Consider the following 57,671-nt stretch of genomic DNA (forward strand, 5'->3'; position numbering starts at 1 on the left):
CATAGTCCTAAAGGCATATAACAGGCGCAGAAATGCCCACCCCATTTTTGGCAGTTTCTTTATTTTGTCGCCCGGTGAAAGCGTTTTATCCTCAACAAAATCAACTGGATCTTCCAGCCCCATCATTCTTTCCATATCTTTTTTATTGGTTTGGAAAGAGGGGAGTAATAATAGCCCTTTATACCAATTGTTGATGTTGTAATAGATCCTGCCTTTAATTAAACCGAGCATGTTCTCCAACATGGAACGATGCTGGTTAACTTGTTTATCCGAGCAACCTAAGGCACGTATTGTCTGTTCATAGACGGTGGCATAACCGGCGCGAGCAAAAGAGAAGGTTAGTGGTGTTGTTATTCCACAATAAGATTCCTGAATATTGGAGTTATCAAAGATAATATGGCGCTCGCTTTGATCATCCTGACGTGGCAAGCGGGTTATTGGCCGGGTCTGTAGAATAAAGATTTTATGGTTTTGAATTGTCCATTCGATATCTTGTGGGCATCCTCGTTCTGCCGCGATTTTTTTGCCAATATTTCGTAATGCATAGATTTCATTATCGAGTAAGGTCGGTTTCCACTGTTTTTCTTCTGCGACGGGTATTGTTATTGTACCGTTGCCATTGGCGGTATCGAAAACACTTGCTGTCTCTTTTTGTGTGATATGGCGTTCAATCTCAGATGTAGTGAGATGAACTGAGAATTCGTCGGTATCGCATTCGCCGGAAACCACACCTTCTCCGGTGCCCCAGGCGGATGAGATGAGGCAATGTTGCCTGCTGCCCGTGACTGGGTGGGCGGTAAACATAACACCAGAAACCTCACCGGCAACCATGTTTTGAATGATGACAGCACTACTTATATTGCCCATCGGTAGCTGTTTGTGTAGGCGATATTGTAATGCGCGTGTGTTAAAAGCTGAGGCCATCACAGCGCGTAAGCTATTGACCAGCGCTGATTTACCTCGTTGAAATAGGTAGCTGTCCATCTGCCCGGCGAAAGAGGCGTTGGCGGCGTCCTCGCCAATGGCTGATGAGCGAACAGCGAAAAATGTATCTGGGTGATTCTCCGATAAGAGAGCCAATTCTTCTTCTAATTCGGTAGGCAGTGGAATCGACTGTATCCATTGACGCAATGGCGCAGCAATAGTATCGAGTTTTTCCTGGCTGATATCACGTGGTACGGCAGCCAACTGTTCTATAATATTGTTTGCAAATGTATCTTTGATAAGCAGGCTATTGAGTACCTCGCTGCTGATGACCCAATAATTAGGTACAGGAAAACCGTTTTGCGTAAGCCATAATAAATTAGCCGCTTTGCCACCTAAGGAGTGTTCCGCCAATTCAATAGCGTTATCTTGAGTGTAGAGATATTTCATATTATTCCACCAATGCAGCAATAGTATACTTTGCTTACATCATGGTCTTATTTGCACGTAATATTGTTGGCGTGAATAGATCAATAAGATATGAATGTATTACAAGCTATTGCTGCACCCTTATTTTAGAGGAAGAGTAAAATTAAATAGTTTATTCGGTTGATTATTAATTCCGTGTTAATGAAATAAGCCAGCGGAGAGTTTTCATTGTGCGCTCCATAAATGGATAGCCAACAACATTGTGGGCCATCATATAAAGTGGAATTCTTCTCATCCATAAATCACGCAGTGCTAATTCATAGCCACGACGCCAATTTATTGGATCAAGAGATAGCCCCGATTTTTGCTCAAGTTCAACCCGGTGTAGTTCAATATAATAGGCCACCTTATCCGCGTCGCTTTGTGGGTCTAAGCTAAAGGCCAGAAGTTCTGCCAGGTCGCGTTGTGGTAGATGCAAAGTAGACAACTCCCAATCCCAAGCGCATAAACGTAGCCCGGTTTCCTGTTGCCGGAAGGCAATATTGCGTGGGTTGAAATCACCGTGGATTAATGTCCTTGGCATCTGTTCGATTTCCTTCCACCAAGTTGCGGTATTGTTTACCCAGTACTGGAAATCGTCTCGTTCTTCGACGGTAAACAACTCAGGGAACGTTTGGTGAATAAAATTGCCCAGTTTTTGCCACAGGGGCTTCATCTGTGAAACCGTATCGGCATTCGCAATTTGCAGTTGTGGGAACTTCAACGTGAGCTCTTCTTCTCGTCCCAACCAGATAGCGTGAATATCTGCTATTCCTCGGATGGCAGCTTCAAGGTGGCGCTGCTCCCAAGGTGTTTCCAGATTAATGTTGTTCATTAACATCATATCGTGGAGCAATTCTTCAATCAGGGCATAAGTTCCGGTTGCTTCGTTTTCAATCACACCATAGATAATTGGAATATAACGCATCAACCGTGGATCTTGCTGATTCATAATAGCCAGCTCACGGCTATGGCTTTGATTAAATTCAAGCTGATGTTCAAAGTCCTGGAAAACGGCAAACAACTCAGGAGAACAGTGTTTGGCGATATCCATTACCATATTGACGACCTCACTCCCCAGAGGTTTCAGTTTCAGCATCACGGGTAAATTGTTCTGTGCGGATGTCGTCATAGAAAAAGGAAATAAGCCAATTAAACGTTCCGCATAATTTGAGCTCAGACTTGTCAGCATGCTGTGCTCATCACCGCCAGAAAATTTAGGATTGATCGTGGTTAAATGGGCGCCTTGTAACACAGGGTTAAAATCTGCTTGCTGGAAGAAAGAGAGATCAAGGTCCTGTGGGGTATGCGCAATAATATTGCTGGTGGTGACAGGGCGATAGCGGCCAAGTCTTTCATGTGATTGAGCGAACTCATCCGCAGCAATAGCTGATAGTGTTGAAATATCAAGGGCCAGACAATAGCTGGCGATGATCTCCGCCAGACGGGCGGTGCCGTTTTCATCGGTGCAGCCCAACATGTTCAGACATTCACGTTGGTGTGGTAAATAAGTTCCGCCACCGATAGTACCGATGATCAGAGAAGGCAGTGTAATACTGCAATAGACGCGGTTATCGGCAGTTAATGTCATGTGCAGATGAGCGACTGACGATTCATGTACGCAGGCGATATCCTGCCCTAGAGCGGTAAACATCCCGGCAATCACATTGGCCGCATTAATATTCATGCCGATCATCCCTGAGGCAATAGCGCCTTCGCAGACATGATGATAAGCCGTGACAAGTTGTTGTGGCGTGACTCGCAATATTTGCTGGCAGGATTCAGCATCTAAATAAACCTCAGCCACTACACGAGTTCCACGACCTTCGATGAAAGGTTGATAAGACACCTTTTTATCACTAGATGTATTACCATCGATCATAAAGTGACGTAGTGGTATAAACGCCATTTTGGCTAACTGTTGTTGGATCCATTGACATGCGTACCAAGTGCAAATGGTGGTCATGTTTTGACCCGCGGCGGCGGCGGTATTGTAGATAAATTGCAGATGGACGCTGCGACCGATGATATGTGGATTTATTTCCAACAATTGCGCATGTTTGGAATGGCGTCCTATTTCATACCGTAATTCGCTGATATGTTCTTTGATCCAATCACTGAACATAATGCTATGCGAGACGCTATGAAATTCAAAACGCGGGGCTCGTATCATGCGTTGACCAAGTACACGCGCGGTCGTTCCCCCTGATTGCGTAATGGCGGAAGAACCACGGGATACCGAAGCAATTAAAGCGCCTTCTGTGGTAGCAAGTGGAGCATAATATATCCCTTGAGCGTATTGTCCCTTTATCAAGAGAGGGCCGGCGATCCCCACGGGGATTTCTATTGAACCAATAAATCCTTCAATGGTTTTTGCCAGTTTGGTCGCATCCAGATGGGTATTTGCCACGTGTTCCAATGTATGCCCGGTATGTTTTGCCAAATAATCCAGACGTTTTTGTCGCGCTTCTTCGGTGTAGGTGTAGAGGTGGCGGCGGGGCAATAATTTTACTTGAGTTGTTTCTGTACGGACGGCAGATGCTCCTTGGTGTTTTTTGATGCTAAATATGTCACGTGACAATTCTAGAATAGAACCTCGCGCACAGTTTTCTATGTGATCAGTGGTATTATCTGATGCATCACTTACATATGATTGGATATTCTTTTGCAACATAATTATATTTCCTTTAATACCTAAGCAAACCCAAGCTTTATTAAGATGCTGGCAGTGCAAACCGAGTAACCCAGCACCATAAATATTCCCACGACAGCTTCATCGCGTTTGCGATTTTGGATAGTGGGGTTACGGAGGAATTTACTTAATTGCCATAGACACAATGCATAACAAACGACCAAGATAATTAACGCCCATAACGCTATACCATCAGTGGTGATACGGATTAGCCAAATCTGTAATATCAACATTACGGTGAGTAATGCCGCGATAATAGCGACAGCCCCTTTTCTGCCGAAAATAGATGAATAGGTCGGTATTTCCAGGCGCTCTTCATCTGGACCTTTACACTTGCGTGTAATTTCAAAACTGAATCCAGAGAAGAAGCACAACCCCATTAAGACCCATATTGGGAAAGTGAATGTGAGATTAGGGCTAGCGATATTGCCCAACCACCAGATAATGAGTGGCATTACCAGCATATGGGAAATGGCATACCAAGTAAGGTGTTGGTTTAACCAATCACCGATAAAGAACTCTTTGCCCATAAGACAGGTCCAGATAAAGACCAATAACCAGGCAAAAGTAACTGAACCAATTCCCCGATCAAAGAATAGACTTCCACCTAATTGTAATGCGATACAACAGATACCAAGCGCCCGTAGATTTTTCAGCGTAATAATACCGCGTTGTAAAATCCTCTGTGGGTGATGTTCACAATCCAGTTGATAATCCTTATGCTCGTCGAATATCCGTAATAGTAAAAAATAGGAGAAGGACATCAGGCAACCGAGCAGGATTTCCCATGATAAAACGGGTTTTTCCCTTATTGAATAAAAAGCTACGGAATAGCTGATGATATAAAAGAGAAAGAAAAGCGGCGCATTTTGCAGCGGGAAACGCTCATCCATCCATAGCTTTATCCTCTTACCAATGAATTTTGAATAAATATCTTGGCCTTCCATACATCATTCCTATTTATTGTATAAAGACTAAACTATATACATTTGTGAAAATTCAGCTCGAGGATAATCAATCCAGAAGAGAATCTTAATAAAGTCTATGAGTGTTTTTTAACATTATTTCTCTAAATAACTTCCAAAATACGTATAGACTGGAGCCATACATTAAGCCAAAAGTTTGTCATCGGCTATAATCAGTATGTGTAAATTTTAATTTTAGTATGCAACTTATGTTTACAAATTTTTCCATAACTGTATGTTTGTACGATATTTTATTTCATCCTCAGATTGAGGGATAACGGGCTTCGATATCATATTTCAGACAAATATAAATGAGTATCTGTTTCGTTATCTGTATAACTTTTCACGCAAATAAATTTTTAGTAGGACAAAGTTACTCCATATAAAATACCGGAATAAAACAATAAATGATTAGTTATTGTAATTGAATGAGTGATGAGATGTTTTGATTTAGCGCAGTTTATAGTCAGATATTGCCACAATAATTAAAAGGTAATATTTACAGTTAGGTCTGTGTTGGATTCTTGATGTAGGATCGGGGAATGCCGATATATTTTGGCTAAATAGCTACGTTACTTTATCAAGTAAGGAGTCTGAGCTGTGTTAGGAAAAATCCACAATCTTACTCTGTGCTGGTTTACTACTGTCTGCGCTAGTCATTTAGTTGTCAACCAGTATAAGCAGGAAGAGGTTAGTTTCAGCGACGAAGCCAATGATCTGATTCTGATAATTATCCGTACAGAATTAGGGTTGTGTGTTAAAAATTTGGTAGATGCGATAGCGTTGAAATTCATGCTTACTGTTTTCTGTGCAGGTTTGTTGCAATTGGCTGAGTGTGTAAAAACGAGTTTGCCGGAGGGCGCGGATCAGCACGATCTGGCGCGATTATCATGTTGATCAGGGTAGAAATTCCGGTAGATGCTGCGGGAATAGATCGGTTATTACGGAAATCTTTTGATACCTCGTCGGAAGCGGAATTGGTTCAACGATTGCGGGAAGATGGACTATTGACGTTAGGCGTGGTTGCCACAGATGACGAAGGCCAGGTAATCGGTTACGTGGCTTTTAGTCCGGTGGATATTAATGGTGAAGATCACCAATGGGTTGGTCTGGCGCCGTTAGCGGTTGCTGAAGAATATCGTCGGCAGGGAATTGGTGAAAAGTTGGTGTATGAAGGTTTGGATAGCCTGAATGAATTTGGTTATGGCGTCGTCGTTGTTTTAGGTGATCCACACTATTATCACCGGTTTGGTTTTACGCTTGCTAGTGAGCACCAATTGTATTGCCAGTGGCCAACGTATGAATCTTATTTTCAGGTATATGAATTAGCTGATAGTTTTTTGGCTGACCATCAGGGACTGGTTACTTATTCCCCACACTTTGGCCGTTTCTAATTGATGCTAAATATTCTGATATACAGACGGGCTGGCAAATAACCAGCCTCTCTTTTTGCTGTTTACTTAATTGTTTTACTTGATATTCCAGCCGTGAGGCACTGGAGCGGTCTCCGGCATGACTGCTGAAAACCAGCTGTAACGGTCCTTTCCCTCTCAGTGATTTTGCTCCTTTCCCGTTTTCATGTTGTGCAAAACGGCGATGAATATTTGTCGTTATCCCGGTGTAAAGCATGCCAGATTTTGTTTTCAGTAAGTAAAGAACCCATTGATTTTCGGCCATATAATTTTTTTCTGAATTTTCTATTTTTGATATTTATATTTTACTCGAACGCTTTTCTATATCATTTTTCTGAATAATTTAGTTTAAGTTATTATAATATAACAGTTTTATAAGACCCGTTACATATCAATTTGCTATACGTCGCATTATTTATTCAAAAAAATTGAAATAGAATAGCAATAATTGCTAATTTTTATTCCTGCCTTTAGAGCATACTATGATCCACATCACAGAGAGTAACTCATTCAACTAAAAATTGATCAAGGATCATAGTATGAAAAACGTAAAATATATCGCTGCTGCTTTAGCTTTAAGTGCTATCTCTTTTGGTAGTATGGCGGCAACAGAAGTTCAAACTGCTTCCTCTTCTAAAGTTGGCGTAGTTTCTGTCACGGGGGCTGATACTTTGGAAACCCTAAGTGCCGAGTTGTCCAAAAAAGCTGACAAAGCAGGGGCATCTTCTTTCCGCATTATCTCTGCTGGCGGTAAGAATCAATTATCAGGTGTTGCTGAAATCTATAACTAATTTATAGTAGAACATACTGAACCCTGGCCCTGTCAGGAGATGTCAGAACACGCCGTAGGATGATGTTTATCCCGGCGTGGTTCTGGGCTTCTAGGCAGATATAATCCTGCTATTGGAGAGAGTGTGAACGCTCCTGAAAACTTTCAGATTATCCATAGATACCTCGCAAGACAGCATGTCCTAACGCTTTGTACAGCAACCGGTGATGATATTTGGTGTGCAAATTGCTTCTATGTTTTCAATGCCGATGAGATCGCTTTCTGGTTTATGACTGAACTGCATACTCGCCACGGTGAAATGATGCAGGTAAACCCGCAGGTTGCAGGTACCATTGCTGGACAGATTCGAAATATTGCACAGATAAAGGGTATTCAATTCAAAGGGGAAGTCATTCGTCTTGAAGGTGAACAAGATAAAGCTGCCAGAGCACGTTATTGCCGCCGTTTTCCTGTGGCAGTTGCTGTTAAAACACCTATTTGGCAACTGAATCTCAATGAAATAAAGATGACTGATAATACGCTTGGATTTGGTAAGAAAATCTGCTGGCAGCGATAAAATTATCTTAATCTATGAATAATCTGGTTGCGGCTACCACGCCATAGTAAACCGGGTTCATAAAGATCTTGTATAAACTTGCCATCCACTAGCACATTAATATAGCTGACAATTTCCCGTTGAATTTCGCTAAGTTCCTTTAGCAGATAACCCGTCCAAAGCCAAATGTCCTTGTCTGGGCACTCTGTTTTAATCCGTTTTACCAATTTCAGGATCGCGAGTGCATTGTGTGGATGTAGGGGATCTCCGCCAGATAAAGATAGCCCTTGTCGTTTAATGCGTTTGTCTTGTAAATCAAAAATTACACGGTCTTCCATTTTCTGCGTAAATGGTTGGCCGGAGTTCACCCGCCAGGTACTTTTGTTATAACAACCGGGGCATTGATGTTCGCACCCGGCGACAAACAGTGTGCAGCGGGTTCCGGGGCCGTTAACCACATCAACAGGGTAGTATTGGTGATAATTCACTTTGTCAGCCTGCCTTCATTAGCCTAATTGCCCATTTGCCAGATGTTTTACTCTGCGTTTCACCTCTTCCTGTTTGCCAGCATTGAATGGGCGGGCATCGGGGCTTCCCAGATAACCACAGACGCGGCGGATGACTGATACTCTGGAAGGTTCATGATTGCCACAACGTGGGCAGGTAAACCCTTTACTGGTACAGGAGAATTCACCGGTGAATCCACACTCATAGCACTCGTCGATAGGGGTATTGGTGCCGTAATAAGGGACACGTGAGTAGCTGTAATCCCATACATCTTCCAGTGCTTTCAGATTATGTTGCAGATTAGGATATTCGCCGTAGCAGATAAAACCGCCGTTTGTTAGTGGTGGATAAGGAGCTTCAAAATCCAATTTGTCATAAGGATTGACCTGCTTTTCAACGTCAAGATGGAAACTGTTGGTGTAATAGCCTTTATCTGTCACCCCTTTAATCACACCAAACTCAGCGGCATCAAGGCGGCAGAAACGGTCACATAGATTTTCGCTTGGAGTGCTGTATAAACTGAAACCATAACCTGTCTCTTTTTTCCATTGATCAGTGGCTTTTCGCAGATGATCAACAATTGAGAGCGCTTTTACACGTAATTGTTGATCATCAAATAGATGAACCTGATTGCCATACAATGCGTTAATGGTTTCATGAATACCAATATAGCCCAGAGAAATAGAAGCCCGACCATGTTTAAAGATTTCAGCGATATTATCATCGGCTTTCAAGCGAACCCCGCAGGCGCCTTCTATATAAAGGATTGGCGCAACTCGTGCTTTAATGCCTTCCAGGCGGGTAATACGGGTCATCAATGCTTGCTTCGCCAGTGCCAGCCGTTTGTCCAGTAATTGCCAGAAATGTTTTTCATCGCCTTTGGCTTCGATAGCTATCCGAGGCAGGTTCAAACTGATAACCCCTAAGTTATTGCGTCCTTCATGAATTTGTTCACCCTTTTCCTCATAAACACCGAGGAAACTGCGACAACCCATCGGGGTTTTAAAGGAGCCTGTGACCTTAACCACTTGATCATAGTTAAGAATATCTGGGTACATACGCTTACTGGCACATTTGAGAGCCAGTTGCTTGATATCGTAGTTAGGATCACCGAGTTTGTGATTCAGGCCATCACGGATAGCAAATACCAGTTTGGGGAATACCGCTGTTTTGTGATTCTTACCCAAACCAGCAATGCGGTTACGCAGAATAGATTGCTGAATTAAGCGGGATTCTTTTGACGTACCCAGACCAAAGCCAAAAGTGACAAAAGGAGTCTGCCCATTGGCGGTATGCAGTGTATTAACTTCATATTCCAGTGATTGGAAAGCGTCATAACACTCTTTTTCTGTTCGTGCTTCGGCATAGGATTTTTTATCGCTGATATTCCACTTTTCGGCAATCGCCAAGTGTTTGTCATAGCTGGCTTTAACGAAGGGGGCTAATACTTCATCTATACGATTGATGGTGGTACCGCCATAAATATGGCTGGCAACCTGAGCGATAATTTGAGCGGTTACCGCTGTTGCGGTTGAAATGGATTTTGGCGGTTCTATTTCAGTATTACCCATTTTAAAACCATTGATTAGCATGCCTTTTAGGTCGATTAACATACAGTTAAACATTGGGAAAAAGGGGGAATAATCGAGATCATGGTAGTGTATTTCGCCTCTTTCGTGAGCCAATACCACATTGCGCGGCAGAATATGTTGTTTGGCATAACTTTTAGCAACAATCCCGGCCAACAGATCCCGTTGAGTGGGAATCACTTTACTATCTTTATTGGCGTTCTCATTGAGCAGGGAAACGTTACTCTGTTCAATTAAACCACGGATTTCTTGATTAAGTCGGCTATGTAACTCTCGGGTAATATCCCTATTGTGACGATATTCGATATAAAGACGGGCAAGGTGCTTATATCTGCCAGCCATTAACTGATTTTCTACTGCATTCTGAATATCTTGTGCATTAACTTGCCTGTAGTCAGCGATTAATTGCGTTACTGTGGATGCAACTTGGATACAATACTCATCATCCGTCACGCCAACGGCAGAAGCGGCCCGTTTTATGGCATCTTTGATGCGTGTTTCATCAAATGGTACCTGTCGACCATCCCGTTTTATCACAACAGTTTTCACAATATGGCTCCTTGAGAATGTTGCTTAAAAGTGCAAACGATTCTCGTTTTGATATTCAGCTTAAAGATAGATGTCGCTATATATAGTTTTATTTCCATATTTAAGCACAATATATAGTAACTTGAAGTGAGATAATCACGTTCTCATTTGATCTGAAACAAAGAATGAAGACTTATATTTAAGGTCCAGTGAGAGGTACAACCCTTTGGTCAGTAACTAACCAAGGGGTTGTAGAAAACAGGGCAGGGATTATTTACGAATCGCGATAGCTTCGATTTCGATTTTAACGTCTTTTGGCAGGCGGGCTACTTCAACACAAGAACGGGCCGGGAAAGACGCATTGTGTTCTTTGAAGAATGCTTCATAAGTTGCGTTAACGGTACCGAAGTCATTCAGGTCTTTAACGAAGACAGTTGTTTTAACAATGTCACCGACAGTGAGACCTGCTTTCTCAACGATAGCTTTAACATTTTCCAGTGATTGACGAGCTTGAGCGGCGATATCTTCTGCGACATCACCTGTTTCTGGATTGACTGGGATCTGGCCGGAAGTGATGACCATATTGCCAAGATCAACACCCTGAACATAGGGACCAATTGCAGCAGGGGCTTTATTAGTATTAATCTCGTATGACATAGGTTCTCCTGTTAATGTGATAACTAAGTGAATATTTCATTGAAGGTACTATTATAGTGTCCGCTTCTACCTCAGCAACTGACATAGATCGTTCAATCGTTGCGTATCACCACATCGCGGTCGAACTCTTTCTCGCAGTATTTGCAGGTCAGCACCACATCTTCCGCTGTCACTTTGACTCGAAAACTGCTTTCTACGGGTTCATTGTGGCTGATGCAGTTGCTGTTAGGGCAGACTAATACGCTATCGATACGCTCAGGCAAGTTAATGGGAAGTTTCTTCACAACTTCGTAGTCTTCAATACAGTTCACCGTTGCGTTCGGCGCATACATAGCAAGTTGGTTAGCTTGCTGTTCTGTCAGGAATGTATTTTCGATTTTAATGATATCTTTTTTACCTAGTCGATTGGAAGGCAAGTTCAGGCCGATGGTAATGCGTTGATCGGTTTCAGTTAGTTTAAACAGAGAGAGTAGTTTGAAGCCGACCTGAGCCGGGATATGGTCAATCACCGTACCGCATCTAATAGCTTCGACTTGTAGTTTATGATCTTGGGTCATCGTGTTTTGTATGAATACATTTTAGTGACAACTTTCTGTATTCATCCTCCAGAGATATTGTTAAGAATCGACACGACTTCCATTTTAGGCGGTGTCACCCTGTTTATCCAGATAAGACGTAGACAAATCAATATTATCTTACTGTTGTTATTCCATATAATTAGCTTTAGCCGTCATTGTTATAAGAGTACTATGTTGAATTTATTGATTTTGGCTATTTTGTTTGAATTATTTATCTTATTTAAAAGGTATTTTAATATCTTAAAATTAATGGTTGTTAATGAATTTATTTAATTAATATTTTTTTGAAATTTAAGGGGTGATAGATTATTTGTGTCGGAAATTTAGATTTAAATTAATATGTTTGTTGTAATAAGTCATTGTTAATGGTTTTATTTATTCAATTAAATAAAATGAAGGATAAAGCTTTTAAATGTTTATTTGAGTAATGAGATGGTAAATGTATTGTTTACTGTTTCTATTGAAATAAATATTTTGGTTCTTAAGTTATTAATAGAACTTTGATTAATAATTGCTATGAGCCTTTAAATATTACCTTAATAACATATAGATTTAAGTAATAATCAAGTTTTTAATCTTAGATTAAACAGTTTTATTAAACTATATGTGCTGAGAAAAAGTATTATTGAAAAATGAATTATTGCGACAGATAAAAGGTTGTTTATGAGGATTTAATAAAATGAGTAGCTTATTTTATACAGTTACTTTAAGACGTAAGTCTGGTAAAGATATGCCAACTACCTTATAGCGTTGATCGCTTTATTATATAATGAACCGATCTAGCTGGTTTTACTCATTTTCCGACTAAATGGTGGTATTATGGTTATGGTAATCTGGCTCTGTTGTTTTATAATAGTTATAATAAATCAATCTATGGTGAGGTTATTTTAAATAGAGAATGTGAATTCTATAATATTAACTTGGAACATATACCCTATGGATTTCAAGTTGCATCGCGACGGCAAGGGAGCGAATCCCCGGGAGCATAGATAACTATGTGACCGGGGTGAGTGAACGCAGCCAACAAAGAGGCAGCTTGAAAGATAACGGGTATATTAGGAAGAAATAATGAATAATACATTAATTAACCCTGATAATATCTTAGCCCTTTGGGCTTTTGTAATGATTGCAGCTACGTTAGCGATTATAATGGAACAAAAATATAGGTGGGCATCGAAAGTACCTGGTGCGGTGATAGCATTAATTATTGCCCTCTTAGCATCCAATTTAAAAATAATTCCTACTCAATCAGTAGTATACGATGCGGTTTGGCAATATATCGTTCCGTTGGCGATACCTTTATTATTATTTAAAATTAATTTACATAGCATTATTAAAGAAAGTTGGAGACTACTTATACTGTTCTTATTCTCTTCTATAGCGACGATGGTGGGTGCAGTCTTGGCTTTTAAAATTTTAAAAAACTATATACCGGAGCTGGATAAAATAAGTGCTATGATTGCCGCGTCATATACTGGTGGGGGCGTGAATTTTGCGGCAATGGTTGCCAAATTGAAGCCCACTCAAGATATGACTGCATCCACGATCGTTGCTGATAATCTCATGATGGTCTGCTTTTGCATAATATTAATAACATTAGCGGGTTGGTCATTGGCAAGAAAGTTTTGGGGGAGTCCTTATTCTGATGCTATGGTAAGTGATTCCAGTTCGGATAAATCAAAATATTTTGCTGCATCTTATTGGCAACCTAAAAATATCTCTTTAAAGGATATTGCGTTATCTTTAGCATGGGCGATTTTTATTGTAGCAGTTTCATTTCAATTCTCAGCTTGGATAAAAACAATTTCACGACAGACTGGGAGTATTTATCAGGAATTGCTTTTTAGCTTGATATCAGATAAATATCTTATCTTAACAACCGTAACTTTTGCTGTGGTTTCGATATTCAAAAAAACTTTTAATAATTTAAATGGCAGTCAGGAATTGGGAACTTACGCAATTTATATATTCTTTGTTGTAATAGGTATTCCTGCTTCAATAGGGCTTATTATTAGCAATGCGCCTTTGTTGTTTTTATTTGTATTCATTATAGTAATGATTAACTTATTATTAACTCTTGGTTTTGGTAAGTTATTCAAATTTAACCTTGAGGAAATTATACTTGCATGTAATGCAAATATTGGCGGCCCAACAACTGCCGCAGCGTTAGCGATTAGCCGAGGTTGGATAGGCTTAGTTGGTCCTATTATGGTTATTGGAACGGTAGGATATGTGATTGGCAACTATATTGGGACGATTGTTTATTTTATTGTTACAGAGATTTTGTGAAATTAATCATAATATTCTCAGGTTAATATTAAAAACTTATAATTTTATTTCATTAGATTATTTTATCTTCCCTCCTTTGACGATAAAAGAGGGAGCCGGGCAGCGTGTAGACAAAAGTGACGGTTTTTGTGTGTACTCTACTGCCCGTAGATACTGTCTTGCTCACTGGATGGGCAAGACGTATTTTGGCATCACATCGAGTTTGTCTTCGATACCGAAGGTGGTAAACAGACTGATTAATCGCTATTCCAGAAGAAAATAATAACCCATTATATTTGTGGATAAAAAAGTACTTTCTCTATTTTAATCATTCATTTAAAACTAAAGATAATAGAGCCTGACGAGCATAAATACCATTCTCTGCCTGTTGGAAATAATAAGCATAGGGCGTTTTATCTACATCGACAGTAATTTCATCAATACGTGGCAACGGATGCAGAACTTTGAGGTTCTCTTTCGCTCCGAGTAGATCGGAGGCGCGTAGAACAAATTGTGCTTTTACGTTGGCATATTCGGATGGATCAAGGCGTTCTTTCTGTACACGAGTCATATAAAGAATATCTAGTTCCGGTAATACTTCTTCAATATTCGCGTGTTGGCTGTAGGTTGCACCTTTTTCATTCAGCATATGAAGAATATGGTTTGGCATTGCCAATGCTTCCGGGGCGATAAAATAAAAGTGATTGCCATTAAATTTCGCCAGCGCTTGTGATAGCGAATGGACAGTGCGGCCATATTTCAGATCACCAACCATAGCGATATTCAGACTATCCAGCCGTTGCTGAGTTTCCTGAATCGTGAACAGATCTAGCAAGGTCTGAGTCGGATGTTGGTTGGCGCCGTCACCGGCATTGATAATCGGAGTGTGACCGGAAAACTCAGAAGCCAGACGTGGGGCGCCTTCCTGTGGATGGCGTATCACGATGGCGTCAACATATTGGCTGATAACGGAAATAGTATCGGCTAGCGTTTCACCTTTCTTACCTAGAGAGGTGTTGCTGCTGTCTGAGAAACCGACAACTGAAGCGCCAAGGCGATGGATTGCTGTTTCAAAAGAGAGGCGAGTACGGGTGGAAGCTTCGAAGAAACAACTAGCGATGACCTTGGGTTTCAGCAATTCAGGTTGTGGTCTGGCTTTCAGTGCAGCAGCAGTCTGCAACACCAATTCCAGATCTTCGCGACTCAGATCATTTATTGAGATGATATGTTTGCGATATAACGGATTAGCCATTTTTCACTCTCCTCTAATGCTGACATCCGGGGTGGCGATCATGAATCGATTACCGGGCAAAAAAAAGCCCCTCATTGAGGGGCGTTAAATGATTGGTTTAGCAACGGGAAAACAATGACGGCTAGCTGCCCTCTTTCAGGCAGTTGTGCTTGATGACAAAAATAAGCGCTGTCTTTCATGATTTCTCCCGGCAAATTGTGGCGCATTATACTCGTGAAAAATCTTACAGCAACTATTTGACCGAAGAAAAATAAGATTGGCAGGATCATATCTTTAAAGACATCATCCTGCCGATATCTCAACTAATTAAATTTTAAGATCATTTGCTAATGTTGCCACCATTACCGCTTTAATGGTATGCAGGCGATTTTCTCCTTGATCAAATACAATACTGTGCTCTGATTCAAAAACTTCATTGGTAACTTCCAGCCCTCCATACATATTAAATTCAGCCGCGAGCTGTTTGCCTAATATCGTTTCTTCATTATGAAATGCCGGCAGGCAGTGCAGGAATTTTACCTGTGGATTGCCTGTCATGTTCACCACATCCATATTCACTTGATAAGGTTTCAAGAGGTTAATTCGTTGTTGCCAAACTTCTTTTGGCTCGCCCATAGAAACCCAGACATCGGTATAAAGAAAATCAGTATTTTTAACCCCTTCGGAGATATTTTCCGTCAGAGTAATTTTACCTCCTGTTTTTTCAGCCAGTTTCTGACATTCAGTAACCAGCGCGGCATTGGGCCAGTACTTTTCAGGGGCAATCAGCCGAACATCCATGCCCGTTAGTGCCGCGGCTTCTAGCATGGTATTACCCATATTGTTACGGGCATCCCCCAAGTAGGCGAATTTGATTTCTGACAATGGTTTTTCTGGTTGATGTTCCTGAATAGTTAGCAGATCTGCCAGTAGCTGAGTAGGGTGAAATTCATCTGTTAGTCCATTCCATACCGGAACACCTGCATATTTTGCCAGTGATTCAACGATTGTCTGGGCATAGCCGCGATATTGAATACCGTCATACATACGGCCAAGTATACGAGCGGTATCTTTGATCGATTCTTTATGACCAATCTGGTTACCACTGGAGCCGAGGTAGGTGATATTTGCCCCTTGATCGTAAGCTGCCACTTCAAATGAACAGCGGGTACGGGTGGAATCTTTTTCAAAAATCAGCACGATGTTTTTGCCTGTTAACAGGGCTTTTTCTGTACCAGATTTTTTAGTCGATTTTAATTCAGCAGCTAGCTTTAGCAAGGCATGAATTTCTGCTGAGGAAAAATCAAGTAACCTTAAGAAATGACGCTGATGGAACGGATTCATTGTTTGGTGTCTCCGTATTTATTGTTTGCATTTAAATTCAATCTATATCTATAAAAATGCAATTTCAACTCCGTATTAGATTTCTTTGATGTAAACAGTGGTTAGCCCGCCTGTGGTGTGGGAGAATGAGTATTGGGACGGCCAACTGCTTGAGGATATTTGGTATGGCAAATCAAAGAGACTTAGAAGAACAACGCGAAGAAACGCGCCTTATTATTGAAGAATTACTGGAAGATGGTAGTGATCCTGATGCACTTTATGCCATTGAGCATCACTTTTCCGCTGAGGACTTTAGCCTGTTGGAAAAGGCAGCGGTTGAAGCCTTTAAACTGGGTTATGAAGTGACTGACGCGGAAGAATTGGAAGTCGAAGATGGTACGATTCTGATGTGTTGTGATGTTATCAGTGAGTGTGGATTGAATGCAGAATTGATTGATGCCCAGGTTGAACAGTTGGTGAATCTGGCTGAAAAAATTGGCATTAATTATGATGGTTGGGGCACTTACTTCGAAGATCCTGATGAGCAAGATGAAGATGATTTGCCGGAGCAGGGTGAGAGTAGACTTCATTAGTATGATCAATATGTTAAGAATCCTGTATTAGCTCTGGTCGTGATTGATACATGTGATTCAAAACAAAATAGTCCTTATCTGCTTTGGCGAATAAGGACTATTGCATTTAATAGACTATTTTATCAAACCGTGTTCTCTGACTTTTGAAAGAATGGTTCCCCTCCTAATTTGGTTTGCCTCGGTGACTTCCCTTTTTAATTCTTGCCCTAGCTCATTAGAAACCAGATCCTTATGTTTTTCTGCAAGATTGCTTAATTCTTCTGCGGTGTGAACAACGCCGGTCACTTTCCACGCGAATGACAGACCTTTGAACGCCACTTTGGCTACCGGGTGTGGTACGACTGCGGCGGCTGTATCCAGTGTGGCGCCGACCGTTGCACCCAGCGATGCCCCGGTAATTAGCGTATCTGTTGCGACCTCTTTTAAATCATCAGTTGCTTTTTGCAGCTCTTCCAATTTTTCTGGGGTGACGGTAGCAGTAGCCGCACCTGCCTTAAATACCTTTTTTATACCGTCGAAGGTGAGGCTAAAATTATTAATTGCGTCGGTGCCAGCGGCTTTTGTTAGCTCAGTTTTGTTTAGTTCACCTATATTGCCAGCGGCGGCGAATTCTCCGGCAGCCGCGACTAAACTTGCCCCTTCTTTTATTGCTTGAGCGCCAGGGACTTGTCCCTGCGCGAGATGTTCTGCGGCTTCTTTGCGTCCCGCTATGTTATGGGCTATCTGTTTCATCGGGTCATAGTTTGCTTTTAAAGCACTCGCTTTTTGGGTGATTTTGCTGACTTGTTGATCACCATAGGATTCAGAAGCAGGAGATGGCATCTGAGGTCTTTCAGCTTGTTGATTTTTATGTTTGTAAAGTTCGTATGCTATACCGCCAACGCCTAATGCGCCTGTTGCTACGGTTTTAAATATACGTCCATCTTCATCTATGCCAGTCATTGGATTATTTCTTACCATACGGTATAAATTCAGGCCATCTACTGTTCCAGCCGGGTCAGCGCTTAACCATCTACCGGCCCACGGTTGATAATAACGGTAGCCGTAATAGTACAGTCCTGTTGCATCACGCTCTTTGCCTGAATAACGAATGGTTTTGTAACCAGCTTCAACCTGATTTCTTGCCGCCCATATTGCGGTGCCGCCATAGGGGTAATACTCTTCCCAACTGATAATTTCCCCGTGCATATCCAGTTCTAATTCGCTGCTGTGTGTAAGATTATCGTAGCTGTATCTGACTTGATCGTTATCTATGCCAGTGGGTTGGCCTTTTTCCCAGTGTAGAACGCGTACTTGTGCTCTTCCTGCTTGTCCGACAGCAATAACTTGCAAGTCTTCGGTGATATTGGCGCCGCTTTGAGTGGTATGTAATTCCAACCCTGGCAGGTAAGTGACTCGTTGTTGTTGCGTGGCATTGGGTGTTTGCTGTTCATTTATTTTCAATAGCCGCATTCCATCACTGTCATAGCGGTACCATTCGCGCGCGCTGTTACCACTTTGGTTCACTTGTTGTAGTTCTCCCCGGGGTGTCCAGTTTAAGGATTGCCCTGATAACAGACTGGTTTGATGACCACCTGCATCAAAGAATGTATCAACGAGATTGGGATCGTTGGTTAGGGTACTGAGGACACCACGGTTATTGCGGTTTGAAATGGTGATATCTGTGGTGTAGTTATTGTTACTTGCCGGAGCGCTATGCCGGATTTGTGTCAGGTTGCCGCTATCGTCGTAGGTATAAGTGCGAGTATAGTTAGTATAGGTATTGTCATCGGTAGGAAGAGGGGTAACTAAAGGAGGGAGCTGGCTTCCTTGCTGACTAATGTTAGCCATTTCGCGGCCGGTTGCTATGATAAGTTGGTACAGAGAATCATAGGTATACGCATTTTCCGGTACTATTTTCTGATTACGCCAGAATCGAGTTGCTTCTGCATCATTACGAATATTGATCACATTGCCAACCGGATCGTATTCATAACGTAAATCCTGTAGTGGTTTTGTACTATCTTTAGTCCGGCGAGTTTTAATGTTAATTAATCGTTGGGTCTCTGGTTCATAGGTATATTCTGTAATAACGCCGTTACCATGTTCTTCTCGTAATTTCTGTCCGGCTGCTGACCAGGTAATAGATTGCACAATAACTTTTTCGGATTGGCCTTTTAATGTTAACCAGCTACCTTTCAATTGGCCTGCTACATCATAGGCCAGCCGCTGTATATTTCCTTTGGCATCGATTTGGGTTAGCAGAGCACCAATGGCATCAGTTTTATTTTGAGTAGTGAATATGTTGTCATTTAGTTTTGTACGCCAACTATTTTCATCATCACCATGCCAGTCAGCTTCCTGATTTTCGGCTATTAATTGACGGGATTGTGATAAAACCGCGCCTGTTAAGGAGAGACTTTCCAGTTGTACCAATCCCGCAGTGTCATAATGGCGTATACATTGCCCGGCGAGGTTCTGGTTTTTCTCCGCATCGGTATTACTTGCCCAAATAAGGCGTTCCGTAGTTTTCTCGTTCTTTTGTATTAACTCGGTGACAGCCAGCAAGCGGCCGGGCAAGGTATTACCTTCATAGTGATGAGTTTGACGAACGCCTGTTGCATTGATGGTCAGTACTGGGCGTCCTTCGATATCGTTTAATGTAACTGTTCGGCCGGCATCGATACTTTCTTCACGCAGCGTATTACCAGCGAGACTAAAGGTACGAGTGAAGTTTGAACCGCTCTGATTTTTATATCTACGTGGGTCCGTGCTTTTTACTTGAAATCCTTGAATATTAAATTCATAGCGAGTGATCAATTCGTTGCTATTGGTTTCATTGGCTTGAGTACGCAGATATTCCAGCGTACGGATATTTAACCCTCGATTATCTCGTACGCTGACAGATGGAGTATTTCGGTTAATTGCAGAATTGTAATGACTCATATTGCAGCTCCTTATGCTGTTTTAGTCTGTTAGCTAGTTTAATAGTAATGACCTGAGACTTTACTATGGAATGAGTAAAATCTTTAACAGAACAGTATGATAATTTTTGAAATTGACAGTATGAGAATTAGTATTTCCATAGATGTGAATAGAATGGTAGGGTGACGAAAAATTATTTTTATATTCATATAATTAAGTTATTATCTCACCTTGTCGGTTATATCTGTGATATTGAAGATTTGTACGCGGATATTTAATTGATGTGTGGATAAGAGTTTGGGATGTTAATTATGACATTGGAAAAAAATTATTCTTTTGTATATTCTCTTTGTTTGATAATAAATAAGGCTATTTTACTATTATGACTCCAATATGACAGCAGGATAGTAGTTATTTCTATTACCATCAATTCTCTTATATAAAAGAAATTTCAGATAATTATTTCTATCATTTATAGTACAGATGCTGGTAAATGGTGTAAAAAGTGTTAATTTAATCGGAAATGGATGTAATTGATTATTAGGATATATTCATATGATTGACATGGTTTTTTACTCTATATTAGCAACTTAATGGAAAGGTCTTATATATTGATCTTAATTACGTCAATAAAATAGTGTTAATTTAAAGAAGGTATTTCAAATGGCTAATGTAAGTAATATTAGGAAAATTATTAATAATACCCAAAAGAAAATCTATGTTGTGGTAGGCGAAGATAATAACAAAACGCATACTGTTAATATTAATTCTGAATGGGTAGGTGATCTCTGGGTACCGTGGATTGGGGCGCAGGATGAGAGTAAAAAGGCTATTCGTATAACGATAGATGGTGAGCCAGAAATTATTTGGTTTTTTCAAGACTTTAAAAATCCTCCAGGTAAGGATCAAATAAAGTATCATAAAGGTAAGATTTTCAGCTATAAAAATGCAAAGGATGTAGAAGGTGAAAGCTCAGGAGGAGGGAACAAGACGTTGCGTTTCTATATAGATGCTAAAAAGGTGGTGAAATTTAAACTAATTTAATTAAGGGAAAGTGCAGAATTCTGATTGTTCTCATGGATAGCAGAATGTATTCAGAATTCTGTGTTAATTTTCACGACTCATATATTAAGTAGCTATTCTAAGTTATGTCATTGCTATGCAACTATTAAGAGAAAACCACCTCTTGCAAGCAGAGGCGGTTATTTTCTTATTTGGAAACATCGGTACCGAAATACTGAGTGGAAATGCGTAGATAGGTGCCATCGGCTTTGATATCGGCTAGTGCCTTATCGATAGCGGCTTGTAATTCTGGTTCGCCTTTACGGATTAGCACACCGACTGGATCGCCATTGGGTTCGGACGCGACAACTTTTACCGGTGCATTGGGTTTGTGTTTCCTAAAATCGAGATAGGACAGATTATCGTTGATAGTGGCATCAGCCCTGCCTGTAGCAACCAAATCGATGGCCTGATTAAATCCTTCGGTAGGAACGATTTCCGCACCGAAACGTTTTGCCAACCGGGCATAATTGCTGGTTAAGCTATGGCTGGAGGTTTTACCTTTCAGATCGCTAAACGTTTTTATATTGTCATTATTTTTCCGGGTGATAAGTACGGCTTTAGATATGATATACGGTGCGGAAAAGTCATATTTCTTTTGGCGTTCTGGCGTAATAGCGACCTGATTGAGTACCGCGTCATAGCGTTTAGCATCCAGCCCGGCAATAAGCCCATCCCATTTGCCTTCGGTAAACTCGGCTTTGACATTCATACGTCGTGCGATTTCGCGGCCAATATCAATATCAAATCCAGTTAAAGCTCCTGAGGCATCGTGATAGGTAAATGGCGGGTAAGTTCCTTCGGTAGCGATTTTGAATACTCCTGTTGATTTAATATTATCAAGGCCAGACTCTGCATGTGCAGAATATGCAATGCCGAATTGAATAACACCCGCTAATAATGCGGTGAACAACGCTTTCATTTTCTTTCTCCAAACTGTTAAAAAATTTATTTGATGTCATTAACTGATTCTTGGATCAATTACGGCAAGGTTATTTTAACGGTGGGTTATATCTCCCAATCCGGTAAAGTATTGGTTAAGGTTGAAACAAATTCCACAGTACGTTGTTTAACGGCTCGGGTGAAAATCGTTTTCGACGTTCCCGATTCGACAATTTCCCCGGATTCTAAAAATATGACGTCGTGGGCAAGATTTGCTGCCAAGCGCAGATCATGGGTAGCCATTAACATCGTGGTTCCTTCTTTAGCCAACTGCTTTAATACGGCAACAACTTCCTGCGATAATTCTGGATCAAGCGCGGAAGTTGGCTCGTCGCACAATAACACCTTGGGCGAAGGCGCCAGTGCCCGGGCAATCGCTACGCGTTGCTGCTGACCACCGGATAGTGTGGCTGGAAAGACATCGGCCTTGTGTGACATACCAACCTTTTCCAGTAATTCAAGCGCTCGCTGTTTAGCCTGTTCATGTAACCATTTTTGAACCCAGATTAACCCTTCCATAATATTTTCAATGACCGTGAGATGAGGGAAAAGTTGGAAGTTTTGGAATACCATACCGGTTTGTTGGCGAATCCGTTGTATATCCTTGTGGGCAATCCGACCTTTGCCGGTGAAAGCCATGCTTTCATTGCCGATTTGGATCTTCCCGGCTTGGGGAATTTCTAATAAGTTGATGCAGCGTAATAGCGTGCTTTTGCCACTTCCTGATGGGCCAATCAGGGCGGTCAGGCTGCCTTCCTCAATGGTGAGATCGATTTTTGTCAGGACCTTGTGCCCGTCAAAACTTTTTTCAATGCCGGAGAGTTGGATCATCTTTTAATTCCTGTGTGTCACTCTTTTGCGAAAACTTCTTTTCCAGACGGGCTTGTAGTGATGACAACACTGAACTGATTATCAGATAAAGTATTGCCGCCTCAGTATAAAGAATGAGTGGTTGATAAGTCACCGCAGCAATACGTTGTGCGGCAAGGAAAAGCTCCGGTACGGTGATGACTGAGGCCAGTGAAGTATCTTTCACCAGTGAAATAAATGTGTTTGAGAGTGGTGGAATCGCGATTCTTGCGGCTTGAGGTAGAATGATTCGACGTAATGATTGCGTCCAGCTCATACCGATAGAATAAGCCGCTTCCCACTGCCCTTTTGGTACAGACAATAAAGTAGCGCGAATCACCTCGGAGGTATAAGCGCCAATATTCAAAGTGAAACCAATCACCGCGGAGGTGAATGCGCCTAACGTAATGCCGACGCTAGGTAAGGCATAAAAAATAAGAAACAGTTGTACTAGCAACGGCGTGCCACGGATCAGCCAGACGTAGAATTTTGCGACGGCAATAAGCGGTTTTGGCCCGTAAAGCCGGATGAGCGCCACGATAAAACCCAGTATGATACCGAGAGTAAAAGTAATGAGGGTTAGTGGAATAGTGAAAGTAAAGCCCGCATAAAGCATGGGCCAAAAAGAATCGAGTACTAAATTGAACCAGGAGGGTTCCATATATTTTCCCTATTGTGTGTAATATAACTATACCCGTCATCTCTCAAGTTGCCTCTTTGTTGGCTGCACTCACTCACCCCGGTCACATAGTTTTCTATGCTTTCGGGGATTCGCTCCCTTGCCGTCGCGATGCATCTTGAAATCCATAGGGTATATATATTTATAGTAATTTTTTTAAATATCATATGGCAAGCTGTCAACTTACATATATAAGATATAGTTATATCATATTATCATTTTAGATATATAGAGTGATTTATATAAATCAATATATCTAATGTTTGGTTAAAATATTTTCTAATTACTTAATTCAACAAGGTTAATAATAAAGTCCCCTGGACAGAGTTTGTCTTTAACTTCCAGGGAACTGTTAAGGGAATATTGCACTTATTCGGAAGGATTATCACCAAAATAGTTAGCCCAGATACGCTGATAGGTACCATCGGCTTTGATGTCAGTTATTGCTTTATCAATAGCAATTTTGAGTTCTGACTCTCCCTGACGAAGTAAAACGGCTGTCTGCCCTGCATTGGGGCTAGTTGCGACAATTTTTACTGGTGCGTTTGGTTTGTGCTTCTTATAGTCCAGATAAGATAAGTTATCATTAATAGTGGCATCGGCTCTGCCGGTACTAACCAATTCTATTTCCTGACTAAATCCATTCGTGCCGATAATTTCCGCGCCGTTATCTCTGGCTATTTGAGCGAAGTTGTTGGTTAGAGTATGTGCTGAGGTTCTGCCTTGTAAGTCGCTGAATGTTCTTATGTTATTGTTATCTTTATTAATGATAAGTACCGCTTGCGATGTGATATAGGGGATGGAGAAGTCATATTTTTTCTTGCGCTCAGGTGTAATCGCAATTTGGTTAATTACCGCATCAGAACGTCCCGCATCTAACCCGGCAATCAGTCCGTCCCATTTTCCCTCAATAAATGTTGGTTTGACATTCAATCGGCGTGCAATTTCACGGCCAATGTCGACGTCGAAGCCAGTTAAAGTACCGGAGGCATCGTGATAAGTGAATGGTGGATAAGCTCCTTCCGTCGCTATTCTGAATGTGCCGGTGGATTTAATCTTATCAAGGGTTGATTCTGCATTAGCGTAATGTACGAGGCCAAATTGGATAGTACTTGCCAATAATAGGGTAAGAATTGTTCTCATTCTATTTCTCCGGGTTGTTATAAATGAGTAAATTAATTTATTGCTACCTTGATAGTGCTTAATGAAATAAATTATTCATAATAATAAATAATTGAATATTAAATTAGACTAAAATTGCATTATTGTTTACCTTTTTGCTTGTAATAATGTATTTATATGATTTTATTCTCTGTATAATATGCTAACTATAATGATTTATATATAAAATAAAATTATATCATATTGTCATTTCAGATATATAAATTTAAAAATTAATATTCACTCATGTTAAGGAAGTAGGTATGGTTATTTTCAATATTCTTGATGGTATTGATATAGAATAGATTCAATTTACATCTTATTATTAATTTTATCGTTTACTATTTAAATTAAAAAGCCACTGACAATGAATTGCAGTGGCTTTGGTGAGAATTTACTTTTTGAAAAGATTACAACGCGGCAATCGTTTCTTTCTGAGCCAGCAGCTTCTCTTTTGATGTATTGCAGCTTGCCAGACGTTCACGCTCTTTGGCGACAACAGCTTCGGGCGCACGGCTGACGAAACCTTCATTTGACAGCTTGCCTTCAATGCTGCCAATCTCTTTATCCAGTTTCTCAATCTCTTTATTCAAACGGCTTAGTTCGGCCTCTTTATCCACTAAGCCAGCCATTGGAATTAATACTTCTGCGCCATTAATCAGTTTAGTGACAGAAATCGGCGCTTCTTCACCCGCAGAGAGAAGCGTGACAGAAGATAATCGGCCCATTGCCTGAATGAAATTCAGGTTTTCCGCTACACGACGTTGTGCATCAGCATCGGCATTACGTAGCAAAACTTCCAGTGGTTTGCCTGGTGCGATATTCATTTCAGCACGGATATTACGTACTGCAATAATCGCTTCCTTAATCCATTCCAGATCGTTCAGCGCCAGTTCATCAGTTTTCGCTAGATCAAATTCAGGGAATCGTTGCAGCATAATAGTATCTGCTTCAATTCCTTTAACCACTTTCACCCGTTGCCAGATGGTTTCAGTGATAAATGGAATAATTGGGTGAGCCAGGCGCAATAATCCTTCCAGAACTTCGATCAGAGTATGACGGGCGCCACGAACTTCTGCCTCTGAACCTTTGTTAATTGCCGGTTTAGATAGCTCCAGATACCAGTCACAGAACTGGTTCCAGGTGAATTCATAAAGAATATTGGCAGCCATATCAAAACGATATGTATCCAGTGCTTCACGGTAAGCTTTTACTGTCTGGTTAAATTCAGCCAGAATCCAACGATCAGCCAGTGACAGCACTATTTCACCGCCATTTTGGCCGCAATCCTGACCTTCTGTATTCATTAGAACAAAGCGGCTGGCATTCCACAATTTGTTACAGAAATTACGGTAGCCTTGCAGGCGTTTCATATCCCAGTTGATATCACGACCTGTTGAGGCCAGCGCTGCTAACGTAAAGCGTAGGGCATCGGTACCATGCGCTTCGATACCTGCCGGGAACTGCTTCTCGGTACGTTTGCGGATTTTTTCGGCCAACTGTGGCTGCATCATATTACCAGTACGTTTTTCTAGCAGATCTTCCAGAGAAATACCGTCAACCATGTCCAGTGGGTCAATGACATTCCCTTTGGATTTGGACATCTTCTGACCTTCTTCATCCCGGATAAGACCGGTCATGTAGACAGTCTTAAAGGGAACCTGAGGTTTGCCATTTTCATCTTTGATGAAATGCATGGTCATCATGATCATGCGAGCAATCCAGAAAAAGATGATATCAAAACCGCTCACCAACACATCGGTTGGGTGGAAAGTTTTCAACGCCTCGGTTTGTTCAGGCCAGCCAAGGGTAGAGAAAGTCCATAAACCGGAAGAGAACCAGGTATCCAGTACATCTTCATCCTGGTTTAAAGCGATGTTCGCGCCCAGATTGTTTTCACGGCGGACTTCTTCTTCACTGCGACCAACATAAACATTACCGTTGGCGTCATACCATGCCGGAATACGGTGGCCCCACCATAATTGACGAGAGATACACCAATCCTGAATATCGCGCATCCAGGAGTAATACATATTTTCATACTGCTTAGGTACAAACTGGATATCGCCATTTTCAACGGCTTCGATAGCCACTTTCGCCAGAGGCGCGGTACGGACATACCATTGATCAGTCAGCATGGGTTCAATAACCACACCGCCGCGGTCGCCATAAGGAACAGTCAGATCATGAGGTTTAATTTCAACCAGCAGGCCTAGTTTTTCGAACTCAGCAACCATCGCTTTACGAGCTGCAAAACGTTCCATGCCTTGGTATTCAACCGGAATATCAGAGCTGTAAACATCAGAAATTTCGCCATTGGTATCGAAAACTTCGGCTGCATGACGGATGTTGCCATCAAGGGTCATGATATTGATCATCGGCAGGGCATGGCGCTTACCGACTTCATAGTCATTGAAGTCATGGGCAGGTGTAATTTTTACGCAACCGGTACCTTTTTCCATATCCGCGTGTTCATCACCGACAATAGGAATGCGGCGGTTAACCAATGGCAGAATAATCTCTTTGCCGATTAAATCCTTGTAACGCGGATCTTCCGGGTTAACTGCCACGCCGGTATCGCCTAACATCGTTTCAGGCCGGGTAGTTGCAACGATCAGATAATCTTTCCCTTCTGCGGTCGTGACACCATCGGCCAATGGATAACGCAGATGCCACATAGAACCTTTCACTTCACGGTTCTCAACTTCCAGATCGGAAATCGCAGTGTGCAATTTCGGGTCCCAGTTAACCAGCCGTTTCCCCCGATAAATGAGATTCTCTTGATACAGACGGACAAAGGCTTCTTTTACGGCGTTGGACAGACCTTCATCCATAGTGAAACGCTCGCGCTCCCAGTCAACGGAGTTACCCAGACGACGCATCTGATTGGTAATCGTGCCGCCGGATTCTGCTTTCCACTGCCAGATCTTATCGATAAACGCATCACGGCCATAATCGTGGCGGGTTTTGCCTTCTTCTGCTGCGATCTTGCGCTCAACCACCATTTGAGTGGCAATACCTGCGTGGTCAGTACCGGACTGCCACAACGTATTTTTACCCTGCATCCGCTGATAGCGGATCATGGTATCCATAATGGTTTGCTGAAACGCATGGCCCATATGTAGGCTGCCGGTCACGTTTGGCGGCGGGATAACAATACAGAAACTCTCACGGCTGGTATCGCCGTTCGGCTTGAAGTAACCACTTTTCTCCCAATGGTTATAAAGAGGCTGTTCAATTTCTTTAGGATTGTACGTTTTATCGAGAGATGGCTCGGCTTGCGTTTGAGTTGCGGGTGTTTTTTCCATTTTATCTTGATACTTAGTATGTTGGCGGCGTTGCCGTGGTCAAATTAAAGCCGACGCTGCGATATGATTTATATCGTTCACGCGCTAACTGTTTCAAATTTTCATCTATAGGAACGAAGTCTATCACTTCATGGAAAGCGGTGGCAAAGTCTGCAAATTGCGGCAACAGATTTATTAAGATATCACGAGGGGCATTTCCCCGTTTTTGCGGCCAACATAACTCAACTGGCGCACCATATCTTGGCCCTTCACCAGCAAGATTATGTGGGACGAACTGATGAGGCTCCCGTTGCCATAAGGCTTCATCTAACTTTTCTGCCTGTAGCTGGTTTTCACAGGCAATTAGCACCCGTTTTCCTGCTCGCCATTGGTCGGCCGCAAATTGACATGCCAGCCATTCGTGAGCTTGCAAATCTGCCTGAGGTGATGGCTGTTCCAGTAAATAAAACGTGGCACTTTTCATAATGTCTCTGTTACGGAGAAAGGGCATTGTTAAATGCCCTTTTGATAAACTAAGAGAGGAATCAAATCAATCGTCGTTATTGATACCGGCACTTCCCGCCCGATTTAACAGGAATTGTGACAGCAGTGCAACCGGGCGACCTGTTGCGCCTTTTGCTTTACCTGAACGCCAGGCCGTACCCGCGATATCCAGATGCGCCCAGTGATATTTTGTTGCGAAGCGAGACAGGAAACAGGCTGCGGTAATCGCACCACCCGCACTGCCGCCGGTATTCGCCAGATCGGCAAAGTTAGAATCGATTTGCTCGAGGAACTCGTCAGTCATTGGCAGACGCCATGCGCGATCACCGGATTGTTCTGAGGCATTGAGTAACTCATGGGCCAGTGGATTATGGTTGGATAACAATCCACTGTAATGGTTACCAAGCGCCGTTATGCAAGCCCCGGTTAGTGTAGCGATATCAATGACCAATTCTGGATCAAAACGTTCAACGTAAGTTAACGCATCGCACAGAACCAGACGGCCTTCGGCATCGGTGTTGAGTACTTCGACAGTCTGACCAGATAGGGTGGTTAAAATATCTCCAGGTCGGTAAGCGCGACCCCCTGGCATATTCTCGCAGCCTGCCATGACGCCGATGACATTGAGTGGTAATTGTAGCTCAGAAACCACACGCATTACGCCATAAACCGTTGCCGCTCCACACATATCATATTTCATCTCATCCATGCCGCCAGCAGATTTGATTGAAATACCGCCGGAGTCAAAAGTCAGGCCCTTGCCAACCAGAATGATGGGTTTGGCATTTTTATCAGAACTGCCTTTATATTCCATGACTGACATCAGAGATTCATTCTGAGAGCCTTGACCAACCGCCAGGTAGGCATGCATGCCTAGCTCTTTCATCTGCTCTTCACCAATCACTTTTGTTGTAATATGGCTATTGGCAGAATCTGCGAGCTGGCGTGCCTGAGAAGCCAGATAAGCTGCATTACAGATATTGGGTGGCATGTTACCAAGATCTTTGGTCGCTTTGATACCGGCAGCAATGGCAAGGCCGTGTTGGATTGCACGTTCACCGCTGGTTAGCTCCCGACGGGTCGGAACATTGAAAACCATCTTACGCAGTGGGCGGCGCAACTCATTTTTATTACTTTTTAGCTGGTTGAAAACATAGAGAGACTCTTTCGCTGTTTCCACCGCTTGGCGTACCTTCCAATAATTATTGCGGCCTTTAACATGCAGTTCTGTTAAGAAGCAAACTGCTTCCATTGAACCCGTTTCATTGAGGGTATTGATAGTTTTCTGAATAATCTGTTTATACTGGCGTTCATCCAATTCGCGCTCTTTACCACAGCCGATAAGCAGAATACGCTCAGATAACACATTGGGAACATGATGCAGCAGCAGTGATTGACCAACTTTGCCTTCTAGTTCACCGCGACGCAGCAATGCACTGATGTAACCGTCACTTATTTTATCGAGTTGTTCAGCGATAGAGGAAAGGCGACGAGGTTCGAAAACGCCGACAATGATACATGCACTACGTTGTTTCTCCGGGCTACCGCTTTTTACACTAAACTCCATGCGTTCTCCTGAATCTTAAAGACAAAGACGGATGCTATCGCTAAAATATAGCGTTCCGCATTAATCTACCCCATAGAAAATTAACTATTTATGTTAAGCTAAACCCACTATTTGTTATTGTTTAGCTAACTATATAAGTATGTTCTGATTGGGAACCTGAATATGGAATGCTTCGATATCATTTTAGCAGTGAGGAAGCCAAACTGATGCACATAATAAATGGTATATATACAATGAAGTTAGCGATTTTCCTGCAAAAAGACAAGTTTTCACAGGCGTAATAAGCGTGATCATCATTAGATATCTAGTACGGGAAACCCTGAAAAGCCAAGTTGCGATACTTTTTATCCTTTTACTCATCTTTTTCTGTCAAAAGTTAGTAGAAGTTTTGGGTGCCGCAGTGGAAGGGGACGTCCCGGCAAACTTAGTTTTATCCTTATTAGGATTAGGCGTGCCTGAAATGGCGCAGTTGATTTTGCCCCTGAGTCTGTTTCTTGGGGTATTGATGACTTTCAGTAAACTCTATACTGAAAGTGAAATAACTGTTATGCATGCGTGTGGCTTAGGCAAGCGTGTGCTGGTGGTTTCGGCGCTTATTCTGGCGTTGTTAACTTCCGCGTTAGCGGCAGTGAATGTCATTTGGCTCATGCCGTGGTCCTCGAAATATCAAGAGCATGTGGTGGCTGATGCTAAAGCTAATCCAAGTTTAGCGGCGATCATGGAAGGGAGGTTCAAACCTTCCGACGATGGTAATTTGGTGCTCTATATTGGCAACGTGCATGGCAATAAATTTGAAAACGTATTCCTTGCCCAACTTCGTCCCGTTGATAACCAGCGTCCTTCTGTGGTGATCTCTGATGGTGGTCATATGGTGGAGCGGCCTGATGGCAAACAGGTAGTTATCCTTAATCATGGCACCCGTTATGAAGGTACTGCCATGTTGCGTAATTTTAGGATCACTGAATTCCGTGATTATCAAGCAATTGTTGGGCATCAGACATCAATCGTAGATAGTAATAAAGTTGAGCAGAAGTCTATTGTTCAGTTATGGCAGGATGATGATAAAGATTCCCGCGCTGAGTTCCATTGGCGTCTGACTCTGGTGCTTTCGGTACTGATTATGGCCATGATGGTTGTACCCTTAAGCGTGGTAAACCCGCGTCAAGGGCGAGTACTAAGCATGTTGCCAGCGATGCTGCTATATCTCATTTTCTTCTTACTACAAAGTTCCCTGCGTTCTAACGGTAGTAAAGGCAAATTGGACCCCCTTATCTGGATGTGGTTGGTTAACGGGGCTTATTTGACGCTGGCGTTGGTTCTTAATATTTGGGATACCTTACCGATGCGTAGGATTCGGGCTTGTTTCAAAGACAGAGGAGTAGCCTGATGTTTGGTGTATTGGATCGTTATATCGGGCGGACTATTCTACAGACTATTCTGATGACGCTGTTTATGCTGGTATCACTTTCCGGCATTATTAAGTTTGTTGATCAGCTAAGAAAAGTGGGGCAGGGGGAATATACCACTATTTCCGCGGGTCTTTATGCTTTGTTAAGCGTACCGAAAGATATTCAGATATTTTTCCCGATGGCCGCTTTGCTTGGCGCTTTATTGGGGCTTGGTACGCTGGCAACCCGTAGTGAGTTGGTGGTCATGCAGGCTGCTGGATTTACCCGTATGCAAATTGCTGGTTCAGTGATGAAAACGGCTATTCCGTTGGTGATCCTGACAATGGTTATTGGTGAATGGGTCGCGCCACAAGGTGAACAGATGGCGCGTAATTACCGGGCTCAGAAGATGCTTGGTGGTTCTCTGGTTTCAACAACTAAAGGTATGTGGGCTAAAGATGGGGACGATTTTATCTACATCCAGCGGATTGTGAGTGATACAGAGATTAAAGGCGTCAATATCTATCATTTTAGTGATGATAAAAAACTACTCTCTGTAAAGTATGCAGCCAGTGCGGTTTATGATGAAGATAGCGACCTGTGGAAGCTTTCTCAGGTGGAAGAATCTGATCTGACAGACAGCAAAAAAATCACTGGCTCACAACGTATTTCCGCTGACTGGAAAATTCTCCTGACGCCAGAACAGTTAAATGTGGTAGCGCTTGAGCCTGAAGCACTTTCCATTAGTGGTTTATATCAGTACATCAAGTACCTTAAGCAGAGTGAGCAGGAGTCAGGACGTTATCAACTGAATATGTGGAAAAAAATATTTGCCCCACTTTCAGTTGCAGTAATGATGTTGATGGCGCTCTCTTTCATCTTCGGACCATTGCGTACTGTGCCGATGGGGGTGAGGATAGTAACAGGGATCAGCTTTGGCTTCCTATTCTATGTACTTAATGAGATTTTTGGCCCACTGAGCCTGGTGTACAACATGCCAGCGGTTCTGGCAGCACTGTTACCAAGCTTATCGTTTCTTATTGTGAGTATTTACTTACTCCTTAAGAGACAGTAGTTTTTAGAAATCGGGGAACCATAGGGATAGGGTTTTTGGCTAAGAAACCCTATCCTGGATATCTCGATTTTACGACGTAAAAGATTCAAGCTTGATGGTGATTTTTCGACAATGCGGTTACCAGTTGATTAACCCCCGTTGTTACACTACTGAACTGGCTGCGTTGTTTACGAGTAATTACCACAAACACCCCGATATTTTGTTCGGGGATCATTGCCATATACGTATTAAACCCCCCGCCGCCACCGGTTTTCTGATAAATACCCGGTACATCGCCACGGCCGTTCATGTAAACCCACCCAAGGCCAACGCCATCTGCCTGACCGGCAACATCCATCCCTTTAATTGAAGCCAGAGCGGAACGCTTAAAATAAATACCTTGTTCGCGACTCGCAGTTTGTTTACGTAACTGACTGTCTGATGATAAAAACTGCTGCATCCAGCGCTGCATATCTTTTGGCGTTGAATAAATTCCACCACTGCCTGCTGCTGCAATCGTATTAAGACACGGACTCGGCTTATAACTTTCCATCAAACGAGCACACTGAGAATGGTTTGGTGTCAGTGTAGTGTCTTTCATGTAATAAGGGCCAGTGATCTTATCGTATAACAAACGGGTGTATGGCTTACCTGTAGCCTTAGAGAGCGCATCTGCCAATAAATCATAAGCCAGATTAGAATAAGATGCTGTTGTGCCTGGTGCGGAGTCTAATTGAGCTGTCTTTAACCAAGTCCAGCGGTTGGCTTGTGTAGGCCAGACAAAAACAGGACGCCCCCATCTACCTCCCGGTTGCTCACGAGGTAAACCACTGGTATGGCTTGCCAGGTGGAATAACCGGATAGGTTGAAGAGGGCTATACAGGGGGACTTTCACGCCATAATAACTATAATCCTGCAATGGATCGGTGGAGCGCAGAACCTCATCCTCTTCGAGCTTGATCATAACCTCACTGGTCATCAACTTAGTTAGCGAGGCAATACGAATGATTGAATCGGGTTTCGGACGGATGCCACTTCCCGGACGGGTTTCACCGAAACTGCGGTAAACCGTCTGATTATTATCAATCACCACCATCGCCATGCCTTGCGCATTGCTGCCGCTGAAAATATCCTGTGCATACTGATCAACCAACTGTGAAGCTAGTTTTTTAGTTCTCACATTTCCTTCGAACACTTCCCATTTCAATGGTTGTTTCTTCGGTTGCAGAAACTTTGCCGAATATGTTTTATCAGAAGAAGAACAGGCTGCGAGAGCCAACATCATGGTAGAAACAGAGAAGATCTTAAAAAACTGTTTATTCATTTTGAATTGACCAATCAGGCATACTTCCGGTGAATACAGGAACAGGATAGAGAGACCAGAAACGGCTACTTATTCTTCTTAAACAATGCCATCAACGCACCAATGACAATGCCCAAAAAGATCCCGGCGCCAATCCAGCTAATAATCGTCATAACCATTTACCTCATAGCGAATTATCATGCTGAGATTATATAAGGTGATTATAGGTTGTCTATCAGCGTCAGGTGGTTCGGCTAACGATGATTGTAAAAACTGTCTCGGGGGAGTTGTTTTTTCTCTGTTATTGTAGAGAAGGCGCTATTTCAGGTGGAAAAGATATTGCTGTGTGTGTTTATTTAGAGCTTTTATGTTCAGTAATTGAACTCGCATGTGTGTTGAGAGATAGGTTTGATCTTTTTTTCAACACTTAAACCAAAGTTAGAAGGATAACAGTTGCTAACAGATCGCTGACAGGTATAATGGCCCTCGTTTTCCGCATACTACTTCAGTGCCGAAGTGGCGAAATCGGTAGACGCAGTTGATTCAAAATCAACCGCCTTCGGGTGTGCCGGTTCGAGTCCGGCCTTCGGCACCATGACTATGTTCATAGCAGTTCATCAAAGTCCACTTATCCAAGAAAACTCCTTATAAATCAAATAAAATAGTTTATCAAGGTCTATTATCGTCCGTTGCAATCCACATATCTGTGGGGGCATAATTGGGGGCATCTTCCGATTCGATTAATAATGTGCCCCCAACATGAAACTCAATGCCAGGCCAGGCAAATAGAGGCAGCAAAGCCAAAAGATAAAGCCTATAAACTCGCTGATGGTGGCGGGTTGTATCTGGAAATTACTCCGAGAGGTTCAAAATACTGGCGTATGAAATACTGTTGTGGTCAATAAAAATTGGTCACTAACTTAGATCCTGTCGTCATGAGAAATTTCGTGCAATAGTAATCCCCCTTATTCCATCATAAGAGCTGATTAACCATGAGCACACCTGCACGCCGCCGCCACGATATTTCAGATCGCGTCTGGAACCTGCTTGAACCTCATTTGCCGGGTCGGAAAGGTGCTTCGGGGCGTGTTGCTGAAGATAATCGACGTTTTATCAATGCCGTGTTTTGGATTTTATGGACGGGGCACCTTGGCGGGATCTGCATCCTGATTATGGCGACTGGAAAAATACCCATCGTCGTTTTTGCCGCTGGAGAGATAAAGGGATATGAGAAAAGCTGCTCGAACAATTGGTTAATGATCCCGATTTCGAATGGTTAATGATTGATGCCGGCCATATTAAAGTTCATTCCGATGCGGCGGGGGGCAAAAGCGGTAATCAGGATATGGGACTTACAAAAGGGAACTCAATACAAAGATGCACTTGGCTGTGGATGCGCATGGTATGCCGGTCAGAATTGTTATTACAAGCGGTACCACAGCGGATTGTTCACAAGCTGAGACCTTAATTGACGGATTTGATGCCGAGCACCTCTTGGCGGATAGAGGCTATGATAGCAACGCGATAGTAGAAAAAGCGGGGCAACAAGGCATGCAAGTTCAGATCCCCAGTCAGAAAAATCGAAAGGTTGCCAGAGAATACGACTGTGAGTTCTACCGACACCGTCATTTAGTTGAAAATGCGTTAAGCGCTGGCGTGGTATAGCCACTCGTTATGCAAAAAACAGCGCGTCTTTTCTTGCAGCAGTACAAATTCGCTGTCTTGTTCTTTGGCTAAAAATATCATGACGACAGTGTCGTCTAGATTTCATGATATTTATATTTTTTTCAATTTAACCAAATTAGATAATCTGAATTATAGGGTATTGCTGCATCATGGCGTGTGGATAGGGAAATCCGCATCAAATGACTTTTTTATATTGGTTTTGCTCGTTTTTAAGTCCTTTGAGTGCTCAAGTGGCAACATGTTAACCCACTGAAAACCAAAATGAATCAATAAATTTGAGAACAATCAGCTATGTTGAACTTCAAAGCAGGATCGTTCGGTTTTATGACACGTAAACCTTAATGATCACGAACTATCGATTTGTGATGAATTGAAATGTATCTTTGAAGACAGACGAGATATTGTACTTAAGCACTGAAAAAACCTTATCAAGACTCAAATGGGTTTTCCCTGCCCGTTCGACAAAAAGTAAGGTTGGGCATGACTCTGACAGAAAAAGTTTACGGGAATACGTTTGTCACGATGTGGGGATAGTCAAACTCGGAATCCATGACTTAAGAAGAGCTTTTGGACGTATTGCAGAAGAACTAACCTCCTATGCAGAAGTAAAACGCTTACTAAATCATCGCAACACTACTGACCTTACAGAACGGTATGCTGAACCTGATCGAGATCATATTTATGATGCAGTACAGAAAAATAGAATTGCATATCATCAAGGCTACTTCTAAATTGTATAATGCACAATTAGAATTGGCAAAGTATCCTCCTTTCAAACAAGGTTGAAATTATTAGCAAGTTAATCATTTGTGCGGAGAATATTATTGACTTAAAAGGAAATGTGTATGTGGCCAGATGTTGAGTCGAATATTGACTATTTAAATTTTGGAGAAGTATCAAGTTTAGCTGTAGATATTTTAAAATCAAAAAATATGCTCCCAGTATCGATTGGGATTTTCGGGAACTGGGGCGCAGGCAAGTCATCATTATTAAAAATAATTGAAAAACAGATCAATGAAGAAGAAGATGAGGATATTTTAGTCGTCAACTTTGATGCTTGGCTTTATCAGGGGTATGATGATGCTAGAGCAGCTTTATTAGAAGTGATTGCAACAAAATTAAATGAAGCAGCTCAAGGAAATGAGGATATTGTAGAAAGAACATTTAATCTCTTTAATAGAGTAGATAAGGTTAGGGCGTTAGGATTGACAATAGAAGGTATTGCATTAGCTCATGGCATCCCTACGGGTGGGATGGTTTCACGAGGCTTGGGAGCAATAAAAGATATATTTAGCAATGGTGTTAATGAGGATAATTATCAAAATACCATTGATACTGGGAAAGAAATAGCCAAATGCGGATTAATTAAGGATAAAGAAATTTCCACTCCACCACAACAGATAAATTTGTTTAGAGAGGAATATAGTGGAATACTCAAAGACCTGAATAAGAACCTGATTGTATTTATTGATAATTTAGACCGTTGTTTACCTCAGAATGCAATTCAAACTCTTGAAGCTATAAGATTATTTCTTTTTCTTCCAAACACAGCTTTTGTCATTGCTGCTGATGAAGATATGATAAGAACTTCAGTTGCCGAATATTTCAAAGGTACATCTGCAAGACATCATATTGATTATCTAGATAAACTTATTCAAGTTCCAATAAGGGTGCCAAGGACTGGACTTTTGGAAATTAGATCATATCTTTTTTTACTTCATGCGGTAAATTCAGGCATAAAAGAAGATTTAATTGAGGATCTCCGGCTGGCATTAGAAAAATCACTACAAGAGTCATGGCATGAAGATCCAATGAAAAAGGAGGATGCTCTTAAGATTTTGCAATGCGAAGGGAATCTTGAATTGGCTCTTGCTTTTGATCAAGTAGACAGAATAGCACCTATTTTTGCAACATCACCAATAATTCATGGTAATCCACGTATCGTAAAAAGGTTACTCAACATTGTGAAGATGAGATCTAATATTGCAAAGAGAAGAAAAATATCTTTAGATGAAAACGTTATAACGAAGTTAGTGATATTTGAAAGATGTGCAGGTGAAGAAGCAGCTAACGCATTGTATTCGATGATCGATACAAATAAAAATTTCAAAAAGATCATGAGTGAATTAGAGCGTAAAAGTTTAGATGAGCTTCCCGAGTCAGTTCCTTCCGTATGGAGAAAATATGAAACAACAAGTGAGTTCGTTCTGAAATGGCTGGAGCTTGAGCCTAAGTTAAGCGATAAAGATTTACGCGCGGCTATATATCTTTCTCGTGAAACAATGCCTGCGGGGCATTATGTTATTGGCCTTTCACCAAAAGCAAGAGATGCATTAAACGTATTAGTAGCAACAAAAAGAAAGAGTTCACAAGCTGCTTCGAGAGCATTAAAAGATATATCTAAAGACGAATTTATCCCTGTAATGGAGGGATTAGTTGAGCATCTTAGAAGTATAACTGAATGGAATAGTCGACCAGACGGGTTTGCCGGTGCTGTATTAGTTGCTGATAACAATATAGAGGCAGCAAAAATACTTAAAAGATTCATCGGTGGTATCAATGAGCAACCACATTGGATGAATATACTTATTAAAGATAAAACATGGAATAAATAAGGAGATAAAATGGGGACCTCACAGTCAAGTAAAGGACCTAAGAATGGAAAAGCCCTTGTCCCACCTTGGGCTGATCAAACTAAAAATGGCGAAAATCAAAACCTCAGTGGGTTTAGAACTTTGTTTGGTAGATTTGCACGTAACAGAGATGGTGCGGCATTGAAGGGCGCGTTAGGCCGTTATGCGAGACAAGTAACGGGAGGCGCTGAATCAGCCAATGCACGTTTAAGTAATATTGTCGGTGCAGGTGGTGGATTATTTGAATTGTTGAATGATGGTATTTCCAATGATTCGAATATGAATCCATTAGTAGACCTTGATAGTCTTAAAGGACTGCCATGTGAGGATGCAGTAGCAAAAATTGCACATTCATTATCAGAAGGTAGTGAAGATGCGGACAAAATACAAACAGCGATGAATGATGCTTTAGTCGAAGCATTAGACGGTAGATCTACCTTCAATCCATCTGATATTACTGATGATGTGATAATAGAGACAATGATTTGTTATTTAACGGACAGTATTTTTCTACAAATCACGATGGATGCAGGTAAAGTTTGGAATAATGCTCAAACCGCAAAAGGATTACAGGTTGCCGAAAACTCATTGCATGAATTAATAAGTGCCACTGTAGATAACATAATGGAACCAAAATTAAGTAAAAATGTAAGGGCTTTTTCAAAAAAGGATATTATAACTATCCAAAAAGAAGTTATTACTGAAGTTTGGAATGAATGGAAAGGATATGAAGAATGAATATTTATGTAGATCATGATTATAGTAGATTACCACCTGCTGATGACTTAACTGTTTCCGTACAGATTTATTCTCGTGATGGTGTTGTGTATAAAAATGGAAAAAAAACCAGAGATGATATCGCAACTATAGGAAAGCCAGTTTTTGATGCAATAAAAAGATTGGGAGTGAAAATTTCTGATGAAGTTATGGATTTCTTGACAATATCGCTTGCAGTAACGGCAGCAGATACCTTTATTGTAAGGGACGATTGCTTTGATGGCTGGACACGAAGTATAAATGTATCAGTTCCAGTTAATAATTCTGCAATATGGCATAAAAATAAGGAGTTGTTAGAAAAGGCACTACAGTTTTTAAGTGGAGATGTGTGGCGTTTCGACTTTAAGAAGGATGGACCTAAACCACCGCAGCCATTCAAAGCAGTTAATGGGCGTAGGTTAATAAACCTAAATGGATTGGACTGCGTTTCGTTATTTTCTGGAGGGTTAGACAGTGCCATAGGAGTAATAGATATCTTATCTTCAGGTAAAAAACCATTGTTAATTAGTCACTCATATAAAGGTGATAAAGCTAAGCAAGATCAAATAGCACTAAAAATCAAGGACAAAGGCGTATTCTCCAGATTTCGTTCAAGCGCTAATCCTATTGGCAGAGGAATGCCAAGGGATATTACTATGAGAACCCGAAGCTTGAACTTCTTGGCATTTGCAGTAGTAGGTGCAGATGCTGTAAAAAAAGCTAATAACTATAAGAAGTTACCTATATATATTCCTGAGAACGGTTTTATCTCGTTAAATGCACCATTAACAAGTCGAAGAATCGGCTCGCTTAGTACTCGAACTACGCACCCGTATTTTATAGAAATGATTCAAGAAATTTTCAATAATGTTGGTTTCGATGTTCAATTAATGAACCCTTATCAATTTATGACTAAGGGGCAAATGGTCAGTAGTTGTAATGATTTAAAGATGTTATCTGGAATTGTAGATCTCACAGTTTCATGCAGTCATTGGAAAAGAAAGCATCAACAGTGCGGCTATTGTGTTCCATGTATGATAAGGCGGGCATCCTTAATGAAAGGTAATCTTAATGAATCAATTACCTATTATCATGCAACCTATCCAACTTTACGTGATTTTGTTAAAAATAAGCAGGATGGACGTGATGATGTTATTTCAGTTTCGGTAGCAATTGAAAAATCCAAGAAGAACAACTTGAAATCATGGATATTAAAATCTGGGAAATTGAATACTAATGACCTTGATAAATATGAAAAAGTTTTTTCAGACGGATTGCTGGAAGTTGAAACCTTCTTAAAAAAGGAAAAAGTGATTTGAAGCTTGATATGCATTGTCATTTGGATCTCTATAGAAATCCAAATGATATTATTACGACGTGTAACGAGAAAGGGCTGTATATCCTTTCTATAACAACAACGCCAAAAGCATATATTGGCACCAATAGGCTTGTTGCAAACAGTAAAAGAATCAAAACAGCATTAGGACTACACCCCGAACTCGCCCATTTAAGATACGAGGAGTTAGGCATTTTCGATATTTTACTACCTCAAGTAAAATATGTTGGAGAAATTGGCCTTGACGGTGGGAATGATTATAAAGAACATGCAAATATACAACTTAAAGTATTTAGACATATACTTAAAAAAGTACATAGTCAGGGTGGTAGGATCATGTCAATACATTCAAGAGGCAGTGCTGAAAAGGTTGTAGAGGAGCTAAAAGGAATCGATGGCATTCCTATTTTCCATTGGTTTACTGGATCTGAAACCGAATTGAGAAATGCTGTTGATATAGGTGCATGGTTTTCAGTTGGACCTGCAATGTTGAACTCTGTAAAAGGCAAAAGAATAATTGAGTTAATACCTAAAGACAGATTGCTAACTGAAACCGATGGACCATTCGCTAAATATTCTGGGAAAAACCTATTTCCTTGGGATGTTGATAAGGCCATTACTGGAATTTCAAAGTTATGGGGATGTACTTCAGAATTTGTTGAAGGTAAAATTGAGGAGAATTTCAGGAATATTCTTCAATTATGATCCGCTGAAAAATGTTGAATAATTTTTAAGACTTTTTTGAGAAAGGTTATGAAAACAGTTAAACCTTGAGAAAAATATCTGAAGTTTGGAAGTTATTTGTTGATTTGCTGATAAAACTGCGCTGAGTGCAAAAATTTCGGCTGTCAACTTGGTATCAGTTTAAAAAAATCTTGCAAGGTATCGCCAGAACGGAGGTGAACCTCAATATATCCAGTATCAATCAGATGAAAGTAAGACGCAGAATTAAAGAAAAATTATCTTCTCTCAGATCTTCGTTCATGGCGTGATAGTCATAAAGTAAAAAACTCTATGCACGCTTCACAAAACCCAGGTTTGACCTTTAGTACATTCAATGTTTTATTGAACCTCATCCCTTTTTCATTAAGAGTTTATATAAAGATTCTCAGCGAGATACAATATTTCTTCCTTATGTGTTGACCACAACAGAAAGTAAATTAAAATAATTTAAGAATGCAGGAGATACTGATATGTAATCCTTCGATTCTTCAAAGATAATAATTTCGCACATAAGATACACATTATCAAATCATTTTTGGTGGTATCATTCCTATAGGAAAGGGCAGTGAGTGAAACCATCTGATTCACTTAAGCATGGCGGATTCGACGTAAGTGCCCAATTAAGCAGTGCAATTTACATAATGTCGCTGATGTTGACGTTCCACGGCAACAGATCGTGCAATGAATCATCAGAATGGCGTTTGGGAAGTTCCGTAAAAATATGCCGGAAATAAAAATAAGGATTGATGTCATTGGCCCGGCAGGTCATCACCAAGCTGTATAAGTTGGCGCTGGCAAAGGCACCGTCAGGCGAGATGGAAAAAATCCAATTTTTACGCCCGGTCGTGAACGAGCGGATATCCCGCTCAGTGACGTTGTTATCAATACTGATATGACTGTCTTCCAGATAGACAATCAGCTTCGGCCATTGGTTCAGGGCATACGTGATCGCGGTGCCGATGGCACTTTTCGGTAACACCGTCCGGCTGGCTTCGGTCAGCCAGTCGTGGAAGTCTTTCAGAATAGGTGTCGCTTTTTCCTGTCGTCATCGCCGTCGTTCATCGGGGCTGAACGGGCGGGCTTCCCGCTCAATGGCGTACAGTCGGGCGATAAAAGTCAGCCTCTGTTCGGCGCGTCCGGCTTTTTTACCCGGCTGAACTTTCTGGGTCTCGGTAAATTTACGACGGGCATGCGCCATGCACCCGGCGTGTCTGACCGATTTCAGTGTATCGTAAGTCGCGTACCCATCGGTCAGCAGGTAGCCCGCATAATCGCCCAAAAAGTCAGCCACACAGCGCCCGCTGCGGCTCGGCTGGTAATCGAAAATCACCGCTGGCGGGGCGGCAAATTCGCCGCTGCGATAGACCCACATATAGGATTTGCTCTGCGCTGGCCGAGCTGCACACACCAGTTCGCCAGCGTACTGCGGCTTATCTCGATACCGGAACGCGCTAAAATATCTGTCTGACGGTACAGCGGCAGTGCATCGATATATTTGGCGGTCACTATCGCAGACTGGGTATCCGGGCTGGCAATCGTCCGGGGCAACAGACTGGGCGGAGCGGGTGCCGTGATAATTTTGCTGTGCGTTTGTGTCTTTTCACACTGCCGGCAGGCATATTTCGTGCGCTCGTGACGAATAACGCTGACTTTCTGCGGCACGATTTTCAGGGTTTCAGCGGTTTCGACTCCTCAGGCATGCAACGGTTCACCGCAACAGTCACAGTGCGGCGCATTCAGGATATGGCGCTGAACTTCCCGCGCCAGCCTGACAGGCAAAGGCTGACGGCCTTTTTTATCATGCGCGGGTGCGGGTTTAGGCAGGCTATCCTGCTGTTCAGCCTCATTGAAAGTGCCTTTATCGGCTTTTTCGCTCTGTTTGCCGAAACGTTTCGATTTGCTGAGGCTGAGCTGTTCAAGCAACAGGGCGATCTGCCGCTCTTTGCCCTGAATATCGGCCTGAAGTTGGTAAACGAGCGCTTTCAGTTGGTCAATATCATCGGGCAGGTCAGTCATCACTCAGGCTCTCAGGGGAAAAGCCTGAGTGTGACAGCGCAACGGGATCGTGCAAGTCCGAAAACAGGATCAGTGTCACCGATCACACTTTTAATCCCCGTAAGGGCTGATGCGTGCGTGGATGTGCTAACGCCAGCTCCGATAACAGCCAGTGCAGTTGCTGGCGTGTAATGTGTACTATGCCGTCTGATACCGGCGCGGGCCACTGGAAGCGGCCTTTTTCCAGCCGGCAGTAATAGAGCCAGAAGCCGTTGGTATCCCAGAACAAAATTTTGAGCTTATCGCGATGACGGTTACAAAAAATAAACCCGACGTCACTGAGCGGATCCAGACCCAGCGCGTCAACCACACTCGCCAGCCCGTCGATGGATTTTCGCATGTCGATACGACCGGATACCAGATAAATTGTGCCGGCCGCTATCATCGCAGCGCCTCAATCCAGTGGCGGATTTGCGCGGTGGATAACTTGGCCGGCAACTCAGCCCGGAGTCCGTTGGACAGAAAGAGCGTGACGATGTGTCCGGCCTCGGAATGTTCTTCAACCACAACGGGATGCAGGCGTTGGGGCTCGTGCTGTTGCCGGAGCTCTTTTGTCCAGGCCAGATTAATCTCTTGGTGCTGGCAAAACGCTGTTACCGTTAGCCCGCTCTGCTTCTGGGAAGCAATGACTGCTGCTCAGTGTTGCTGTTTTTCAGTGAGTGTTATAGTGATTCGCCCTCTCAATAAAAGAAAACTCACTATGACAAAAGATTAATCTGTCGGATATGTAGGGTTAATTAGGCGGTTACAAGAGATCGGTAGCTTTTTTAATATAATTTTCTCCCGTTATAACCGATTAACTCTGGCCTCTAGCTCTTGAATGCGCTGCTGCTCTGGCGTCAGGGCCTTAGCCTTCGGTGTCACACCGCTTCGTTCTTGCTCAACCCAGCGTCGCAGCACTGATTCACCCACATCAAGTGACTTAACGGTTTCTGCAATGCGGTAGCTTTGGTCAAGTACCAGACTGGCAGCATCACGCTTAAACTCTGTAGAAAACGTACAACGTTGTCTTGTCATTGAACACCTCTTTTAACGTGGTAATCTTACCACCTAAATGGGTCTCCGGTTTTATTAGACCACTACAAGCGTCGTAAGAGCAGAAGTTGCTGACATTTTAAGAAATAATTGTAATAGTATTGACGAACGGACTGTTAATATGGTGATATTAATATCAATTATGGACTGAACAAGATGTTATATTGCGCTAATACTCTATTATTTCATATCGAAAATACCTTAGAGCAGACTCCTCATAGTAAGTTAATCAAAGTAATACTTCAGGTTCGTAGATGGATTTTTAAAACTTATAGTTCTTTCCTCCAAGTTAATATCAGATATTGAGTAAAAAAGTCATGACATTAGAAAATGCTTTTGATGTGGTTAAAAATTATTCTATGCAGTCGCTAATCGTGATTGTTATTTGCACACCTATCGCCTTCTATCTTTTTAATGAATATAAGTCATTTCAGGCATTAAAAGATGAACATAATAAAGAGGTTCATACATTTTATGCCAAAATGTCAGCGATGGAGAAGGATATAATACTTAAGCAAGGAGAGAACTATAAACAAGAGGTTTATATTGAACAAATCAAAAAAGAATATGAAAGTAAATTGGCTGAATTAGAAAACATTAGAAAAAATATAAATACTGAATACTCAGCACTTGCAGCCAGAGAAAAAGAGTTGACTGATTCCAATCAGAAACATCTTGCCAGTGAAAAACTACAGACAATGATGTCTGAGTTTTCAAGCTTGGGCGTTGATTTAAGCCGTTCACCAAGGTGTGAGGATGGAGAAGAAAAATGGCAAAGATATAATATAGCAAATGCCAAGTTAAGAGGAGCGGAAGCCTATGCTCGTGCGAATGGATTATATGATGCCTATAGGGGATTTTTTACTTCAAACGCGTCATTTTTGATATCATCTTGTGGTTAGTTAACAACGTATTAGATGCTAAAATAGGGCTTCTTAGCCCTATTGGTATCAAACGGTTCTGCTTTGAATTGATATTTTCATAGGGCAAATTACGACTAAATGACACATATACCTCAGGACAAAAAACGTTCAATTGACGCAGATAGAAAACTTTTAATTATTAAAAAGATATCAAATCATACTTGATATAATTTCATCACCAAAGGAAAGACTATATAAAAAGAGTCGCATTTTTAACTTAAAATGCGACTCCTTGGCATGACGATATAATTAATCCATACTTATGATCCCTGTTGCAAGGATTGTCGTTCATTCTGCGAAAATACATTGTAATGCCATCAGTCAAAAAGAAGATAGCATTGTTGGTCGCGATGCTTTGTTGTTTTTATCTCTGGAGAACGAGCCTGTCAATGTAAGAGAAGCGAAAATAACACCCTGACGGGTGATTGAGTCGGGTCAATGAGGAAAATGAGTTGTATTATGATTCATAATGAAAAGAACAAACCCCGTTATTTTCAACGAGGTTTGTCAGTGGTCTGAAAGGGGCTTGCGACCCTTTTTTTATGGGATCAAACACATTCAGGAAGGCTTAAGAGATTATTCGGTTGTTCCCCATCATTTTGGGTCTTTAGGTATTTATTGCGCGAAGCACTTACAGCTACAATTATATGAACAGAATGTCCTCCTGCACTAACATAGAATTTCCATTTTCCCGATTCAATCCCATTGATAGCTTCTTGTTGTGTTATTTTCCAACGCGTACCGTCAGTATTTTTACCACCAATATGAGTTATTCTTTCGTGAGCACTTTGCCTGTTGCTTTTATTAATACATAATACTTGATGCTCTGACATATTAGCCTCTTAATTTTTACTGTGTTAAATTTAAATATCCTTATCATTAGATTGTTAATCAATTGCGAAGCACAGCGATACGTAACTATTATAGATCGAATTATCATTACTTCAAGTTAAGATAGGACGTTTATCTTTTTGCTTTTAGAAGATATTGTTTGGATTCACATAAATTCAAGCTCGGCTTTTTGGGTTGGGCGGTAAGGAATGAATCCCGACACAGCCTCTAACAAAAAGCAGAGCATATTAAGCCGTACTAGAGAAGAGAGCCAACACGCTACACTAGTTCCCCTCCTAACACACTACACACATTGGTTTACCTGAAACTGGTTCGGGGTGAATTTCCGCTTTAATGCTGAATACCCGCTGTAATAATTTCGGGGTCATAACTTCTTCGGGCGAGCCTTGGGCGACAACCTGTCCTTGCGAAAGCAGCACCAGATGGTCACAGTACCGGCTAGCTTGATTGAGGTCATGAAGTACGGTCACGACTGTTTTTCCTTCGTCGTTCAGCTCATGCAGCAGCTTCATCAATTCCACCTGATGGTTGATGTCAAGATACGTAGTAGGTTCGTCGAGCAGCACCACCGGCGTATTTTGGGCCAGAACCATCGCCAGAAAAGCGCGTTGGCGTTGCCCTCCTGAAAGGTCGGTAACGCGTTTATCGGCAAGATGGCTAATCTGCGTTTTTTCCATTGCTTGTTGTACAAGATGACGATCATGAGATGTTAAACGCCCCCAAAACGTAAGCCAGGGGCTGCGTCCGTATGCAACCAGTTCATGGACGGCGATCCCCTCTGGTGTGAGAGGATGTTGCGGTAAGAGCGCCAGATGTCTGGCGAGCTTGCGTGAGGAAAAGTGCGCTAAAGGTTCACTATCTATTGTTATCTTTCCAGATAATGGCGTTAATAGCCGCGAAAAGCATTTCAGTAATGTCGATTTCCCACAGCCGTTGGGGCCGAGCAACGCTGTGATTTTCCCTGTCGGAAGGGTGAGCGACAGATCATTTAGAATGCGTTTCTCCCCGTAGCCCGCAGATAACTTTTCCGTAGCCAGTTGCATTTAACGTGTCCTCACTAAAAGCCAGAAGAAATAAGGGGCGCCAATGATGGCGGTCAGCACGCCAGCAGGCAGCTCCATTGGTGGAGCTATGCTCCTTGCCAGCAAATCGGCTAGCAGCAGAACCTGTGCGCCCATAAGCATGGATGCTGGTATAAGCCAGCGATGCCGTCCTCCCACAAGTCTGCGAACGAGATGGGGCACCACGAGGCTGATAAAGCCTATCGGCCCGCAAACAGCGACGCCTGTTGCGGCAAGCGCTACTGCCAGCATTAATCCCCAGGATTGTACGTGCAGAAGCGAAACGCCCAGTGTGCTGGCGCTGTCATCACCGAGCGCCAGCAAATCTAAATCGCGACAAAAGCGCAGGCTGAACGGTATCAGTATCATCAATACTGGCAGGGCTGTAGCCACAAACTGCCAGTCGCGTCCCCACAGACTGCCGGTCAACCATAGAAGCGCGTTATTGATATCTTGCGGGCGTGAGAGCATTAGGTAGTCTGTGATGCTTGTCCAGGTAGCTGAAAGAGCGACGCCAACTAGTGCAAGGCGCAGCGGCGAAGAGGGGCCGGCAATCGCCCGCAGCAGGATTAGCGCGGCTATTCCACCACCAAAAGCAAGGAGAGGAAGCCACTGTACCGGCAGAGAAGGGAAGAAGATCAGTGCGCTTACGGATGCCAGGCTTGCTGCATGATTTACCCCTAGTACATCGGGGGAGGCCAGTGGATTACGGACAATACCCTGAACCAAGACGCCGGAAAGCGCCAGCGCGGCGCCTACAGTGATGGCGAGTAAAATACGTGGTAGGCGGTACTGTGTTAGCACAAAGTGGTGTTTGTCACTGGGTTGCCAGCCGTTTATTAACGCTTCCCAGGGAAGTGGTTGTGCGCCCATGCGTAGCGCTAGCACCAGCGTAACTGCCAGCAATATTACTAACAGCGAGATAACCTGACGATTCATGTTCGCTTCCTTGCCAGCCAGACAAAGCAGGGTGCGCCAATCAGCGCCAGAACTGCGCCTGCCGGGAGTTCTCCTGGCCAGGCCAGCGCACGGGCCAGTAAATCCGCAAGTAGCATAAACACCGCTCCCAGCAACATGCACATTGGCAGTGTGCGGCGCAGATCATAGCCGACCCAGAAACGTGCCAGATGGGGCATGAGCAGGCCAATAAACACGATCGGCCCCGCCACACTGACGCAAGCCCCCACCAGAGTCAGTACCGCCAAACTGACGAAGATACGCAGGCGAGTTAGATTCACGCCAAGTGTATGGGCACTGACATCGCCAGCGTTGAGCAGATTAAGTGATTTCGCCAACAATAAAACCACAGGTACAGTGACCACCACGAAAGGGAATAGTTGCCAGAATTCAGGCCAGCGGACATGGGAGACTCCCCCCGCCAGCCAGTAAAAAATGCCGTAAGCATGATCTTCGGCAAGCAGTAGCGTAATACGTGTTAGTGCCATACATAAGGCCGATAAGGCAATGCCCGCCAGAATTAGCTGGTTGCGATCGTATTTTTGCTGCCAGCTACCACTTGCGGCCATCACCATCATCCAGCTAATTCCACCGCCGCAAGCCGCCACCAAGGAAATGGAATATCCGGCCAGCGGCGCTGGGCTGAAAGCGCTGACTAGCGCCATTGCCAGAGCTGCGCCACTGTTAATGCCCAATAAGGAGGGCGAGGCCAGAGGATTATGAGTGAGCGTCTGGAGTAGCGCGCCGGACAATGCCAGAGCTGCGCCGATCAGAATAGCAACCAGACTGCGTGGTAGCCGCAGATTAATAACCAGCGCTTCAGGCAGTGTCGGTGTATGACCCGGCACCAGTGCCTTGAGCGCACTGATGGCAGGAATGGGAATAGCGGAATAGCAAAACAGGCTTAGCCAGAACGCACTAAACAGTGCAAACAGCGGCAATCCCCAAAGCCAGACCGGATGATGTCGGTGCCTCATGGTGTTTCATGAACTGGCTGATGATGGAAGATTTTTACCGCATCACTGCCAATGCGTTCAGCGGCAAATATCCCGCGCATACGAGCCCAAGTGTTGCTGTCTACTGCCGCTATCTGATGTTTGTGCTGTGCTGTCATCATCTGCCACAGCGAATCTTGCTGCCAGCGTTTCACGATGCTTTCCTGGCGATAGTGGGCCACGATAAGCCAGTCAGGATTGAGCGCCAATAATTGTTCAAGGCTGAGGGAAGTCATTGCCGCATGATTAACTGGCGTGGGAACCTTTAGCCCTAATGCTGTTAAGACGCTGCCGGTATAGGTATCGCTAGAGTGCAAGTTAAATTGCTGTTCGCGCGAGGTGCCAAAAACCACACTGACGCCTTGTGGCAACTGGCTGGCATAGCCTTTCATGCGTTCATGATGCTCTGCCAGTCGTTGTTGCATCTCACTCTCTTTCCCCATCACTTTGCCGATGATCGCGGCAGATTGCAGGTTTTCTTCATAGGTTTCGTTACGGGACTTTAGCAGCAAAACGGGCGCGATACCCTTTAGCGCCCGATAAATCCCCGCGTGGCGTTGGCTATCTGCAATGATGAGATCCGGCTTCAGCGCACTGATGGCTTCAAGGCTTGGCTGAGCGCGAGTGCCCGTTGATTGCCAGGGCTTAATACGCTGGCGAACATCCGTGAGGATACGCTGTGGATCGTTATCATCGGCAATACCCACCGGGCTGATATTGATGGCGGCCAACGCATCAGCAAACGACAATTCCAGCACGACTACGCGCTGGGGAACGGTATTGAGGGTAAAACTGCCTTGCTCATCCTGTACCGTGACCGCGATGGCGCGGGGTAGGCTAGTAAAGAAGAGCAAAACGATAAACATAATGTGAATCGGTGCAAGCATAACTTAACTCCAGAAATAGCAAAGCCGGGCAATGGCCCGGCGAACGGATTAATGTAACGTTAGAATTTTACAGAACCCTGCATATAGAACGTACGTGGCTGCCCGGCGTAGATGCCTTTGTTATTGTCATCATAGGAACGGGTGTAATACTCGTGGTCGAAAATGTTTTTCACCCCAAAGGCTAGACTCAGATTAGCCATTTGTGGGCCGAAGTCATACGCCACGCGGGTATCCCACAACATAAAGCCCGGAATGCGACCGGTGCTTCCATTGGCGCTTTCTTGCACGGTATTAGCGTTATCAGCAAACTGGCTGGATTGGGATGTACTGTTGAGGTTGAAGGTCCAGTTACCCGGTTTGTAATCTATGCCAAATGCGCCTTTATGTTTCGATGAGAATGGCACTTGATTCCCGTAGGTGTCACCTTCTTCACGAATTTCCGCGTTGACATACGTGTAGCTGGCGTAAACCGAAACGTTATTCAGTTTGGGAGTAAGTTCGGAAAGATCATAACGTGCCTGAGTTTCCAGCCCTGTGTGTCGGGTTTTTCCACGTGCCGTAACGGTATCGTTAGTTTGGTTGGAGTCATACTGATTGTTGAAGTTAATCAGAAACAGCCCCATTTCCGCTGCTAATGCGCCGTCATCGTAGCGAGTTCCAACTTCCCAAGTTCGCGCCTTTTCCGGTTCTACATTGCCGCTTTTCACCGCCTTGCCAATTTGGCTGTACTGTACGGTGCCAAATGAACCTTCCGTATTGGCGTAAAGATTCCAGCTATCAGTAATATGATAAAGAACATTGAGTGCGGGCAATGGCGCATCGTAACTTACTTCTTGGCGGCTGCCTTTCACATTGTTGTTTTGGAAGGACTTGATATGTTCGAATCGTATCCCCGGCGTGATGGTCCAGTTGCCGATATCAATGCGGTCGTCAATATACCAAGCGTGTGCTTGGGTGCCGGAGCGGGTATTACGGTCATAAGGGCTAGATGTGCTAGGTAGTTCGCCGCTGCGGGTGGCGGTGTAGTAACGCATTTCGTGACTGGATTCATTCACATAACGGTAGCCAATTCCTACTTCGTGGGCCGAAGGACCTAAATTGAAGAGCTGGCTATAGCGAGGTTCGATGCTGCGCACCCAATATTCGCGCGGAGAAAGGGTAATGCGCTTGCCTTGCTCAAGATAGCCGCTGCGCAAGGTATGAGTATATAAGCCCTGAATATTGAATTTGTGCTGTTGGTCGGGTTGATACTGATAGCTGAGACTTGCGAGCTGACGGCGACCCCAGAAGCGGTCATATGGGCGAGTGGATTGCCAACGATTGGCATCGTAATCGGCGCGTGAAAGGCCGCCGGGCATATCCGCACTGCCATCGTAATATTGCAATAGGCTGTTGAAGGTGTGCACTTCATTGGGTGCATAGCGGCTTTTGAGCATCACATCGTCAATGTGCGTGGCGCTGTGCTCGCGCCAGTCGCTGCCGCGTGTGCCGGAGTAGAGAAGCGCTGTGCCGAAACCGTTATCTGCCGTACCGCCAATCATCAGATTATGGGTTTCTTTGGGATTATTTTGTGAGGATGTGGGGCTAAGCTGGCCTTCTACGCTTGCGTCAATACCAAAATCCTGTGGGATAGCGCGGGTCACGAAATTCACTACGCCACCTACGCTTTGCGGCCCGTAACGCACGGCACCGCCGCCGCGTACCACATCTATTGCATCCATGTTGCCGAGAGATACGGGCGCTAACGATAGTTGTGGCTGGCCGTAAGGCGCGAAGGGTACCGGAACGCCATCCATCAGAACCGTAGAACGGCTGGCGAGACGTGGGTTCAGGCCACGAATGCCAAAGTTCATCGCCAGATCGTGGCTGCCGGTACCGTTGTTTTCCGGTGCGTTGACGCCGGGAATGCGGTTCAACACTTCACGCATTGTGGTTGCGCCTGTTTTAGCAAAATCTTCCCGGCGGATGACATCACGTGCGCCTGCATGTTCAAACACGTCAGCTTCACGCGCACTACCTAGCCAGTCTCCTACCACGGTCAGCACGTCTTTCTGCGCAGCAGGGGCGGGTTCGAGTGTGAACGTGTTATTGCCCAATGTTTTTACCTGCAAATCAGTGCCGGCCAGCAAGGTGTTCAACCCATCGGTGATGGAGTAATTGCCGTGTAGACCGCTACTCTGTTTGCTGTGGGTTAAGCTGGCATCGACTGAAAGGGTAATACCGGCGTGGGTGGAGTACTGATTAAGAACTTTATCCAGTTCACCGGCATTAATGTCATAGTGTACGCTAGCTGGCTCTACCGCAGCATACGTTATCCCTGAGGTTAGGCAAGCCACCGGTAACAGGCTCAAACGAATCGCCATTACCAGCGGTGTTGCTTTGTGAAGCGCGCGCAGTGGCTGTGCACGTAAAGGCATCATAACGTCTCCATAATCATTTTGTTGCTGTATTCATTTATGAAGTCGAACGAGGAAACAAAAAGGGACAATTGAAAATGATTATTTTTTACGTTAACGATTTTTCTACAGGCAGAACATTTACCCAGTACCGCGTAATATATTGAATTTTAACGGGAAGTGTTTTCCCAATGACGGATAATATCGTATCGGTATTTTTTATCGGGAAAGTACCGCTTAACCGTAGCGAGGCGACGGCCGGGTCGCAGCGTAATATGCCGCTTCGATAGCGGGCGAGGGTTGCTATCACTTCACTCAGTGGCTTATCGCTGAAGCTTAGTATACCCTGCGTCCACGCGTTGTCTTCGTCGGTTGCCGCGGTCAGTTCACCAAAATCGGTGGCGCTGAATCTTAGGCTTTCACCCTGACGCACAATACATTTATGGTCGGTACCGGTCAGTATCACCTCTACGGCATGTTGCTGCACGCTAAGTAGTGTGGTGTTGGCTTCCTGACGAACCGTAAACTTGGTGCCTAGCGCGGTCAGTTGTGCATGGCGGGTTTGTACATGCAACAGCTTTGCTTCGGTATCATGCCCGGTAGTGATAGCAATTTCGCCATACCGGAGATGTACCAAACGTTGTTGAGGGTTAAAATGGACATCTACTGCACTGTCGGTATTGAGTGTAAGCAGCGTACCATCGCTCAGTCGATGATGCTGGACATCCCCTTTAGCAGTATGGTAATCGGCCCGCAGACCTTCTCCCACTTCCGAATACCACAGTTGCCAGCCACCGCCAGCTCCTAGTAACAGCAATATGCCTTTCATCACCCTGCGTCGCGACAGGTGAGTTTCCTGAAGTGCGTGGCTTGCCACATTACCTGGTACTACAAGCATCTGGTTGCGCAGATTTTCCACTTGTTGCCACGCCCACTGATGATCTTGATGCTGTTCGTACCAGCGTTGCCATTTTTCAGTTTGCAGCGGACTTACCTGATCGCTACTCAGTACTGCATACCAGTGCGATGCCGATTTTAATGCCTGGCGGCGAGAATGGGTCAACATGGTATTCATATCAGAGTCCATGCTCCAGGCGAAACAGCAGGCAGTGTTCAGTGGCTTTGGCCATATATTTTTTCACCGAACTGACGGACACATTGAGGCGTGAAGCAATGTCGCTGTAAGTCAGATTTTCAAGCTGAGACAGTAAGAACGCTTGGCGTGTTTTGTTGCTCAGACCATCGATCATCTGGTCGATCTGCTGGAGTGTCTCAAGTTGACACTGACGGATTTCCGGTGAGGGCATAAACGCCTCGGGCCGTTGCGCCAGCAGTTCCAAATAGGCTTTTTCTAGCGCGTTGCGGCGAAACAGATCGATCATCACCCTTTTGGCGATCGTGCAGAGGAAAGATTTTTGGTCGCGAATGGTTTGTAGCGAGTCGCCAGCCATCACGCGCAGGAAGGTATCCTGTGCTACATCGTCGGCGTCAAAGGACGATTGCAGTTTGCGCGTGAGCCAGTTTTTCAGCCAGCCATGATGCGCGCCATAAAGCGATTCAAGGGTTAGCTCAGCGTTAGCGGAAACAACAATGTGGTCAGACATAACCTATAACATCAAAAATCAATAATCACGGTATCATCTTAATGTGAGAATAGTTATCGTTACAATCATTACTAAGGTTTTTTATTTCATATTGATGTGACTTAAGTCTCCATAGTCTGGAGACCTATCTCTGTTTCGTTAAAATGTTGGAGAAAGCGGTTAATGAAGATTGAGCTACGGTTGGAAAAAACTGAAGCCTGTCATAAAAGAGCGGTAGAGAAAGTCGAAAGTCGATATGGCCGACCAGAAAGTGGATTTATACACCGAGCCAATTAACCTAAAGAGCGTTTTTTACTTACTCCATAGATCCCGATTTGCTCAGGTTAGACTAAGTGGTTTATCGTTTTTCGTGCTATCTGAAAGCAAAGGGTTACAGAAACTTTCACTCATTCGAGTAAAAGTAAATATGCCTTATCCTGAACGTGATAAAACAGGTATTTAAGAAAAGCCGTTTTTGTCTATCAGTGTGGTTTTAGAATCTGGGAAAAGAGGCAAGTGCACTATGAGTAAATAGGTAAAAACCTAAATCATTAAAGGTAAAAAGAAGTGATTAAGGATTTTTAAAAGCGGGTAAAAAATCTGATGTTATGTTGACATTAAAAGAGGAAACATCGGAGAAAACAGGTTTTAAATTGATTAACCAAAGTGTAAAATAACAGTGTTAACCCAATAATACGATGTTATATCAAAACATTTAACGGGATTAACGGGATTAACGGGATTAACGGGATTAACGGGATTAACGGGATTAACGGGATTAACGGGATTAACGGGATTAACGGGATTAACGGGATTAACGGGATTAACGGGATTAACGGGATTAACGGGATTGAAATTTATTAAAGAAATGGGCGTTGATTTTAATATCATTAATATACCTTTTACCCTTTCTGGTTTTAAACCGCGTTAGGAGATGAAAAAAACTATTATATTTGCATAAACTATCTAATGAAAACCATTTGTTAAATGAGTTTTTAGTTAGAAATATGAAAAACCTCGGAATGGGAATTGCTTTACAGGTTTATCATATTTATTAACGTGGTTCACTGTCTCTTTTTTACCTGTGTATTCTTTTTTTGTGATTACACGCCTATTTTTAATAGTGATTAGTCAGCTAAGAGTTAAAAAAACAGGTGCTCCATTAATGCGAGGTTTTTAAAATGTGAAGGGTGACTAAAAACGGCCTATTTACTACCATGTTTAATGTATTTATCAGCAATGGTGTTATTCTATTATTTTATATTTAACTAACTTGCTATGGCTATTTAAAAACGAAAATATATGGGTGTTTTGTTTAATTTTTTGATTTTGTAAATAAATTTTCATTTATGGTAATGGTTGCTTGCATTTAATCTAAATCCATTAACAAAGAGTTAAAAAGAAACTGGCACGTAAAATAATATTATCCTAACAGGGTGATATAAAAGTATTTTCTTACCGTCATTTTGTGAAGCAAGCTGTAAAAAATAATGTAATAAAAAAGGGATAAAACGGTTAATTTGTCAGGATTTAAGCTCTGAAAAAGAAGTGGTTATCCGAAAAAACACAAAGTGGTGTCTTTAATATTATCAAGTTATTTACTGGTTAATTTGTGTGAAAAAATAAAGGATTATGATCTATAAAAACAGATTTAAATTATCGATAAAATAGTGTCATTAAAGATAAAAAACCGGGGTAATCTGCACTAGGTAAACGTAAAATAAGATATTTCATAATGATTAAACTTAGTAAAAAGCAAGCGTTAAAAGTGGTAAAAACAATTGTTAAAGTTTTATGCTAATTAAAATCAGCGGTTAAAAAAATGGTTTTTAATAATGGTTTAAAACCTGCCAATTATAAAGCCATTAATGGCAATGTGGAAATTAAAATTAGTTTGGTTATGTTCTCGGAAAAAAGATAAATGAAAATATGAGTCCGTTAATCCGTTAATCTATTTTTATAAATGAAGCGCTTTAATAACGTTTTCAATCGGAGGATAAAGTTTTTTATAAACCAGTTAAATAGTCGATGATAAAAAATCGGCATGAAAACACCTCAGATAAATGATTTAACAGAATACGAGACTGTAATTTAAATTATGTAATCTTTTATCTAATTTAAGTTCTGAGGGTTTAATCTTCATAGGCTCACTTAGAGCCAGGACATTTTTTCTTTTCTCCCCTCGAAGGATAGTAGTCAATGTGCTGATTTCAGCGAGTTTGTCAGGAAGTTGAGTCGATTCGAGCATGGCTTCTTGGGTTTTTAAAGCATTCTCAATGACTCTATTTTCGGTTTCAATTTCTTGCTTTCGTCTTTTTAAATATTCTATTTCTTTGTCTAATGTATTGAATTCATTGATTTGCTCTTGAGTGGATAAAAAATTATCGATTATTTTTTCGTTCTCTTGAATTGAGTGCTCAAGTTTTGAGTTTTGCTCAGTTAGTTCCTTTTGTTTTTCTAAAAGAACTTGGTGAGCATCTTCATCGGATTGCTTTTTTATTTCATCTATTCTTTCTTTTGCTTTCTTTTTCTCTATTTCAATGCTTTTAATTTCATTATTTAACTCTTCTTTCTTTTGAAGAATTAATCGTTCATGATCCTTTAATTCATTATTTAATGACGCTTTTTTGGATTCGAATTGATCTTCTAATTCTTTGTTTTTCTCTTTGAGTAGAAAGTCTCTATTTTTATCAAAATATTTATCTAAGTACAGCCTTCCGTCTCTAGTTTCAGCTAAGAATTCATTTATTATTTCACTACCGTAATCACTTTTATCAAGAAACTCTGATAACAAATTTCTTAATCTTGTCATTCTTTCATTCTTTCATTCTTTCATTATTACTTATTGCTTTATTTTTCTTAACATATTCTTCAATGCCTTGTGATAAACGTTGTGCTTCACTTTTTCCTAGTAAAAAATTTTTTCCTTTTCCGAAATTATTCTTTGTAAAGTAAGATATTAATCTTACGTCTGAGATGTAATCAATTTTCTTATATTGAATTACCTATACTTCTTTTAGATTCTTTATGAATTTTTTTTAATCCAAGATCTTTTTAGGTGGTTGTTTGGTAGTCAATGTGGTTTTTTTATTAATTTTATAGTTAAAAATTAACAAATTTTTTGTTTTTTTCGAGTCTGGCCTTCGTGCTATCTGAAAGCAAAGGGTTACAGAAACTTTCTCTCATTCAAGTAGAAGTAAATATGCTTTATCCTGAACGTGGTAAAGCAGGTATTATTAAGAAAAGCCGTTTTTGTCTATCAATGTGGTTTTAGAATCTGGGAAAAGAGGCAAGGGTACTATGTGTAACAGCTCGCGTTTAAAATTCAGCGGACTCGCATTTATCCGTTTTTTCGGCTCAAATTAATTGCAAATGAAATTCATCATATTAATAGCCCAACCGCCAACATTCTGTCGCGCAACTCTGCCGTGCGAACCGGATCAAGCTGATTGTTAAACAATGCCCTGATTCCAGCGGGTTTGGCATCAAACCGACATTCCGCGATGCCCTTCTAAGTGTCAAGTTGTTATTTGCCTGGCGTGAATTTGACCGCTAAAAGTTCACCACAATCATTGATGACTAAATGAAGTTTAAAACCAGACTGTGCTGGTTTTTCCCCGACGAGCTACGCCAACAAAGACGCTATTTCGGGGGATGCGCAGGTTATGGCATACTGCTATTTTGGTGGAATCAATAAACGCCATACTGTCTGTTGGCATTTGCTGAATTCGAATATACTCAAATATGCTCCAGGAGGCCAAGCAGAGGATAAATCGAAATAGGTACAGAGATAGATCTGGATATGAGACTGTTGGAAAATTTGAATCATGAATACTTCAAACATGATTTCTGCGTATATTGCTAATTATATTGCTAATAAAGTAGCGAATCCTTGAAATTACCAAATAGGGTATCACAAGATGAAGATTCAACAAGTACCAGTCATAGAGTATAAGGATATTTCTACTGGCCATTTTGAAGTCAGCCAGTTTATTAGAATTTTGAAAAAGTTCGGACATATTCACATCACCAA

General features: G+C 42.5%; 47 protein-coding genes, 1 tRNA gene and 7 pseudogenes (2 of these 55 cut by a window edge). 19 read left to right on the top strand and 36 right to left on the bottom strand.

Going from position 1 to position 57,671, the window contains the following annotated elements; all coding sequences use genetic code 11:
- The 3 genes from EAE93_RS08870 to EAE93_RS08880 all read right to left on the bottom strand — a co-directional run.
- Positions 1-1,374 carry the 5' portion of a phosphoenolpyruvate synthase gene (locus EAE93_RS08870; RefSeq protein ID WP_250150953.1) on the bottom strand. Its footprint begins 1,371 nt before the window's first position, so the window shows 1,374 of its 2,745 coding nt (coding positions 1-1,374); its start codon is at positions 1,372-1,374; its stop codon lies beyond the left edge, outside the window.
- A 166-nt stretch (positions 1,375-1,540) separates the two neighbouring features.
- Positions 1,541-4,066, bottom strand: coding sequence for a phosphotransferase (locus tag EAE93_RS08875; protein ID WP_052105798.1), 2,526 nt, complete (start codon positions 4,064-4,066; stop codon positions 1,541-1,543).
- Between the two features lie 20 nt (positions 4,067-4,086).
- Positions 4,087-5,031: a prenyltransferase gene (locus EAE93_RS08880; protein ID WP_036810167.1), complete on the bottom strand. Its 945-nt coding sequence runs from the start codon at positions 5,029-5,031 to the stop codon at positions 4,087-4,089.
- A 618-nt stretch (positions 5,032-5,649) separates the two neighbouring features.
- Here EAE93_RS08880 and EAE93_RS08885 point away from each other — a divergent pair.
- Both EAE93_RS08885 and EAE93_RS08890 read left to right on the top strand, forming a co-directional pair.
- Positions 5,650-5,946: a hypothetical protein gene (locus EAE93_RS08885; protein ID WP_051560659.1), complete on the top strand. Its 297-nt coding sequence runs from the start codon at positions 5,650-5,652 to the stop codon at positions 5,944-5,946.
- Positions 5,940-6,443 carry a GNAT family N-acetyltransferase gene (locus tag EAE93_RS08890; protein ID WP_036776462.1) on the top strand — a complete coding sequence of 168 codons (504 nt, stop codon included), beginning with the start codon at positions 5,940-5,942 and terminating at the stop codon, positions 6,441-6,443. The genes EAE93_RS08885 and EAE93_RS08890 overlap by 7 nt, the downstream gene beginning before the upstream one ends.
- Here the strand turns inward: EAE93_RS08890 and EAE93_RS08895 are convergent.
- Positions 6,412-6,726, bottom strand: a complete 315-nt coding sequence (locus tag EAE93_RS08895) for a GIY-YIG nuclease family protein (protein WP_036776461.1) — start codon at positions 6,724-6,726, stop codon at positions 6,412-6,414. The two genes, EAE93_RS08890 and EAE93_RS08895, sit on opposite strands and share 32 nt — an antisense overlap.
- A gap of 274 nt (positions 6,727-7,000) precedes the next feature.
- Between EAE93_RS08895 and bhsA the strand changes: the two genes are divergently transcribed.
- Both bhsA and EAE93_RS08905 read left to right on the top strand, forming a co-directional pair.
- Complete coding sequence (bhsA, locus tag EAE93_RS08900) at positions 7,001-7,252, top strand: multiple stress resistance protein BhsA (protein WP_036776459.1); 252 nt, start codon at positions 7,001-7,003, stop codon at positions 7,250-7,252.
- 123 nt (positions 7,253-7,375) lie between these two features.
- Complete coding sequence (locus EAE93_RS08905; RefSeq protein ID WP_036810170.1) at positions 7,376-7,807, top strand: YhbP family protein; 432 nt, start codon at positions 7,376-7,378, stop codon at positions 7,805-7,807.
- Between the two features lie 2 nt (positions 7,808-7,809).
- Here EAE93_RS08905 and nrdG read toward each other — a convergent pair whose 3' ends face one another.
- From nrdG to pyrI, 4 genes are all read right to left on the bottom strand, one after another.
- Complete coding sequence (gene nrdG, locus EAE93_RS08910) at positions 7,810-8,274, bottom strand: anaerobic ribonucleoside-triphosphate reductase-activating protein (RefSeq protein WP_036810173.1); 465 nt, start codon at positions 8,272-8,274, stop codon at positions 7,810-7,812.
- An 18-nt stretch (positions 8,275-8,292) separates the two neighbouring features.
- The gene (nrdD, locus tag EAE93_RS08915) at positions 8,293-10,431 is read right to left on the bottom strand and encodes an anaerobic ribonucleoside-triphosphate reductase (RefSeq protein ID WP_036810175.1); all 2,139 of its coding nucleotides are present in this window, start codon (positions 10,429-10,431) and stop codon (positions 8,293-8,295) included.
- 249 nt (positions 10,432-10,680) lie between these two features.
- Positions 10,681-11,067 carry a 2-iminobutanoate/2-iminopropanoate deaminase gene (ridA, locus tag EAE93_RS08920; RefSeq protein WP_036810177.1) on the bottom strand — a complete coding sequence of 129 codons (387 nt, stop codon included), beginning with the start codon at positions 11,065-11,067 and terminating at the stop codon, positions 10,681-10,683.
- 92 nt (positions 11,068-11,159) lie between these two features.
- Positions 11,160-11,624, bottom strand: a complete 465-nt coding sequence (pyrI, locus tag EAE93_RS08925) for an aspartate carbamoyltransferase regulatory subunit (RefSeq protein WP_036810179.1) — start codon at positions 11,622-11,624, stop codon at positions 11,160-11,162.
- A gap of 1,089 nt (positions 11,625-12,713) precedes the next feature.
- On the opposite strand from pyrI, the gene EAE93_RS08930 reads away from it, so the two are divergent.
- Positions 12,714-13,934, top strand: a complete 1,221-nt coding sequence (locus EAE93_RS08930) for a DUF819 family protein (protein ID WP_036810181.1) — start codon at positions 12,714-12,716, stop codon at positions 13,932-13,934.
- A 307-nt stretch (positions 13,935-14,241) separates the two neighbouring features.
- Here the strand turns inward: EAE93_RS08930 and pyrB are convergent, their stop codons facing one another.
- Positions 14,242-15,165, bottom strand: coding sequence for an aspartate carbamoyltransferase (gene pyrB, locus EAE93_RS08935; RefSeq protein ID WP_036810183.1), 924 nt, complete (start codon positions 15,163-15,165; stop codon positions 14,242-14,244).
- Between the two features lie 306 nt (positions 15,166-15,471).
- Positions 15,472-16,488, bottom strand: coding sequence for an ornithine carbamoyltransferase (gene argF, locus EAE93_RS08945; RefSeq protein WP_040151203.1), 1,017 nt, complete (start codon positions 16,486-16,488; stop codon positions 15,472-15,474).
- Between the two features lie 164 nt (positions 16,489-16,652).
- Between argF and rraB the strand changes: the two genes are divergently transcribed.
- Complete coding sequence (gene rraB, locus EAE93_RS08950) at positions 16,653-17,060, top strand: ribonuclease E inhibitor RraB (protein ID WP_011148570.1); 408 nt, start codon at positions 16,653-16,655, stop codon at positions 17,058-17,060.
- A gap of 114 nt (positions 17,061-17,174) precedes the next feature.
- Here the strand turns inward: rraB and EAE93_RS08955 are convergent, their stop codons facing one another.
- On the bottom strand, positions 17,175-19,985 hold the full coding sequence (locus EAE93_RS08955) for an RHS repeat domain-containing protein (protein WP_214039525.1): 2,811 nt from the start codon (positions 19,983-19,985) through the stop codon (positions 17,175-17,177).
- A 642-nt stretch (positions 19,986-20,627) separates the two neighbouring features.
- Here EAE93_RS08955 and EAE93_RS08960 point away from each other — a divergent pair.
- Complete coding sequence (locus tag EAE93_RS08960) at positions 20,628-21,008, top strand: hypothetical protein (RefSeq protein ID WP_044467104.1); 381 nt, start codon at positions 20,628-20,630, stop codon at positions 21,006-21,008.
- Positions 21,009-21,174: 166 nt separating this feature from the next.
- Here EAE93_RS08960 and EAE93_RS08965 read toward each other — a convergent pair whose 3' ends face one another.
- The 7 genes from EAE93_RS08965 to pepA form a co-directional block, all read right to left on the bottom strand.
- Entirely contained in the window at positions 21,175-21,948 is a 774-nt protein-coding gene (locus tag EAE93_RS08965) for an amino acid ABC transporter substrate-binding protein (protein WP_214039526.1), read from the bottom strand.
- 86 nt (positions 21,949-22,034) lie between these two features.
- On the bottom strand, positions 22,035-22,799 hold the full coding sequence (locus EAE93_RS08970; protein ID WP_214039527.1) for an amino acid ABC transporter ATP-binding protein: 765 nt from the start codon (positions 22,797-22,799) through the stop codon (positions 22,035-22,037).
- Positions 22,777-23,478 carry an amino acid ABC transporter permease gene (locus EAE93_RS08975; protein ID WP_036782460.1) on the bottom strand — a complete coding sequence of 234 codons (702 nt, stop codon included), beginning with the start codon at positions 23,476-23,478 and terminating at the stop codon, positions 22,777-22,779. The genes EAE93_RS08970 and EAE93_RS08975 overlap by 23 nt, the downstream gene beginning before the upstream one ends.
- 387 nt (positions 23,479-23,865) lie before the next feature.
- Positions 23,866-24,639 carry an amino acid ABC transporter substrate-binding protein gene (locus EAE93_RS08980; RefSeq protein WP_214039528.1) on the bottom strand — a complete coding sequence of 258 codons (774 nt, stop codon included), beginning with the start codon at positions 24,637-24,639 and terminating at the stop codon, positions 23,866-23,868.
- A gap of 428 nt (positions 24,640-25,067) precedes the next feature.
- Entirely contained in the window at positions 25,068-27,965 is a 2,898-nt protein-coding gene (locus EAE93_RS08985; RefSeq protein WP_214039529.1) for a valine--tRNA ligase, read from the bottom strand.
- Between the two features lie 13 nt (positions 27,966-27,978).
- Positions 27,979-28,428: a DNA polymerase III subunit chi gene (locus tag EAE93_RS08990; protein ID WP_036782450.1), complete on the bottom strand. Its 450-nt coding sequence runs from the start codon at positions 28,426-28,428 to the stop codon at positions 27,979-27,981.
- Positions 28,429-28,494: 66 nt separating this feature from the next.
- Positions 28,495-30,015, bottom strand: a complete 1,521-nt coding sequence (gene pepA / locus EAE93_RS08995; protein ID WP_036782446.1) for a leucyl aminopeptidase — start codon at positions 30,013-30,015, stop codon at positions 28,495-28,497.
- A 286-nt stretch (positions 30,016-30,301) separates the two neighbouring features.
- Between pepA and lptF the strand changes: the two genes are divergently transcribed.
- Positions 30,302-31,402: an LPS export ABC transporter permease LptF gene (gene lptF / locus EAE93_RS09000; protein ID WP_214039530.1), complete on the top strand. Its 1,101-nt coding sequence runs from the start codon at positions 30,302-30,304 to the stop codon at positions 31,400-31,402.
- Positions 31,402-32,478 carry an LPS export ABC transporter permease LptG gene (gene lptG / locus EAE93_RS09005; RefSeq protein ID WP_040151218.1) on the top strand — a complete coding sequence of 359 codons (1,077 nt, stop codon included), beginning with the start codon at positions 31,402-31,404 and terminating at the stop codon, positions 32,476-32,478. Before lptF ends, lptG begins: the two co-directional genes overlap by 1 nt.
- An 85-nt stretch (positions 32,479-32,563) precedes the next feature.
- Here lptG and ampH read toward each other — a convergent pair whose 3' ends face one another.
- On the bottom strand, positions 32,564-33,781 hold the full coding sequence (ampH, locus tag EAE93_RS09010; protein ID WP_214039531.1) for a D-alanyl-D-alanine-carboxypeptidase/endopeptidase AmpH: 1,218 nt from the start codon (positions 33,779-33,781) through the stop codon (positions 32,564-32,566).
- 489 nt (positions 33,782-34,270) lie between these two features.
- On the opposite strand from ampH, the gene EAE93_RS09015 reads away from it, so the two are divergent.
- From EAE93_RS09015 to qatD, 8 genes and pseudogenes are all read left to right on the top strand, one after another.
- Positions 34,271-34,355, top strand: a tRNA-Leu gene (locus EAE93_RS09015).
- Between the two features lie 151 nt (positions 34,356-34,506).
- A pseudogene (locus EAE93_RS09020) lies at positions 34,507-34,650 on the top strand (Arm DNA-binding domain-containing protein); the annotation flags it as partial.
- 102 nt (positions 34,651-34,752) lie between these two features.
- Positions 34,753-35,508, top strand: a pseudogene (locus EAE93_RS09025) (IS5 family transposase).
- A gap of 216 nt (positions 35,509-35,724) precedes the next feature.
- Positions 35,725-36,232 (top strand): annotated as a pseudogene (locus tag EAE93_RS09030) (site-specific integrase); the annotation flags it as partial.
- 59 nt (positions 36,233-36,291) lie between these two features.
- Positions 36,292-38,061: a KAP family P-loop NTPase fold protein gene (locus tag EAE93_RS09035; protein WP_214039533.1), complete on the top strand. Its 1,770-nt coding sequence runs from the start codon at positions 36,292-36,294 to the stop codon at positions 38,059-38,061.
- A gap of 9 nt (positions 38,062-38,070) precedes the next feature.
- A complete protein-coding gene (locus EAE93_RS09040) occupies positions 38,071-38,817 on the top strand; it encodes a hypothetical protein (protein WP_046395751.1) in 747 nt (248 codons plus the stop codon).
- Positions 38,814-40,154: a Qat anti-phage system QueC-like protein QatC gene (gene qatC / locus EAE93_RS09045; protein ID WP_214039534.1), complete on the top strand. Its 1,341-nt coding sequence runs from the start codon at positions 38,814-38,816 to the stop codon at positions 40,152-40,154. The genes EAE93_RS09040 and qatC overlap by 4 nt, the downstream gene beginning before the upstream one ends.
- Positions 40,151-40,876, top strand: a complete 726-nt coding sequence (gene qatD, locus EAE93_RS09050; protein ID WP_082300835.1) for a Qat anti-phage system TatD family nuclease QatD — start codon at positions 40,151-40,153, stop codon at positions 40,874-40,876. The genes qatC and qatD overlap by 4 nt, the downstream gene beginning before the upstream one ends.
- Before the next feature lie 652 nt (positions 40,877-41,528).
- Here the strand turns inward: qatD and EAE93_RS25530 are convergent.
- The 6 genes and pseudogenes from EAE93_RS25530 to EAE93_RS09065 form a co-directional block, all read right to left on the bottom strand.
- On the bottom strand, positions 41,529-41,663 hold the full coding sequence (locus tag EAE93_RS25530) for a transposase domain-containing protein (RefSeq protein WP_172910344.1): 135 nt from the start codon (positions 41,661-41,663) through the stop codon (positions 41,529-41,531).
- A 90-nt stretch (positions 41,664-41,753) separates the two neighbouring features.
- A pseudogene (gene tnpC, locus EAE93_RS09055) lies at positions 41,754-42,556 on the bottom strand (IS66 family transposase); the annotation flags it as partial.
- 30 nt (positions 42,557-42,586) lie between these two features.
- A complete protein-coding gene (locus EAE93_RS24465; RefSeq protein ID WP_250150954.1) occupies positions 42,587-42,910 on the bottom strand; it encodes a hypothetical protein in 324 nt (107 codons plus the stop codon).
- Between the two features lie 82 nt (positions 42,911-42,992).
- Positions 42,993-43,334: an IS66 family insertion sequence element accessory protein TnpB gene (tnpB, locus tag EAE93_RS09060; protein ID WP_214039535.1), complete on the bottom strand. Its 342-nt coding sequence runs from the start codon at positions 43,332-43,334 to the stop codon at positions 42,993-42,995.
- Positions 43,331-43,576, bottom strand: coding sequence for an IS66 family insertion sequence element accessory protein TnpA (gene tnpA, locus EAE93_RS25535; protein WP_415186281.1), 246 nt, complete (start codon positions 43,574-43,576; stop codon positions 43,331-43,333). Before tnpA ends, tnpB begins: the two co-directional genes overlap by 4 nt.
- Positions 43,577-43,738: 162 nt before the next feature.
- A pseudogene (locus EAE93_RS09065) lies at positions 43,739-43,966 on the bottom strand (transposase); the annotation flags it as partial.
- 335 nt (positions 43,967-44,301) lie between these two features.
- Here EAE93_RS09065 and EAE93_RS09070 point away from each other — a divergent pair.
- Entirely contained in the window at positions 44,302-44,886 is a 585-nt protein-coding gene (locus EAE93_RS09070) for a hypothetical protein (RefSeq protein ID WP_214039536.1), read from the top strand.
- A 569-nt stretch (positions 44,887-45,455) separates the two neighbouring features.
- Here the strand turns inward: EAE93_RS09070 and EAE93_RS09075 are convergent.
- The 11 genes and pseudogenes from EAE93_RS09075 to EAE93_RS09125 all read right to left on the bottom strand — a co-directional run.
- Positions 45,456-45,740, bottom strand: coding sequence for a DUF3892 domain-containing protein (locus EAE93_RS09075; protein WP_046395756.1), 285 nt, complete (start codon positions 45,738-45,740; stop codon positions 45,456-45,458).
- A gap of 294 nt (positions 45,741-46,034) precedes the next feature.
- The gene (fecE, locus tag EAE93_RS09080) at positions 46,035-46,802 is read right to left on the bottom strand and encodes a Fe(3+) dicitrate ABC transporter ATP-binding protein FecE (RefSeq protein WP_214039537.1); all 768 of its coding nucleotides are present in this window, start codon (positions 46,800-46,802) and stop codon (positions 46,035-46,037) included.
- Positions 46,803-47,759 carry a Fe(3+) dicitrate ABC transporter permease subunit FecD gene (gene fecD, locus EAE93_RS09085; RefSeq protein ID WP_110085848.1) on the bottom strand — a complete coding sequence of 319 codons (957 nt, stop codon included), beginning with the start codon at positions 47,757-47,759 and terminating at the stop codon, positions 46,803-46,805.
- Complete coding sequence (gene fecC / locus EAE93_RS09090) at positions 47,756-48,754, bottom strand: iron-dicitrate ABC transporter permease FecC (protein WP_110085847.1); 999 nt, start codon at positions 48,752-48,754, stop codon at positions 47,756-47,758. The genes fecD and fecC overlap by 4 nt, the downstream gene beginning before the upstream one ends.
- Positions 48,751-49,659, bottom strand: coding sequence for a Fe(3+) dicitrate ABC transporter substrate-binding protein FecB (locus EAE93_RS09095; RefSeq protein ID WP_214039538.1), 909 nt, complete (start codon positions 49,657-49,659; stop codon positions 48,751-48,753). The genes fecC and EAE93_RS09095 overlap by 4 nt, the downstream gene beginning before the upstream one ends.
- A 59-nt stretch (positions 49,660-49,718) precedes the next feature.
- Positions 49,719-52,079: a TonB-dependent Fe(3+) dicitrate receptor FecA gene (fecA, locus tag EAE93_RS09100; RefSeq protein WP_214039539.1), complete on the bottom strand. Its 2,361-nt coding sequence runs from the start codon at positions 52,077-52,079 to the stop codon at positions 49,719-49,721.
- An 85-nt stretch (positions 52,080-52,164) separates the two neighbouring features.
- Entirely contained in the window at positions 52,165-53,130 is a 966-nt protein-coding gene (fecR, locus tag EAE93_RS09105; RefSeq protein ID WP_036810257.1) for a ferric citrate uptake sigma factor regulator FecR, read from the bottom strand.
- A 1-nt stretch (position 53,131) separates the two neighbouring features.
- Entirely contained in the window at positions 53,132-53,659 is a 528-nt protein-coding gene (gene fecI / locus EAE93_RS09110; protein ID WP_036810260.1) for a ferric citrate uptake sigma factor FecI, read from the bottom strand.
- A 2,047-nt stretch (positions 53,660-55,706) separates the two neighbouring features.
- Positions 55,707-56,450, bottom strand: a complete 744-nt coding sequence (locus EAE93_RS09115; protein ID WP_214039540.1) for a coiled-coil domain-containing protein — start codon at positions 56,448-56,450, stop codon at positions 55,707-55,709.
- A gap of 570 nt (positions 56,451-57,020) precedes the next feature.
- A pseudogene (locus tag EAE93_RS09120) lies at positions 57,021-57,131 on the bottom strand (hypothetical protein); the annotation flags it as partial.
- Positions 57,132-57,170: 39 nt separating this feature from the next.
- Positions 57,171-57,342 (bottom strand): annotated as a pseudogene (locus EAE93_RS09125) (transposase); the annotation flags it as partial.
- A gap of 216 nt (positions 57,343-57,558) precedes the next feature.
- On the opposite strand from EAE93_RS09125, the gene EAE93_RS09130 reads away from it, so the two are divergent.
- Positions 57,559-57,671: the 5' portion of a 2OG-Fe(II) oxygenase family protein gene (locus EAE93_RS09130; protein ID WP_052105802.1), read on the top strand. It continues 835 nt past the right edge of the window; only the first 113 of its 948 coding nucleotides appear in the window; it begins with the start codon at positions 57,559-57,561; its stop codon lies off the right edge, out of view.

It is taken from the genome of Photorhabdus akhurstii (assembly GCF_018448925.1).
Classification (GTDB): Bacteria; Pseudomonadota; Gammaproteobacteria; order Enterobacterales; family Enterobacteriaceae; genus Photorhabdus; species Photorhabdus akhurstii.

Excerpts from the sequence above, each read along its gene's own strand:
- EAE93_RS08875 (WP_052105798.1), bottom strand. The coding sequence starts at position 4,066 with ATGTTGCAAAAGAATATCCAATCATATGTAAGTGATGCATCAGATAAT.
- EAE93_RS08880 (WP_036810167.1), bottom strand. The coding sequence starts at position 5,031 with ATGGAAGGCCAAGATATTTATTCAAAATTCATTGGTAAGAGGATAAAG.
- EAE93_RS08890 (WP_036776462.1), top strand. The coding sequence starts at position 5,940 with ATGTTGATCAGGGTAGAAATTCCGGTAGATGCTGCGGGAATAGATCGG.
- EAE93_RS08895 (WP_036776461.1), bottom strand. The coding sequence starts at position 6,726 with ATGGCCGAAAATCAATGGGTTCTTTACTTACTGAAAACAAAATCTGGC.
- bhsA (WP_036776459.1), top strand. The coding sequence starts at position 7,001 with ATGAAAAACGTAAAATATATCGCTGCTGCTTTAGCTTTAAGTGCTATC.
- ridA (WP_036810177.1), bottom strand. The coding sequence starts at position 11,067 with ATGTCATACGAGATTAATACTAATAAAGCCCCTGCTGCAATTGGTCCC.
- pyrI (WP_036810179.1), bottom strand. The coding sequence starts at position 11,624 with ATGACCCAAGATCATAAACTACAAGTCGAAGCTATTAGATGCGGTACG.
- EAE93_RS08930 (WP_036810181.1), top strand. The coding sequence starts at position 12,714 with ATGAATAATACATTAATTAACCCTGATAATATCTTAGCCCTTTGGGCT.
- pyrB (WP_036810183.1), bottom strand. The coding sequence starts at position 15,165 with ATGGCTAATCCGTTATATCGCAAACATATCATCTCAATAAATGATCTG.
- argF (WP_040151203.1), bottom strand. The coding sequence starts at position 16,488 with ATGAATCCGTTCCATCAGCGTCATTTCTTAAGGTTACTTGATTTTTCC.
- rraB (WP_011148570.1), top strand. The coding sequence starts at position 16,653 with ATGGCAAATCAAAGAGACTTAGAAGAACAACGCGAAGAAACGCGCCTT.
- EAE93_RS08955 (WP_214039525.1), bottom strand. The coding sequence starts at position 19,985 with ATGAGTCATTACAATTCTGCAATTAACCGAAATACTCCATCTGTCAGC.
- EAE93_RS08960 (WP_044467104.1), top strand. The coding sequence starts at position 20,628 with ATGGCTAATGTAAGTAATATTAGGAAAATTATTAATAATACCCAAAAG.
- EAE93_RS08965 (WP_214039526.1), bottom strand. The coding sequence starts at position 21,948 with ATGAAAGCGTTGTTCACCGCATTATTAGCGGGTGTTATTCAATTCGGC.
- EAE93_RS08970 (WP_214039527.1), bottom strand. The coding sequence starts at position 22,799 with ATGATCCAACTCTCCGGCATTGAAAAAAGTTTTGACGGGCACAAGGTC.
- EAE93_RS08975 (WP_036782460.1), bottom strand. The coding sequence starts at position 23,478 with ATGGAACCCTCCTGGTTCAATTTAGTACTCGATTCTTTTTGGCCCATG.
- EAE93_RS08980 (WP_214039528.1), bottom strand. The coding sequence starts at position 24,639 with ATGAGAACAATTCTTACCCTATTATTGGCAAGTACTATCCAATTTGGC.
- EAE93_RS08985 (WP_214039529.1), bottom strand. The coding sequence starts at position 27,965 with ATGGAAAAAACACCCGCAACTCAAACGCAAGCCGAGCCATCTCTCGAT.
- EAE93_RS08990 (WP_036782450.1), bottom strand. The coding sequence starts at position 28,428 with ATGAAAAGTGCCACGTTTTATTTACTGGAACAGCCATCACCTCAGGCA.
- pepA (WP_036782446.1), bottom strand. The coding sequence starts at position 30,015 with ATGGAGTTTAGTGTAAAAAGCGGTAGCCCGGAGAAACAACGTAGTGCA.
- lptG (WP_040151218.1), top strand. The coding sequence starts at position 31,402 with ATGTTTGGTGTATTGGATCGTTATATCGGGCGGACTATTCTACAGACT.
- ampH (WP_214039531.1), bottom strand. The coding sequence starts at position 33,781 with ATGAATAAACAGTTTTTTAAGATCTTCTCTGTTTCTACCATGATGTTG.
- EAE93_RS09035 (WP_214039533.1), top strand. The coding sequence starts at position 36,292 with ATGTGGCCAGATGTTGAGTCGAATATTGACTATTTAAATTTTGGAGAA.
- EAE93_RS09040 (WP_046395751.1), top strand. The coding sequence starts at position 38,071 with ATGGGGACCTCACAGTCAAGTAAAGGACCTAAGAATGGAAAAGCCCTT.
- qatC (WP_214039534.1), top strand. The coding sequence starts at position 38,814 with ATGAATATTTATGTAGATCATGATTATAGTAGATTACCACCTGCTGAT.
- EAE93_RS25530 (WP_172910344.1), bottom strand. The coding sequence starts at position 41,663 with ATGACCTGCCGGGCCAATGACATCAATCCTTATTTTTATTTCCGGCAT.
- EAE93_RS24465 (WP_250150954.1), bottom strand. The coding sequence starts at position 42,910 with ATGACTGACCTGCCCGATGATATTGACCAACTGAAAGCGCTCGTTTAC.
- tnpB (WP_214039535.1), bottom strand. The coding sequence starts at position 43,334 with ATGATAGCGGCCGGCACAATTTATCTGGTATCCGGTCGTATCGACATG.
- EAE93_RS09070 (WP_214039536.1), top strand. The coding sequence starts at position 44,302 with ATGACATTAGAAAATGCTTTTGATGTGGTTAAAAATTATTCTATGCAG.
- EAE93_RS09075 (WP_046395756.1), bottom strand. The coding sequence starts at position 45,740 with ATGTCAGAGCATCAAGTATTATGTATTAATAAAAGCAACAGGCAAAGT.
- fecE (WP_214039537.1), bottom strand. The coding sequence starts at position 46,802 with ATGCAACTGGCTACGGAAAAGTTATCTGCGGGCTACGGGGAGAAACGC.
- fecD (WP_110085848.1), bottom strand. The coding sequence starts at position 47,759 with ATGAATCGTCAGGTTATCTCGCTGTTAGTAATATTGCTGGCAGTTACG.
- fecC (WP_110085847.1), bottom strand. The coding sequence starts at position 48,754 with ATGAGGCACCGACATCATCCGGTCTGGCTTTGGGGATTGCCGCTGTTT.
- EAE93_RS09095 (WP_214039538.1), bottom strand. The coding sequence starts at position 49,659 with ATGCTTGCACCGATTCACATTATGTTTATCGTTTTGCTCTTCTTTACT.
- fecA (WP_214039539.1), bottom strand. The coding sequence starts at position 52,079 with ATGATGCCTTTACGTGCACAGCCACTGCGCGCGCTTCACAAAGCAACA.
- fecR (WP_036810257.1), bottom strand. The coding sequence starts at position 53,130 with ATGAATACCATGTTGACCCATTCTCGCCGCCAGGCATTAAAATCGGCA.
- fecI (WP_036810260.1), bottom strand. The coding sequence starts at position 53,659 with ATGTCTGACCACATTGTTGTTTCCGCTAACGCTGAGCTAACCCTTGAA.
- EAE93_RS09115 (WP_214039540.1), bottom strand. The coding sequence starts at position 56,450 with ATGACAAGATTAAGAAATTTGTTATCAGAGTTTCTTGATAAAAGTGAT.